We start from the raw sequence: 55677 nt of genomic DNA on the forward strand, positions 1-55677 counted from the left end.
TCTCTGACTCCACACGTCGGCGCCGGAGGTGCACGAGGCTTTCTTCGAGGGCACTGACCTCCTCAGGCGAACAGCTCTTCGGAATGGGGCAGTATCAGCAGGATCTCCTGAATATCAAGGGATGCACGTTCGAACTGGCCCACCGCAACTCCCAGGTAAGCGTCCCGTTTGTACTCTCAAGCGACGGGTACGGGATGCTGTGGCATCATCCAGGAGTCGGGCGAGCCACCTTCGCGACCAATTCGACCCAATGGTCGGCCGAGGCGACCAAGCAACTCGATTACTGGGTGACCGCAGGTGACACTCCCGCTCAAATCATCGCAGCTTACGCCGACGCGACGGGCCACGCGCCGATGATGCCCGAATATGGAATGGGCCTCTGGCAATCGAAACTGCGCGACTGGCCTCGGTGGCCGGCCAGGATGCGGCTGGCGGGCGGGGCGGTAACGCGGCCAGCAGCTGCGCCCCGGTCGGCTTCGCTGTAGCTTTCGCCGCCGCTGCCGCGGTCTCTCCAGGGATGATCGTCTGGTTCGTGCTGCCGGTCATGATCCGGCCTCGCCGAAAAGGATCCGCAGGCTCTCGGGCCGGTATCCCGCCGCTGGCGGAGCCTCGGGGCCGCGTTCGCGCTGCCTGGCGTGAAAGGCCAGCACGCCGGCGATCACGTCCTCGGTCACCGGGTTCAGATAGCGCTGCGTGGTCGACAGGTGTGCATGGCCCAGCACCCACTGAACATCCGTCAACGGCATCTGCGGGTCCCGCGCCATCCGATACGCGGCAGTATGGCGAAGATCGTGCAGTGACCAGTTCGACCCCAGCGCAGCGTTCGCACGGGTGAACATGGCCCGTGCCGCGTCGTATCCCAACGCCCGGAACGGACGGCGCAGCGTCCACCACAGCGGCTCGTCCCGGCCAGTCGGCGCCAGGTCCTCCAGCTGCGCTTGGTAGAGCCGCAGCCAGACGAACGCATCCGGTGCGGCCGGCAGCGGTTGCATCACCCGGGTTCCCTTGCGCATCACAGTGATCAGCTGCTGGCCCGGATCGACATCACCGGCCGTGGCGCCCAGCAGTTCACTGGCCCGTGCGCCGGTCGAGACCCAGAACGCCACGAGTGCCCGGTCGCGATGGGAGCCCAACTGCGCGAACAGCTCATCGAACCGCTCGTCCGGGATGCTGCGCGGCGCGCGCGTCACGAGCTTCGGCCGATACCGACCACGAGGTTCGCGGCCGAGCGGCTCCATCGGACTGCGGTGCGCTCCCGCACGGCCGGCAAGGGCGTGCCGTGCCAGCGGGAACGGGTTGAGCATCGGCCCGGTCCCCGCTTCCAGATGGAAATCATAGAAGCCGCGCAGCACGCTCTCGCAATGCGCCACCGTCGCAGGCTCGTGCCGATCGCCACCAGACGGCTTGCCGGTCACCGCGTTCACCCTGGCCACGGCCGGGTCTCCGCCCGATCCCGGGAACCACCAGTCGGATAGCGCCAATGCGCGCCCGCGTGGGCTTGGCCGCGACCTGCAGCCACCGGATAAAATCGCGTGCCTCAACCCGTGTCGCCTGATTCCAACCCACCCCGAGCGCCCACAAGAAGCGGAACCAACGCAACAAATCCATCCCATACGACCGCTGCGTCGTCGCCGGGCGCCCGGAGGCAATCAACTCGGCGAAGAACGCCGCGGCCCGCGCGACCGTCGAGCCCCGGCCATCCACCAGCCGATACGGCACGAACAGATCCTCCGTCGCCTCGAGAGACCCGACCAACGGCACCACCAGGCAGGACAGATCCCGCGGCACATCCTCGTTGTTAATCACGACGCGAGCCTAGCCACAGGCCAAGGACGCTTCGCGCATTCCTTACAAAACCCCTGCCGCTAGTTCGGTCAACAGGTCGGTCTTACGGCCCGGGACGGCCTTCATGTGGGCCGCGTTTAGCAGCCAACACTCCATCCGCTCTTCCAAAGCATAAAACACCGGCTTCCAGTACGTGCTGGTCGACTCCATCGCCGCCAGAGTCACTCCTTGCCCGACCAGCCAGTCCCTCATCAGCTCAAGCGAGCGGGTCATGGTCCGGAACGTCCGCGTCTCCCCGTGACGGCCACCGCCGGTCCCGGGCGTCCGCACGCACACCGTCACCGTCTTCTTCCCGATGTCCAACCCGGCAACGCGCTCGAACATCACGTCCATCAGAATCACCATCCTTACAGCGAGAATCGATATCAGCGCCGCTTGGAGGATCCTCTGATCAGGAAACAGACCCACGTGCTCTTACGGCAACAATCCGGCACACCCACGGACCCCGCGTCATACACGTCTACGGGCTCACCCGCACCAATGTGAATAGACGTCACCAAGCGGCACCACAATTCTCACTCCTCGGCCCGCGGAAGATACTTCCCCGCGAGCTACACCTCTGGCACCCGAGGGTAGACCGTGAGCGCTGGCTCACGGTGGGTCATGTCGTAGTTTGACCCGACGTCGATGAATCGTCGTGAGCGGGAACAAAAGTACCGAATATGGTGAGGGCGTTGAGCGAACTGGTGCCGAGCACCTCCTCCGCGTTGGGCGCGGCCTGCTCTTCCCTTCCCAGACCGCAGGTCACGAACGCGAAAGCAGCGCCGAGGCGCTGTTCCGCCGTCGCGGCTGGACGACGCAATGACCATGTCCATCACCCGGCTCTCCGCCCAGTCCGGCCTGAAATACCTGTTCAAGACCACCATGATGGATGATCTGATGATCACTGCCGCAGATGCCACCACGTACTACATGAAAGCGGGAACGCCGCAGGGCCGCTGGCTCGGCTCCGGCCTTCCGGGCGTCAGCCGCTACACCGAAGACGCCGTGACGGAAACTGACGCGAAAGCCATCTTTGACCACGCCGTCCACCCGGACACCGGCGCTCCCTTGGGCCGCCCGCACGGCCAGCCCACGGTTGTCCAAAAAAGCCAGGGGCGAACAGAACACGCCACACCGTCGTCGGGTTTGACCTGACCTTCAGCGTCCCCAAATCCGTGTCGGTCCTCTGGGCCCTGAGCCCCCGGGCCCTCCAGGACCAGATCTTGCAAACCCACCACGAAGCCATCAATGCCACGCTGCAATGGCTCGAAGAAGCGGTTATCCACACCCGCGCCGGACGCAACGGCGTCGTCCACCTCGGCACCCTCGGCGCCATCGCCGCCGCGTTCGATCACTGGGAGTCGCGCGCCGGGGATCCGCAGCTCCACACTCACTTGGTCATCGCCAACCGCGTCCAGCGCATCACCGATGGCGCCTGGGCCACCCTGAATTCAAGAACGCTCTACGAGGCCGCCGTCGCTGCGAGCGAGCACTACAACGGTCTCCTCTTCGACGCCCTGCATCGCAACCTGGGCACGGACACCGAAATCCGCGCACCGGCCACCCACACCCACAACCCGAGCCAGCAACTCACCGGCATCGTCGACACATTGATCCGCGAATTCTCCAACCGCTCCCGCCTCATCGATCTGGAAACCGACCGCCTCGTCGCCGAATGGACCGATCAGCATGGGACTCCCCCGACGGCAACAACCACCCTCAAACTCCGCCAGCAGGCAACCCTCTCCACAAGAACCCCCAAACCGGAAACAGTCGCGCCGCTCCATCAACTCTGCGCGCAGTGGCAGGCCCGCGCAGCCGCCAAAGGCTTCGATCCGAGCCTCACGCTGGCCAACACCGTGCGGCGCTCCAAGAAGGCCCCCTTCCGCGCTTGTGACTTCACGACGAACTGGATCGAAACCGTCGCGTCCCTGACCCGGGGGCGCGTCGCGGCCAAGCGTTCGAGCTGGAACCGGTGGAACCTCCTCGCCGAAACCGAGCGGGTCTGCGCGGACATCCGCTGCCACACACCAGAGGACCGAAAAGCAATGGTTGACGCCGTCGCCACCACGGCCGAAACCCAGTCTGTGCCACTTAACGAGAACCGCTACAATCTCCCCGCCAACGCGGACATCGTCATGGGAGCAAGGAACGACGACGGCGCACCGGCCCATCGCTCCCAGGGGATCACGGTCGACGCTGGTCACACCGTCGTCACGCAGTGCCGGCTCACACGTGAACTCTTCTATGTCAGCATGACGCGGGGCCGTGGAGGCAACAACGTACATCAGCGAAAACGAGCCCACTGACCATGAGCCACTTGATCCCTCCCTGCGATCGTCATGGCGGGAAATCCTGGATGAACTGCTTGCTGCCGAAGGTGCTGAACGCGCGGCTCATGAAATCCGGGAGGCCTAGCAGTCGAACGCAGACAGCCTGGAACGGCTCAGTGCCGAGTACGACTGCTTGGCACAAATCGCGGCGGCTGAAGATCTCGCCAGGTTCGTTGAGCGCCACGCGCCAGAACGGGTCGACGAGCTGAAACAATCCCAGTCCTGGGGTGCGGCGGTGGCAGCATGGCGGCGATCCACCGGCGCCAGCCGAGCACGGCACAGCACATTCTCCAAGAAGCATTGGAAACGATAGCCACAGCACAAGATCCGGCGGCTGTCTTCCACTCTCGGCTGCTGAGCTTCCAGAACGGGATTGCCGCGCGGGAGACTGATCCGCTGACCGAGCCGATCCGCACCGTCCTGCTCGACCTCGCGAACATGACCAGCCAAGTCGTAGAACGGATCAAACGCAGGAACTAGCTCGATTCGTTTCCGGTGGGTTTCCGGTGGATGGCTACCTCAGAACGCAAAAGCGAAAAGGCCCCTGACTTACGTTTCCGCAGGTCAGGGGCTCTTTTCGGGTAGGGCTACTCGGACTTGAACCGAGGACCTTAGGATTATGAGTCCCGCGCTCTAACCAGCTGAGCTATAGCCCCGAGTCGGCGGGTCCGCTTTGTCAGCGTCCCCGGCCAAAACACTCTAGCAAAACAATTCGGCTCCCGATGCCAAGCGGCGGATTACGCCGGGTCCGCGTGGCTAGATGACCTTGTCTTCATAGCCCGCCCCGCGGTACAGGTCCTCGAACGTCTGCAGTGTGCCTTGGATGCTGTGCGGCTCCACCATGGCGCGGCTCGCCTTGCCCATGGCTTCGAGTTCGCCAGCCGGCAGACGGAAGAGCTCGGTGATCCGGGCTGCCAACTCATTGCTGTCCCCTGGCGTGAACAGATGCCCGTTCTCGCCTTCGCGCACCAGGTGCGGCAGGGCCATCGCATTGGCGAGAAGAACCGGCGTCGACGCCGACATCGCCTCGAGGGTCACGAGGGACTGCAGTTCGGCGGTTCCGGGCATGCAGAACAGGTCAGCGCGAATATACGCCTTCCTCAGGTCCCCATCGCTCGCGAGGCCCAGGAACCTGACCCTCTCGCCCAGGCCCAGGCGCTTGGCTTGGGCTTCCAATGCCGCGCGGACCTCGCCGCCGCCGACGATTTCAAGATGCACATTGAGTTCGGCGGGTGTTTTGGAAACGGCGTCGATCAGGACGTCCACATGCTTTTCTTCGGCAAGGCGGCCGACAAAGAGAACGGTGGGGTTGGCGTGCGGCTCGATCTCTTCGCCCGGCCCCAGTTCGTAAGCGGCCGCGTCAATGCCGTTGGACAGGGGCAGGACCTTGCGAAGGAAAGCGTGCTGGTGCATGGCCTTCGCGGCAAGTGGCGTGGGAGTGGTGACGACGTCGGCCTGGCCCATGACCTTACCCATGTCTTTCCACGAGACCCGCCCGATGATGTCTTTGAACCACTGCGGGAACGGCAAGAACGGGTTCAGGTTTTCGGGCATGAAGTGGTTGGTGGCTATGATCCGGATGCCCCGCTTCTTGGCCTCGTAGAGAACGTGTTCGCCGATCATGTAGTGGCTTTGGATGTGAACGACGTCGGGCTGCACCTTGTCGAAGAGCAGCCGGATGTCGTTCTTGATTTCCCAGGGGTAGCAGATGCGAAAGTACTCGTGCGTAAAGACTCCGTGGGACTTCAAGCGGTGTACGGTGCCTTCATCCCCGAACTCGGTGAAGCTCTTGCCGTTATCCGCCCGGCAGGCCAGCACGTGGACATCGTGCCCACGGGCCTTCATGCCTTTGGCAAGCCGGTACCCGAACTGAGCAGCACCGTTGACCTGCGGGCGGTAGGTCTCCGCCGCGATCAGGATGGTGAGGGGTTTGTTGGTTTCGGGAACGGTCACGTGGAGAACTCCTGATGGTCACGGTGCGAACATCGCAAAACGTTTGGCCCTGCGGTGTCTTCGCCGGTCGCCTGCCGCGGGTGTGCGGGGCACGGTTGTCGAACTCTGCCCTAGGCCTTCCGGCTTGCAGCCGCCTTCGCGTCACGCTTTCGCTTGGTGACCTCGGGATGGTGCCGGCTCAGGGCAATAACCCCAACGATAGCAAGGGAAGCGGCCACAGCCATGGCGATTGCCAGCACGGCGTGGACATCGGGACGAAGCTCACCCAAAATTGCGATCCCGATGGCAATTCCGACAATGGGGTCGATCACAGTCAACCCGGCGATCACCAGATCCGGCGGCCCGCCCGAATAGGCGCTCTGCACGAACCAAGAACCGAGCCCGCCGGCAGCGGCAATGGCGACCACGGTGTACCACTGCACGTTGAGCAGAAAGTGACCGTTGGGGTCCAGCAGGTGCCGGCCGATGATGCGCGTCAGGACCGCGACGAACCCGAACAACACTCCAGCACCCAAGATGTAGACAAAAGCGCTCATGCGGTGCCGGAACATGGCAGCCAACGTTCCAAAAAGCCCGACGGCGAGTGCCAGCAGGAGCACGATGGTTATTTCGTCCTCGCCGCTGACGTGGTGGTTCTCCTGGGTGGCGTTGACGGCCAGCAGGACGAACATCGCCGAGCCGGTCACGCAGGCAGAGATCGCCACCACGGTGCCGCGGTTGATACTGAGTCCCTGGTCCTTTGCGTTGACCACCGTGGTGATGACCAAAGCGATGGCTCCGATGGGCTGCACCACCGTCAAGGGTGCTGACACCAAGGCAATGGCGTTCATGCCCATCCCCAAGGCAAGCAACAGCAGGCCGAACATCCACCGCGGGTTTCGGAGAAGCCTCAGGAAACCGTGGGAACTCAGGGCGAGGCCACCGGTATCCGCTTTGACCGCGCTGCCCTGGCGCTGGGCGCCAATGGCAAGGCAGAAGGCGCCAAGCACCGCAAGAAGGACTGCTAACCAGACCATCAGCTGCGACCGCCGTCGTTGGCTTTGAGTTCTTTGCCCTTGCGCAGGATTGCCCAGAAATAGTTGTAGGCCGCTACCCAGTGCCCTAACAGACCCAAGCCCAGACAGACCCAAGCGATCACGAAGTAGACACTGGTGTAGGGAATCGCGAGCTTCGAGAGGACCAGGAGGGGCGTGCCGAGGAGCAGGAATGCCGTCCGGATCTTTCCGATCCGGCTCACCGGGAGGTCGGGATGATTATGGAAATAGAACAATGAGGCTGCGGCAAGGACGACGTCGGGCACCACGAGGGCGGCCAGGTACCACCAATCCACCACCCCGGCGATGGCGAGCGTGACAGCGACGGTGATGAGAGCCAGGCGGTCAGCTACGGGATCGAGGATCCGGCCCAGTTTGGAGGTTTGGTTGAAACGCCGCGCGACGTAGCCATCCACCCAGTCAGTGCCGCCCATGATCGCGAGAACCAGCACGGCGAAACCGTATTCCCTTTGCCACAGCACCAGCCACACGAACAGCGGGACGCCCATGAAGCGCAACACAGTCAGGAAATTGGGGACGGTGAAGATGAGATCGTGGTCGATCTGTGGCTGGCCCGGGCGTGCGCCTGCCCCGATGAACTTCACCTGTCCCCCTTTCCGTAGTCTGCAGCTGACGCTGCTGGTTGCCGTCCCGATTACTTCTTGAGCAGCTTCCGCAGTCCTACTGCGGCCACCGTGGCGGAAGCGGCGAAGAGAAATAGCTCTTTCCAGCGCGCGGCGAGCCGCTCCGGCAGCCCGGCCGGAACCTTCTCACTGAAATCTGCGAGTTTGTCGGCAGCGAACCGGCGTCCGTCGTCGAGCTTTTGCCCGGCAACGTCGCGCAGGACCTTCCCCTGGGTCTTGACGTCGAGCTCGACGCCGAGCTGATCGCGAACGTCGGCGAGGTGCTCGCGGCGCTGCTCCAGACGGCGGAGCAGCTCGGCTTCGCTTGGGGCGGGGGGTTGCTCGGCTTTGTGTGCTTCTGCCTTGGCTGCTTTTTCGGCCTTGGCTTTCTCAGCTGCGGCGGCTTTCGCTGCCTCCGCTGCCTTGTAGGCTTCCGACGACGGATCGAGGATGCTGGCGTCGAAGGAAGTGCCCTCCTTGACGATGCCGACATCGTGCTTGATGCCGCGGATGGTCTTCTCAGGCACAAGCGGCATGGCCCCCTTGAACGCGCGGAAAGCGATGAGGGCCCCGATGAGAATGATCACAAGGAACGCAGCCGCAACCACAAGAGCTGCCAGCCACGGGGGCATGACCGTGGCCAGGCCCAAGATGGCCGCCACAACCAGGGCGATGACGAGCAAAGAGAAAAAGATCAGCGCAACGCCAACGAAAGCGCCGGCAATGCCCAACTGCTTGCCTTTGCCCTTAAGTTCAAGCTTGGCCAGGCTGATTTCGTCGTTGAGCTGCCGCGGCGCGAGCCGGGCTGCAAGTTTCAGGGTGTTCGGCAACGCCGAAATGCCCGGGCGTTGGCCAACCCGGCCGCTGTGACGTCCACTCATAGGTTCCGCCTCACTGCTTCCATCTTGCTCCTACCCGGCTCCGGCACGGAGACGAATACAACCGCCCACGCGCACCTGTCCACAAAACTACCATTCAGCTTCAGCCTCAACTTCCGGGACGGTCCAGCGGCGCGCCCCAGCCATCGCTGATAAATATGATCTGTCGCACATAGGATTGATAACCGTGAACACTCCCCCTGTACCGGGCGATTCCCTCAGCCGACGCGAAAAACTCCTCTATATCCTGCTGCTTGGCGCATTGACCGCCTTGGGTCCATTTACCGTGGATCTCTATCTGCCGGCGTTTCCCGCCCTGGAGCATCATTTCGACGTGTCAGCGGCTGCGATCCAACTCACACTGACCGGCACAACGGTGGGCTTCGCCATTGGCCAATTGGTGGTGGGTCCGTTCAGCGACAAGTTCGGTCGCCGCGTGCCCTTGATTCTGGCGACGGCCCTGCACATCGGTTCCTCCCTCGGCGCGGCACTGTCCACGGACATCAGCACACTCGCCTTGTTCCGCGTCCTCATGGGCGTCGGCGCCGCCGGCGGCGGCGTGGTGGCCATGGCCATGGTCCGGGACCTCTTTGCGGGCTACGCCATGGTACGGATGTTCTCCCGCATGTCGCTGGTGAATGGACTTGCGCCCATTCTGGCTCCGATCATCGGTTCACAACTGCTGTTGGTGATGCCATGGCCCGGGATCTTCTACTTCCTGGCAAGCTACGGAATCCTCGTGATCATTGCTGCCGTGTTCCTCATCCGGGAAACGTATCCCGCCGAGCTCCGCCGACAGACGACGTCGACGGCGGGCCAACGGTACAAGGCCGTGTTCGCCGACCGGATTTTCGTCGGGATGCTGCTTGTAGGCGGGTTCAACTTCGGCGGACTGTTCGCTTACCTTTCCGCGTCCACTTTCCTGTTCCAACAGGTCTACAACTTCTCCCCGCAGGAATACGGCCTGCTGTTCGGTGTCAATTCCCTGGGCATCGTCGCCGGCGTCCAAATCAGCTCCAGGGTCATCAGGCGGGTGGCACCCCAATGGATCATGGCGTTCGCCACGGCCTGGATGCTACTCATGGCCCTTTTGATTGTGGTGTTCGATCTGCTCGGCTTCGGCCTCTGGGGCGTCATGGTCCCGCTGTGGTTCTACATCCTTGCCACCGGGTTCATGTTCCCCTGCGTGCAGGTGATTGCCCTGGCCAACCATGGCGCGCAGGCCGGAACCGCAGCTTCCCTGCTGGGTGCCTCGAACTTCCTGATGGCCGGCGTCGTCCCGCCCGTGGTCGGCTGGCTGGGCGTCGGCTCGGCAGTTCCCATGGGGGCAGTCCAGGCCTTGTGCCTCATAGGCGCCGTGTCGGCCCTCTGGCTCGTCGTGCGGCCTCGGTCCGTCCCCTCCATCCACTGATCAGGCCATCCACTGATCAGGCCATCCACTGATGCGCGAGGCCCGGACGTCCGCATGGAGCAGTAGGCTCAAGCCATGACGCGCAAACCGCACCGCAACGGCAGGGGCCTCCTCCTCGGAGCGATGCTTGGCGCCGTCGTCGGCTTCTTGCTGGGCCGCGGGCTCGGAAACCCTGTGTTCGGAGCCCTGCTGGGCGCCGTCGTCGGTTCCGCAATCCTCTACCGGATCAATCCCGGGCCATGGAAACGGGACTAAGCACGCCTTCCGTTGCTTCGAGGCCTGTTGCCGGTCATGGCCCGGCGATAAAGTTGAGATGTGCCCCGTTGGCAGGAACTACAGCCTATTCCAGCCCCATGGCAGCGCAGGGATGATGGCATCCTGCCGCTGTGGTGGGATCGTCTATGCACCGTGACCAGCCCGCAATCCGCGGCCCTTTATGCGGCAGGGCTCTTTACGGAGGACCGCCGCCGCCCGATTGCGCAATGGTTCAACCCGACCAATGGCGCGGCCCTGCTCGTGGCTCCGGAGACCTCTCCCGAATGGCCCGTCCAACGCTTCGGTATCTTCTACGCACCCCCTGGCGGCGGATTCACCCGAGTCCATTCCGCCGCCCACGAATGGCACCCGCGGGAGCCGAGGACGCCGCCCACCGAAGATGACGCCTTCCAGTCCGCCGTTGCCGAAGCAGCGAGGTTCCTGCAAGTGGAAATGGACTTCGTTTGACGAACGCGATGAGATTCCGCCATTCGAATAACTGCGCAAATCAGACAAACCGAGGCAAAAAAGCAGGCCCCGCACCTGTAAAACAGGTGCGGGGCCTTTGCGCTCCTCCGACTGGACTTGAACCAGTAACCCTTCGATTAACAGTCGAATGCTCTGCCAATTGAGCTACGGAGGAATGAAGCGGTTATGACTTTAGCAAAGGTTTTGCCGCAAGTGAAATCGAGCCCCCGGCACTGCGGGAAGGGCCGCAGAATACCCCTCCCGGGTATCACCAGTGCTTCGGAGCCGACGCCCTCGCCGAGGATAGGATGGTCCGGCGCGCACGTGGCGCGCACATGGCTCGTACGAAGCGCATCCGTGACGCATCCCTGGCGCGAAGGAACAGAAGGAAGCATGTCGAACAACTGGTCAGCCGAGGCCAACGTGACGGAAGTTGCCGAGGATGTCTTTTTCGTCCAAGGCCCTTCAGTCAACTGGACCATCCTCAAGCGGGGCAAGGAATTCACCCTCATTGACACGGGCTATCCCAGGAACTGGCCATTGCTCCAATCGAGCATGAATTTCCTTGGACTGGCTATGGAAAATGCTGCCGGAGTTCTCCTGACGCATGGTCACTCGGATCACATCGGCAATGCCGCGAGAATATCCGCAATGGGCATTCCGGTATTTGCGTCCCATGCGGAGTTGCCAAACATCCGCCGGGAGGTCCTCGAACAGGTCACCGTCAAGGATCTTGGTTTGCGGATCCTCCGCCCCAGGGTCGGCGCGTGGGCCGTACACGCCATCCGATCCGGGGGCCTGTCCGACGTCGCGGTCCCGGGTGTCGCCGCGATGACCCAGGACATTCTGGACGCGCTCCCGGGATCTCCCCGGATCATTGCCACTGGCGGGCACACCAGCGGCCATGCGTCCTTCTTCGTCCCTTCAGCCAAGGCAGTGGTGACCGGGGACGCGCTCGTCACTGGACACGCCGTCAGTCCGGTCCGCGGTCCGCAGTTGTTGCCCGCTGTCTTCCACCACCGCCCGGCGGAGACCTTTGCCAGCGTTGACGTTCTCGGGCAACTGGGCGCTGCGACCATCCTGCCGGGTCATGGACCGGTGGTGACCGTGCTCGACGGGACAATCGAGCTCGTCTCTGACGGAAGGTACTCCCCTTTCGCTTGAGTCGGCAGCCTTCCGCCCGGGTACGCGCATCGGAGCCTCAGTGGAAGGGCGGGATCTCGGTGACGGGAGGTCCATGACCAGATCCAGGCCGACGGGATCGACGATCTATGGACACCGTCGGATTCTGCTGGATCATTCTTTTCGCCGAAGTTGCCGGTCCCGTGATTCCGCGGGCCCGGAATTTGTCCATTCGAATGATTGAGCAGAAAGCGACATCCGAGCGAAGACGATCCCGGGACGGACATGACCAGCCCGGGTTTTACACACGTTTTGTCCTATAACCCGGTAAATGCGCAAGACGCCAAAAATCCCCGCCCTCTACCGAGGACGGGGATTTTTGAGTAGCGCTCCTCCGACTGGACTTGAACCAGTAACCCTTCGATTAACAGTCGAATGCTCTGCCAATTGAGCTACGGAGGAATGAAGCGTGTACAAGCCTAACAAAGGGCTGCCGGGAAACGAAATCGGCGCCGGGGAAGGCCTTCAGCTGTCCATGCGGAGGGCGCGGCGCTGCATTTCCAGCTGCATGAGTTCCCGGTTGAGGCGTTGGAACTCCTCCGGCTGGGCCGAGGCATCCAAGCGCTGCAATTGGCCCATCTTGTCCGCCTTGACCCTGGTGATCTGCAATTCGAAAAGCCGGGCCAAAATGTCGCGGCAGTAGCGCTGAAGCGCTTCGGGCGTGCTGGCCGGCAGCGGAACGACGGCAAGCTCGGAGACCAGGCCTTGGAGCGGTTCCGGAACTTCCTGGCGGATCCCTTCCACCCAGGCCACAGGGTCTCCCGCGTGGGCCAGCCCGGCGGCCCGAACTGCCGTGTGTACCGCGGAGTAGGCCGGAGTCACGAAATGGCATGCCTCAAAGCGTTCCCATGCTCCACCGCTAAGCGCAGCTTCGCCTCCCAGGACGGCAGGATTCTGGATGACCACTTCGAGGGCCTGCCGCTCCATGGCTGCGATAGGATCGCGGGGATCCGGGCGCATGAAGGAGATGGGAGCGTCCGACGGCGGTGCTGCCGCCGGCTGGCCGGCCTGGCCCGGCGTTGTGCCCTGCCCTGCCCCCGGGGCTCCTGCCGTTCCCGCAGTTCCTGCGGTGCCCGCCGCGGCGGAAGCAGCGCGCTTGGCAGCCAAACCCACGGCCCGGCTGACCTCCTCGATGGGCATGCCGAGCCAGCCTGCCAGCTCGCGGACATACGCCGGACGGATGCCGGAATCCCTGATCTGTGCCACCACAGGGGCCGACTCCCGCAGGGCTGCGACCCTGCCTTCCACGGTGTCCAGGTTGTGGCGTTTAAGGGAGGCCCTGATAGCGAATTCGAAGAGCGGCCGGCGGGTGCCGATCAGGTCCCGGACAGCCGCGTCCCCCTTGAGCTGGCGCAAATCGCACGGATCGGCCCCGGTGGGTTCCACGGCCACGTAAGTCTGCGCGACGAAACGCTGGTCTTCCTCGAAGGCGCGGAGTGCCGCCTTCTGCCCGGCGGCGTCGCCGTCGAAGGTGAAGATGACCTCTCCCCCGGTGCCGTCGTCGGACAGCAAGCGGCGGGCGATCTTGATGTGGTCAGTACCGAAAGCCGTGCCGCACGTGGCCACAGCGGTACCGACTCCGGCAAGGTGGCAGGCCATGACGTCCGTGTACCCCTCTACCACCACCAGCTGCCGGTCCTTGGCGATGTTCCGCTTGGCGAGGTCGATCCCGTAGAGGACCTGGGATTTCTTGTAGAGCACGGTCTCCGGAGTGTTCAGGTACTTCGGGCCCTGGTCGTCCTCGTAGAGCTTGCGGGCTCCGAAGCCGATGGTGTCGCCGGCGATGTCCCGGATGGGCCAGATGAGCCGGCCGCGGAAGCGGTCGTAGATGCCCCTATTGCCTTCGGAAAACATCCCGGTCAGCTTCAACTCGGCATCAGTGAATCCGCGTCCGCGCAGGTGTTTCAGGAGTGAGTCCCAACCCTGAGGCGCGTAGCCGACGCCGAACTGTTCGGCTGCGGTCCGATCGAAACCGCGCCCGTGGAGGAAGTTGCGGCCCTCGGCGGCACCTGCCGTGAGCAGTTGGGCACGGAAGAACTCGTCGGCGATCTTGTGGGCATCCAGCAGCCGTTGGCGCTTACCGACCTCTTCGCGGTTGGGACCGGTGCCCCCGTCTTCATAGCGGAGCTCGTAGCCGATCCGGGCTGCGAGCTTTTCCACGGCTTCGTGGAAGGAGCTGTGGTCCATCTTCTGGACGAAGGAGATGGCATCGCCGTCTTCACCGCAGCCGAAGCAATGGTACCGGCCTACCTGCGGACGGACAGTGAACGACGGCGAGCGCTCGTCGTGGAAGGGACAGAGGCCCTTGAAGGTGCCCAGTCCGGCACCCTTGAGGGTGACGTAACCGTCCACTACTTCCTTGATATCGGTGCGCTGGCGTACTTCGTCGATATCTTCACGTTTGATCAGGCCAGCCACGTCACCATCCTAGTCGCTCCGCGCGGGCGGTCCTTGAGCGGGCCGGCAACCCGACGGTCGCCTACCAGAGCGACGGCAGGCTGCCCACTAGCCGTTCGTACATCGCCAGCGCCGAAGCGTCTGTCAGGGACGCCACCTGGTCGATGACAACGCGAAGCCGGGCGCCGTCGTCGGGGGCGTCCCGCCAGTCCGCAGCGAACATCGGTTCCAGGTGCCGGTCTCCGCTCGCGTTGAGCACGCCCACCAAGGCGTGCAGGACTTCGCGCTGGCGCTCATAGACGGGCTGCCGATGGTCGGTGGAGATCACGAACGTCGTGGCAAGGCCTTTCATGGCGGCGATCTCCGTGACGGTTTCCTCGGGGACCATGAGTTCGGCGCCGTAGCGGGTGAGGTGGTCCGGGCCGAAACGGGCGCGCGTGGTCTCCAGGGCGCTTTGGCAGAACCGGCCGATCAACTGGCTCGTCATGTCCTTCAGCGCAGCCATCGACTTGCGGCTGCCATCGGCCTCGCGGACCCACACGCTCGTGGCTTCGAGGCGGGCCAGGGCGGCATCTATTTCGGCGGGATCGTTGTGGGGCAGGTACCACTGTTTGGTGTACCCCACCACGCGGGCCCGGTGATCCGGATTGTCCAGCCACTTCAGCTGGAAATGGCCGGCAACGATGGCATCCTCAACGTCGTGGACGGAGTACGAGATATCGTCGGCCAGGTCCATCACCTGGGCCTCTATGCAGGAGCGGTTGCCGGGCGCACCGTCACGAAGCCAGGCGAAAACGGGCAGATCGTCCTCATAAGCGCCGAATTTGCTGCTCCGCTGTCCGTGGATGACGGGGGCGTCGACGGCGGACCAAGGGTATTTGGACGCGGCGTCAAGGCTGGCCCTCGTCAGGTTCAAGCCCGCAGGCCGGCCGTCAGCAGCGAGGACCTTGGGTTCAAGGCGGGTCAGGAGGCGCAGGGTCTGGGCGTTGCCTTCGAAGCCACCGATTCCATGGGCTACCTCGTTGAGCGCGGATTCCCCGTTGTGGCCGAAAGGCGGGTGGCCAAGATCGTGGCTCAGGCACGCCGTGTCCACGACATCCGGATCGCAACCGAGCGCGCGGCCCAACTCGCGGCCCACCTGGGCCACTTCAAGACTGTGCGTCAGGCGGGTGCGGACGAAGTCGTCGGTGTCCGGGGCCACCACTTGGGTCTTGGCCCCGAGCCGCCGGAGGGCTGACGAATGCAGCACTCTTGCCCGGTCCCTCTCGAAGTCCGAGCGGTAGGTATTCTTCCGGGATTCCTGGACCCAGCGGGCCGAGTCGGCCTCCACGTAGCCTGGAATGCCCGTTGCGTTTTCGGCCGGGCGTGCTGCAGACATCGCTTCAGTTCCCATGGGTATCTGCCTCCTCCGCTTGCCGTGCACCGGCGTCTCTTCAGCCAGTGCCTATGCAGCCAGTTTTCCACGACTCCGGCCGTGCGCGTGCACGCGGCGACCCGGGCCGCGCTTTAGCCGCCTGAGACGTCGAGTTCGGCTGCGGCGATATCGCGCGTCTGATCCGCATCCATCTGCCGGCTGAGCAGCCAGTCCTTGGGCAAGGCCGGCCTCTTGGGGGAACCTGCGCGTCCGCGCGGACCCTCCGAGTCGACGCCCGGGTACGGCAGGTCCATGTCCAGTTGGTCCAGGAGCTCGCGCAGGACCTCGAGGGTTGGCACGGTGGCCAGTTTGGCGCGCAGTTCCCCGCCCACCACATAGCCCTTGAAGTACCAGGCCATGTGCTTGCGGATCTCGCGCAGCGCCTTGTACTCGTCGTTGCCGAAGGTTTCGATCATGAGCTCGGCGTGGCGGTAGACGCCGTCGGCCACCTCGCGCAGGCCCGGACGGTGGCGCTGATCGCTTCCTTCAAACGCGGCCTGGAGGTCACCAAAGAGCCACGGTCGGCCTTGGCAGCCGCGGCCCACCACGACGCCGTCGATCCCGGTTTCGCGCACCATGCGGACTGCGTCTTCGGCGGACCAGATATCGCCGTTGCCCAGGACGGGAATGTCCGGGAGGGCTTCGCGCAGCCGTGCGATGGCGGACCAGTCGGCCTGGCCGGAGTAGAACTGTGCGGCCGTGCGGCCGTGGAGCGCGACGGCGGCAACGCCGGAATCGCGGGCGATGCGGCCGGCGTCGAGGTACGTAAGGTGGTCCTCGTCAATGCCCTTGCGCATCTTGATAGTCAGCGGGATATCGCCCTTGGAGGCTTCCTTGACGGCGGTCTGGACGATCGAGGTGAAGAGGTCAATCTTCCAGGGAAGGGCGGATCCGCCGCCGCGCCGGGTGACCTTGGGCACGGGACAGCCGAAGTTGAGGTCGATGTGGTCCGCCCGGTCTTCTTCGACGAGCATGCGAACGGCCTGGCCCACGGTGACAGGGTCCACGCCGTACAACTGCACAGAACGCACCTTTTCGTCGTCGTCGTGGGAGATGATGCGCAACGATTCCGGCGTGCGCTCCACCAGGGCACGGGATGTCACCATCTCCGCGACGTACAGACCGCCGCCGTATTCACGGCACAGCCGACGGAAAGCCGAGTTGGTGATCCCGGCCATCGGGGCAAGGATCACTGGGGTGTCCACGGTGATCCGGCCGAGCTGCAGCGGGGGCAGTTCAAGCTTGGGCGAAGGGGGCGTTGCTACTACAGTCACCCGTCCATTGTCTCAGACTGGAGCTTGCCGAATACGTGGGTGCGGGCCGACAGCTACGGCCCGGAACGCAGCGCCCGGGCCGCACCCACGCTCTCAAGGCGGGGCTCAGAGCAGCCAGCCGTTGTCTTCTGCGATCCGCACAGCCTCGGCACGGGTCCGGCCACCGGTCTTGGCCATCGCGGCGGACAGGTAGTTCCGCACGGTCCCTTCGGAAAGCATCGTCGACTTCGCGATGTCGGCCACCGTTCCGCCGTCGGACGCTGCCTTGAGCACCTCTCCTTCGCGTTCGGTCAATGGGCTGTCTCCCGCGGTCAAGGATTCCGCGGCGAGCACAGGGTCCACCACCCTGAGCCCCTGATGGACGCGTCGCACCGCTTCGGCCAATTGCCGCGCGGGCGTGTCCTTGACGACGAATCCTGAGGCACCGGCCTGCATGGCGCGCTTGAGGTAGCCGGGCCGTCCGAAGGTGGTCACCATGAGGACCCGGCACGACGGCGCGGCCCGCCGCACGGCCGCTGCCGCGCTGATCCCGTCCAGGCCGGGCATCTCGACGTCGAGCATCGCCACATCGGCGGAGTGCTCGACGACGGCGGCCGCCACCCCTGTCCCGTCGCCCAGTTCAGCGACCACCTCGATGTCCTGCTCCAGTCCGAGTAAAGCCGCCAGTGCTCCGCGCACGAGCGCCTGGTCGTCCGCGATCACCAATCGGATGCTCATACCTCCACCGCCAATCTGAACCCTCCCAGGTCACTCGGGCCAATGCTGACCGTTCCTCCGGCGGTGCCCACGCGTTCGCAGATCCCGGCCAGTCCGTTCCCGGAGCGGCCTCCGGAGGCCGGGCCGACGCCGTCGTCCTCCACCAGAACGCTCGACGCCGTCAACCGGACGCGGCAGCGCGCGGCACCGGAGTGCCGCACAACGTTAGTGACGCCTTCGCGCAGGACCCAGCCGAAGAGCTCCCGGTGCCGTGCGGGAACCTGCTCCACGGTTCCCGGCAATTCGGCGTCGATCCCGGCCGATTCCAATGCCGTCCGGGCAATAGCGAGCTCCGCCAGGACGTTGACGCCGCGGTATCCGGCCACCGTGGCCCGGACGTCGGCGAGCGCACCGCGGGCCAAGTCCTGCACCGCGGAAATCTCGGCAGCCGCCCGGTCCCGGGCAGGGTAGTCGCCAGGGACGGTGTCCAGTATCCGGCCGGCCAACTCGGCCTTCACGGCGATCACCGTCAAGGAGTGTCCCAGGATGTCGTGCATGTCCCGGGCCACGCGGCTGCGCTCAGCGGCCACGGCTGCGTCGGCCAGTTCAGTCTGCGCTTCCCGGAGCCGTGCGGTCTGCCGGATCAGCCGCGCGAAGGCGGACATCATGAGGCCGAGGGACAAGATGATCCCGGCCTGGAGCAAGGCCTGCTCCCCGTTGCCCGTCACCAGCTGGGTGGAAAAGGAGGCGAGGGACAAGGCGACGATGAGGAAGAAATCGGTGCGCGGCGGAAGGGACGTCATCGCGATGGCGCAGGCGAGGAACGTCCAGGTCCACAAGGCCTCCCTTCCGATGATGAGGATCATCAGCCCGTTCAGCGCCAGCAGGACACAGACGGACACGATGCCCGCCCGGACGCCCAGGCGCCAACTGATCTGCGGGAGGAAGACGTAAGCGGCGAAGAACACGATCAGGGACGCCGAAGCCGCCGCTTTCCAGGCCAGCGGTTCGTCAACGGACCACACGATGTTCCACGTCGGCCAGGCCCAGAGCAGGATGGAGAGTCCCGCACCGATGAACCAGCCTCGTGGCCCGGGACCGCTGAACATGGAACCACGGAACATGGTGCCGCTGAACACGTTTCCGGTGAACACGTCCCTGAAGGAGGTTCCGCCTGAGTTGCTGGTCATGGTGCCTACCCTAGCGGCCGGTTCAGACACGTTTCGTGTCGCGGCGGAACGCCATCGCAGCCCCGGCGACGAAGATCACGAGCCAGATGAGCACGTTGACGATCCACGCCCAATCGAACTCGCCGGTGATGGGACTCCGGGCCAATTGCCCGATCCCGTATGCGGGCGTGAACTTGGCGATGTTCCCGAACGTCTCCCCCATGATTTCGATCGGCATGAACAGCCCACCGAGCATGGCAAGGATCGCCAGGGCCGGGCCGAGGACCTGCATGACGTTCTGGCTCGGCATGAGGTATCCGACGAACAATCCGAGGGCCGCGAAGACCAGGGAACCCAGCCAAGCCACCAACCCCGCCGTCAGCCAGGTCTGGGCATCCATGGTGACGCCTGCCAGGGCACCGATGACGAACTGGGCCACGACGGCAACAAGGGACAGCGTGAGCGCGGCCATGGCTTTCACCGCGATATACGCACCGGGCAGGAGAGGCGTGAGGCGAAGCTGGCGGCTCCAACCTTGCGCACGTTCCACTGCCACCTGGCTGCCGGCACCCGTAGCAGCGGTCATCGCGGCATACACCGTGAGGCTGATGAGGATGTATTGGCCGTAGCTGTGCCCGTTGGGCAGGAGCTTGTCCTTGTTGGACAAGCCGAAAATGAAGAAGAAGACGGCTGGCATGAACACCGTGAAAATGATGGTCCGCCGGTTCCGGAGCATCCGCTTGATCTCGATCCAGAGGAACGTGCGGTTGATCCCGCCCGCGGACGGCTTCCGTTCCTGGACGACTGTTGCCGTGCTCATACGAGGTCTCCTTCAAAAGTGATGCTCGTGGATTCCGGCACGGCATCGTCCCCGGTGAGGGCGACGAACGCCTCCTCGAGGTTGTTGGCCGCCACCTCCACGTCGTGGGCGCCCGTGTTGTTGAGCAAGTACCGCACGACGGCGTCCGAGTCGCCCGTGCGGACGGTGAGGCGGCCGCCGTCGTACTCCATGCCTTCGACGGGCGGCATCCCGGCCAGCAGCCCGCGCTCTGTTGCCGGAAGCGAAGCCTTGACGGTACGGCCCGAGGCAAGGTTCTTGATCTGGGCGGCGGTGCCGTCCGCAACGATGCTGCCTTGCCGGACCAGGACAATCCTGTCCGCATAGGCGTCGGCTTCTTCGAGGTAATGGGTGGCGAAGATGACGGTCCGCCCGCGCTGGGCGTCGGTCCTGATGGCGGTCCAGAAGTCGCGTCGCCCCGCGACATCCATGCCGGTGGTCGGCTCGTCCAGGATGAGCAATCCAGGATCGGAGACGAGGGCCATGGCGAAGCGCAGCCGTTGCTGCTGGCCGCCTGAGCACTTTTCCACCTTGCGGTCGGCGATCTCCAGGATGCCCGCCCGCGCCAGGACTTCGTCCACAGGGCGGGAGGAATCGAACATGGCTGCATTGAGCTGCACGGTCTCGCGCACGCTGATGTCCCGCAGCAAACCGCCGGTCTGCATCACGGCTGCCACTTGGCCGCGGGCGATGGCTCCCCGGGGAGTGTGGCCGAAGATGGAAACGTTTCCCTGGTCCGGGGCGCTCAATCCGAGGATCATGTCGATGGTGGTGGTCTTGCCCGCCCCGTTGGGACCGAGGAACGCCACCACTTCCCCCGGCTGCACGGTGAGGTCCAGGCCGCGGACGGCGTGGACCTTCCCGAAGCTCTTGTGCAGTCCGGCTGCGTGGACGGCCGGCACACTCGCTGTTGTCATGGCTCTCCTTGGCTTTGGTTTACTCCACTGCCCATCAAAGCCGGGATCCGCGTCCGGCGCCCGGGCGTGTGTCACCAATGAGGGATGACAAATGTCATCGGGGGGCTAGCGGCGCTCGGCTTCCCTGCGTGCCCGCCTGGTCATGACGACGGCGGCAAGCTCGCCGGTGTCGAACGTTTCGAAGGCGTCGGCGGACCCGGCGGTTTCGAGCTCACGGACCTTCCCGTCACCGTCGTCGTGGGCTGGTTCCGATTCCGCGGCGACGGCGGCCGCCAGCCGCCTCGGACCGGTCGCTTTGACCACCATCACGGCGATCAGGGTGGTCACCGGGATCGCCAGCACCAGGCCGATGGACCCCACCAGGGTGCGGATGACTTCCTCGGACAACTCGGCACTGGTGAGGGCATCAACCAGCGGGCGGTCGTACAGCATGACAATGATCAGGATGGGGAGCGCGGCACCGGCGTAGGCGAAGGCGATCGTGTAGACGGTGGAGGCGATGTGGTCCCGGCCGATCCTCATGGCCGAGGTGAACAGCTTGCGCGCGCCGGTCTCGGGTGCCAGCTCGTAGAGTTCCCAGACGGCCGCGGACTGGGTGATTGTCACGTCGTTGAGGACTCCGAGTCCGGAGATGATCAGCCCGCAAAGGATGATCCCGGAGAGGGAGATCTTGTCCGACATATTCACCAGGGTGGCGCCTTCGCTGCTTGCGATGCCGGTCAGGTTAGCCGCATCCGTGGCCCAGGCCGCCAACAGCGCCGTAATGCCGAGGCCGAAGATCGTGCCCAGCAACGCGGTGGAGGTCTTGGCCGAGAATCCGTGGGCGAAATAGAGCACCCCTATCATGATCGCCGTGGAGCCAACCAATGCCACGAGCAGCGGCGGCTTGCCTTCCACCAATCCCGGAAGCATGAAGCTGACCATCACCACGTAGGCTCCGGCCAGTCCAAGGAGTGCCCTGAAGCCGCGCCAACGCGCGACGGCAATGACCACCACGGCATAGAGGATCGCCAGGAGGGCCATGGGAATGGTCCGCACGAAATCCAGGAAAACGTACGACGGCGAGCCATTGCCTGCCGCTGCCCCCTGCACTCCGGAGAGGTTCAGGTAGCGGATGCTGTCTCCCACTTTGACGCCGTGGGACTTGGCGACATCCGGGTTGATGACCACTTTGACGGGGCTACCGCCGTTATCCGGCTGCGTGGACGCGAAGGTGCATTGGGACCCCTGCGGCTGTGTGCCGCTGCTTTGGTTCGCACCGTTCGCACCGTTCGCACTGTTCGCACCGTTCGTACCGTTCGTACCCGGAGCCTGGGTCCCCTGCGTGCAGCTTTCCTGGGTGACGGCTTGGATCTTGCCGGTATCAAACGTCACCCCCGGAGCGGCCGTGTAGGGGCTCGCGAAGGTGATGCCTTCCTTGCTCCCGGACGGCCACATGACGAGCATGGCAACGATCGTGAGCACGGCAATCGGAGCCAGCACGGCTACGAGGAGCCAGTTGGCCCGCTTGCGTGCCGCGAGCGCCTGCGGGCTTGGCTCGAAATGCTCTGTATGTCCGTGTGAATGGCCGTGACCCATTAGCTGCAAAACCTCATGCCCACAAGCCTACGTGGGGCAGCGCTGCGTCCCGCGCAAGTACCCAGCACTCGGGTTCATGCAGGTTTGATGTTTTGGTTCACGTGGAAGAGGTTTCCTGGGTCGTACTTGCCCTTGATAGCTTGGAGCCGTTCGTAATTGACCCCGTAGTTCTCAGCCACTCGGTTCTGGTCCTCCGCATCCATGAAGTTGATGTAGCCGCCGGCAGCAGAATGCGGACGGAGGGCCTCCGCGTAGTTGCGGGCCCAGGCAATGTTGGCTTCGTTGTCGGCGGGGTCCGGCCATTGCGCCGCGATCACGGGGGCGAACTTCATCCCGCGGTTTACGAAAGCCGTGTCCCGGGCTCCAACCCGGGCTGCAGCGCCGTCGATCGGGTAGACGTGGACCGCGGTGTTGACGCTCGTGACCGTGGAACCGAATTCAGCGTGTGCGTCGATGACGCCATCGTTGAGCTCACTGATGAAGTTGGCTTTCCAGTATCCTTGCAGGCCTTTGGGATTGAGCCCGTCAAACGCCACGTTGAGTGCCGGATAGGGCATCGGGGTGATCAGGGATCCGGCCACGGGTGCGGCGTCAAGGAACGGCTGCCAGCGGGATTCCCCTTCTGCCATGTCTCCCGTCCACATCCCGACCACGACGCACACGGGCTTGCCATGCCATTCTTCGGGAAGGAACGGCACCGGCGGGCCCTGATGGAAGCCGAGGAACGCCCCGAATTCCTCCGGAGCGGAGTCCATGTAATCCCGGTAGAACTTGGCGACAGTCTCGGTGTGCTCTGCTCCATAGATGACGATGCCCACGTGGACCATGTCCACCGGGTGAAGCTTGTATTCCAGTGACGTCACCACACCGAAATTGCCTCCGCCTCCCCGCAAGGCCCAGAAGAGATCCTCGTTCCGGGTTTCGCTGGCGGTCAGGAACTTGCCGTCCGCTGTCACCACGTCAGCGGAGATCAAGTTGTCACAGGACAGGCCGTGCTTGCGGGCAAGATAGCCGATGCCGCCACCCAAGGTCAGGCCTGCGATGCCGGTGGACCCCACGATACCGCCGGTGGTGGCCAGCCCGAAGGCATGGGTCGCATGGTTGAAATCTGCCCAGGTTGTTCCCGCCTCGGCACGGGCTGTACCGGCCTCGGGGTCAACACGGACTCCGGTACGGTTGACGAAATCTATGACAAGGGCATCGTCCCAGGTCCCGAAGCCGGGGGCGCTGTGGCCGCCGCCGCGAATAGCCAAGGGCAGGGAATTGTCCCGGGCAAAATTCACGCTCGCAATGACATCCGCCACCTGCGCCACCCGGACGACGCCTGCCGGGCGCTTGTCGATCATCCCGTTAAAGACAGCGCGGGCGGAATCATAGTCAGGATCACTAGGAGTGACGAGTTGCCCACGGAGCTGTTCGCGCAGTCCGTCGAGGGCTGTTCCATTCATGGGTGTTACCGCCGATTCTCCTCATGAGACCGGATTGGTTCCACTCGCCGCTACCCCACCAGAACAACGGCCGGGGCTTACGTCGTCATCGATACACCCATGCCGCGGCCTCGTCAAGGCTTCACCGTCCAACTCGCAGTTGTGGCCGTTATGAGGGCTCAAAACGAGTGGCCCAAAACGAGAACTAATGCGAGTCAGTTGGGCCGGGCCTCGAGGAACGGCTATTCACTGACCACCAAGGTGTCCGCACCGCGGAGCTTCGCCTTGCCCAGCTCCAGCAAAGGATCGACGACGGCCCGCACGGCCGTCATTGAATCGTCCACTTCGAGGAGCACGGGGTGCTGGTAGGCAATGAGCGCCAGCAGGTCACGGATTGCGGCGCGCGCCTCGTCATCCTGCAAAAGCGGATCGTGGCCAAGGAATACCTCCGAGGGCTCGTCCGAGCTGCCCTGGGCATAGCTGATGGCGAAGGCGTGCAGCTTGCCCTTGCGGGTGGCCGGAACTCCAGCACCAAAAGCACTCGCCTTGGGCGCACGCAGCACGAGCGCACCGTGTGCCCCCGTCAGCTCGTCGAGGAACAGCCGCTGCACAGTGGGGATGCCGAGCTCACCCGGGTTGTCCCAGTGGTGCACGGCGGTGTAGTACCGGCCTACGACGTCGCTCAGTTCCACGGATCCCGTGGCGAGGTCTTCCACCTGCTCGGAAGCCGCTGCTTCGGAGCCGTCTCCAAACACCGGCAGCCTGAGCGGCTCGGGATCCACCACCACAAGCTGTGAACGCTGAATGGGTGCAAGCCCCGCCCACTCGGCGAATGCGGCACCGGCCGTGCCGGGCTCCACTTTGCTGCGCAGCTTGGCGACCCCCGACGGCGACTGCTCGGCTTCGCGCCGGAGCATGGTCAGGAGCGTAGCCCCTATCCCGCTCCGGCGGTGGTCCTTGGCAACCTCGATGTAGGCCCAGAGCCGTTCCGGGTGCAGGGACGCCTCATGGACCACACCCGCGGCGACCGGGATGCCGATGCCGTCAACCACGTCTTCGGCCACGATGCACCTGCGCCAAGGCTGGCCTTGACCGCTGTTGCTCGACGGCGCCAGGGCTGCGCGGAATTGCTGGGCCGGCAGGGTCTCGGGCCCGCCCCACATTTCCAGGAGCGCGAGGTCGTCGCCCTCACGCCATTCGCGGTATTCGATGGACACGCTTAGGCGCCGATCAGTCGTGTGGCCAGGTAACCCTCCACCTTGTCCAGGGACACACGTTCCTGGCTCATGGTGTCGCGCTCACGGATGGTGACGGCCTGGTCATCAAGCGTGTCGAAGTCGACGGTGATGCAGAACGGTGTACCGATCTCGTCCTGGCGACGGTAGCGGCGGCCGATGGCGCCGGCGTCGTCGAAGTCGATGTTCCAGTTCTTGCGCAGCTGGGCACCCAAGTCTTTCGCCTTCGGGGACAGGTCCTCGTTGCGGCTCAGGGGCAGCACGGCTGCCTTGACCGGTGCCAGGCGCGGGTCGAGCTTCAGGACAGTGCGGACGTCGACGCCGCCCTTGGCGTTGGGTGCCTCGTCCTCGGTGTAGGCGTCCACGAGGAAGGCCATGAAGGACCGCGTCAGGCCGGCGGCCGGTTCAATGACATACGGCGTGTAGCGCTCGTTGGTGGCTTGGTTGAAGTAGCTGAGGTCCTGGCCGGATGCCTTCGAGTGGGTGGAGAGGTCGAAGTCGGTGCGGTTGGCGATGCCCTCAAGCTCGCCCCATTCGGAGCCCTGGAAACCGAAACGGTACTCGATGTCCGTGGTGCCCTTGGAGTAGTGGCTGAGCTTGTCCAACGGGTGCTCGAAGAAACGCAGGTTTTCCGGCCGGATGCCCAGACCGGTGTACCAGGACATGCGTTCCTTCATCCAGTACCGGTGCCATTCTTCGTCCGTGCCCGGCTCGACGAAGAATTCCATTTCCATCTGCTCGAACTCGCGGGTGCGGAAGATGAAGTTGCCCGGCGTGATTTCGTTGCGGAAGGACTTGCCGATCTGGCCGATGCCGAACGGCGGCTTCTTGCGGGACGTGGTGAGCACGTTGCTGAAGTTGACGAAAATGCCCTGCGCGGTTTCCGGGCGCAGGTAGTGCAGGCCTTCTTCACTGGCCACGGGGCCCAGGAAGGTCTTGAGCAGGCCGGAGAACTCCTGCGGTTCGGTCCATTGGCCGCGCGTGCCACAGTTTGCACAGGCGATGTCCTTGAGGCCGTTTTCGGCGGGACGGCCCTTCTTTTCCTCGTACTCTTCCTCGAGGTGGTCGGCGCGGTAACGCTTGTGGCAGGAAAGGCACTCGACCAGGGGGTCGGAGAACACCTCGACGTGGCCGGAGGCTTCCCATACCTGGCGGGGCAGGATCACGGAGGAATCCAGGCCCACAACATCTTCGCGGCCGCGTACGACGCTCTGCCACCATTGGCGCTTGATGTTTTCCTTGAGCTCGGCACCGAGGGGGCCGTAGTCCCATGCGGACCGGGAGCCACCATAGATTTCACCGGCCTGGAACACGAAGCCCCTCCGCTTGGAGAGGGAAATGACCTGGTCGAGGACGGATTTTGCTGCCATGGGTACTCCAATGTTCTACAGGGCCGCTGGGTGCGGTCCGTGGTTGTGCGCGAAGGTAATGCTGTGCAGGAAGCTGCGTGTCCTAGCCTACCGGCCTTTGGCCGCGGTCCTGCCTCCGGGACTGGCCTGACTGGCCTTTGGCGGGACGGCGGGAAGAGAGCGCGCCCTTCGGCCATGGCAACGTGGCGACGATGATGGCGAACAGCGTGAGCAAGGTGCCAAGGATCGTGGGCAAGGCAACCACCGTTCCGGGAGCCGGCAGGACCAGGTCAAGCGCGAGGGATCCGAGCAACTGTCCGGCGATCATTCCCAACCCGGTCACCAGGACTCCGAGGCTGCGGACCAACAAGGCAGCCAGGCCGATAAAGACGCAGCCCATTGGCCCGCCCAAGTAATACCACCATTCAGCAGGCAGGGCGTGGCCGGGACCAACGAGGATCACTTTGATGAGCAAGGCGATCCAGAGAATGACCGTTCCGGCCACGAAATTCACCAGCGTCGCGGCGATAGGGCTGCCGTAGTGCACGGTCGCCGTGCCGTTCATCGCCTGCTGGAAACTCATCAGGCACCCTGCCACGACGGGCAACAGGATCGGGAGCAGCAGGGACCCGACGTCGGCCGCTGCACCGAGGCGCGGCGAAACGGCCCAGACGACGGCGGCGATCGTCAGGACGCTGCCGAGGATGCGGACCCCGGTGATCGAGCGTTTACCGCCGGGCCCGATGCCGAGCCGGTCCACGAGTAGTCCGCTCAGGGTCTGGCCAGTCACCGCAGCAACCGTGAACAAGGCCACGCCAAGCAAGCCGACCGTGAACGATTGGGCAAACACGAACAGGGCGCCGATGCCGCCGGCCAGGACATAGAACCTTGGAAAGCTCCGCTCCTTGAGTGCAGGCAGGATCCTTCGCAGGGCGGCGCGGCCCTTCGGCAGCGCCAGGCCGATCGCGGCGATCAGAACCAGTCCGGTGGTGAAACTGACGACGGCGGCCGCGATGCCGTCGTCGAGCGTTGCGCCCAGGGCGCCGTTGATCCGGCCCTGAAGGGGAATCACGAGTCCGGTTGCCACGGCAAGGAGCAGCCCGGTGAGCAAGGGACGGGACGACTGCGGCATTTTCACCACCTTACTTCAGGCATCATTGCTTGTATGAGCAACCCGGAAATCGAAGAAATCCCCATCCGCGACGACATGATCCGACTCGGTCAGCTCCTGAAGCTCGCCAACCTGGTGGAGGACGGCGTGGAAGCCACGGAACTCATCAAGAACGGCCTGGTCAAAGTCAACGGCGAGATCGACGATCGACGCGGCCGCCAACTCCACGTAGGCGACACCGTGACGGTCAACGGACAGACGGTGCGGATCACCACGGAGTCCTAGCAACGCGGGGTCACCTACGGCCCGTTACATGCCTCTGAATGGGCCGTAAGTGACCCCGCGTTGCTTTATACGGACGCGAGGACCTTGTGCTCCAGGAATTCTGCAACGTGGCCGATTTCCTGCTGGTTGATACCGTGCCACATGCCTGTGTAGAGCACCTTGGTAAGGTCCGTGTGCTTTCGTACCCACCCCATGGTGTATTCGATCTTGTCCGGGGTGATGACAGGATCCTGCTGGTCCCGTCCCCAGAAGAGCGGCACGGAACCGTCCAGTTCGGCGTCACGGAACGCGGGGTCGGCATCGGCGTCAACGGCGAAGCCTGAAAGCCCGACGACGGCGGCAAAGTCCGCCGGGCGCTGCCGAAGCAGCGAGGTGGCCATGGCCATGCCCATGGAAAATCCGAGGAGCGTCACCGAACTGTGGTTGGCCTTGAACGAGTCCAACCAGGAAAGCACGTACTCCGCGGCGTCTTTGACGGCGTCGAGGGAGTAGTCGATGGACGCTGTAAGCGGGAACCACGTGAAGCCCGGGCCCGTGGCGATCGGCGCGCGGAGCGAGGCGACGACGAAGTCCTGGGGCAGCAGCCCGGCAAGGCTGAAGAGGTCTTGCTCGTTGGATCCGTAGCCGTGCAACAGGAGCAGCAACGGCTTTCCAGCCCGTTCTTCCTCTTCGTGGGACCACAAAACGACCGGATCTGGAAAAGCAGGGGCAGGGAACGCGGAAGCTTGACTCATGGGACTATTCTTGCAGTTACCCATGAGTAACAAGCTACGGGCGCGTAGCGTTGCAGCAAGAGGCAGGATATGAACGTGAGTGACACTGATTCCACGGTCGGGCCGAAGTCGGTCGAGCGGATTCATCCGTGGACCCGCTACGTGGCATTAGGTGATTCCTTTACCGAAGGAATCGGCGACCCCGAGCCCAACAACCCCGGGGGACATCGCGGCTGGGCGGACCGCGTTGCGGAGGAACTGAGCCGGGGACACCGGGATTTCGCCTACGCCAACCTCGCCATCCGCGGGCGGCTGCTACAGCAGATCCTCGACGAACAACTTGGCCCCTGCATGGACCTCAAGCCGGACCTCGTGAGCATTTCCGCAGGTGGCAACGACCTCATCCGTCCAGGCGGCGATCCCGACGCCTTGGCCGAAAAACTCGATGCCGCCGTGCAGACCCTGAGTTCCGAAGGCGCCATCGTGGTTCTCTTCAACGGTCCGGACACCGTGTCATCAGTACTCGGCCGGATCCGCGGCAAGGTGGCCATCTACAACGAAAACCTCCGCACCGTGGCCGCCCGCCACGATGCCGTGATCGCCGACATGTGGTCCCTACGGCAACTTTCGAACTCCCAGATGTGGGACGAAGACCGCCTGCATTTCTCGCCGCTCGGCCATCACACCATCGCCGCGATGGTCCTCGATTCACTCAATGTGCCGCACAACCTCGAACCGCTGTTCCCCAAGCCACTCCCCCAGCGCAGTTGGCGCGAAGCCCGTTCGGGCGACCTCGTTTGGGCTCGGGAGTATTTTGTACCGTGGGTCATCCGCCGGATCCGGCACCGGTCCTCCGGCGACGGCATCCTTCCGAAACGCCCGACGCCGGGACCCGTCTTCGGTCCTGCCGACACCATCCTGCCCCGGAGCTGACCGGGGACCACGAGGTGGGTCACAGGGAGCGGGGTTAAGCTGGTGAAAGACAGGGAGGCCTCCACCGTGAACAATTTGATCTTCTGGATCATCGTCTGCTCTTGGCTGATTCCCATGGGGATCCGCATGTACAACCGATCGCGCCAGCGCAGGCTCCGGAACGGGGACTATGGGAACAACAGCTACGGGGACTACCCCGGAACCCCTCCGGGACAGTTCCCCGGCCAGCAATATCCCGACGGCCCGTTTCCCGGGCAGTCCTATCCGCCACAGAACTACCCGGTCGGATACCCGGAGCAACCCCCGGTAATCATCCCGGCTGAGCCGCAACCCCCGCTGGCGACGCCCGCACGGCAGGCCGCTCCGCCGTCGCCGGCTACTCCCCAGCCGAACAGCGCACCCCAAGGCTACCGAGCACGGAAACTGGCCGAACTGGACCAGGAGTACAGCGACGGGAAAATCGCCATGGAGGACTACATGAAGCTCCGCCAGGAGATCATGAACGGCTGATTCAGCCGAAGAAAGCTTCGCGCAGCTGGGGACCGAGCTGGCCGATCTCGGTGAGGAAACCGTCGTGCCCGATCGGCGCCTCGATCACGTGAACGGGAACTTCCCCGGGCAAGCCCTTGGCAAGCTCGTGGGATTGTTCCGGGAAGTAGAGGCGGTCTGAGTCCACCGAGGCAACGAAGAACTTCGCCGTTGCCACGGACAGCGCATCCTCCAATGAGCCCCGGCCGCGGGTGATGTCGTGGCTCATGAGGGCCTCGGTGATGGCGATGTAGCTGTTGGCGTCGAAGCGCTGGACCAGCTTGCTTCCCTGGTGGTCGAGGTAGCTCTCCACCTGGTAGCGGCCCCGGTCTCCCAACACGGCAGCCTGAAGAGGCGCCTCGCCGCCTTGGGCGTTCCGGCCGAAGCGGAAGTCCAGTTCATCCGCCGAACGATAGGTGATGTGGGCGATCCGCCGGGCAAGGGCCAACCCCGCCTCGGGCGCGGCCTGGCCATAGTAGTCGCCGCCGTTGAAGTCGGCGTCCTGCCGGATGGCAAGCGTCTGGGCCTGCGCGAACGCGATCTGCTCGGCAGTGCTGTACGCCCCGATCGAAATCACGGCGCATCGCTTGACACGGTCCGGATAGCTGACGGCCCATTCCAGTGCCCGGGCGCCGCCCATGGACCCGCCGACGACGGTGTGCCAGCTGCGGATTCCCAAAGCGTCGGCCAGCCTGGCTTCGGCTACGGTGCTGTCCCGCAGGGTCACGAGCGGGAAGCGGGAGCCCCACGGCCTGCCGTCAGGAGCGTTCGACGACGGCCCCGTGCTGCCGTAGCAGCCTCCCACGATGTTGACGGAGACCACGAAGTAGCGGTCCGTGTCGATGGTGGCACCGGGACCAACGAGTTGTTCCCACCAGCCTTCTTCGTCGCTCTCGCCACGGGCCACATGGGTGCTGCCGGTCAGGGCGTGTTCCACCAGGACAGCGTTGGAAGCGTCTGCATTGAGCCGGCCCCACGTCTCGTACGCAAGGACTACCTCCGGCAGGAAACCTCCGGCCTCCAGCTCGAGTCCGCCCACAGAAACATACTTGAGAGATCCGTCCTGGGTACCGGAAAGGGGTATGGCTGTTGCAGCAATTGTCATTCGTTGACACCTCACATCGCGCTTGCCCGCCGCCAACACAGCGAAGGGCCAGGTCTTCACCCGGGGCACCCCGCCGCGAATGGAGGGTTGCCGGCCAGCAAGCCGGGGCTGTCGCTGGCACTCATGACCTATAGGAAGAGTCTAGGAAAACCGGACCCCTTCTGACGAAGATTATGACATCTTTGTGACACTTGACTGCGTTTTGTTCATGAAGCGGGGGGTGCGGAGGCCGGCTGGCGAAGATTCATGCTGCGACGCCGACCGGCCTCCTACGCCATCCGGGGGTGCTAGGCGCCCTTGGCCGCCCGGAATCCTGACTCGAGGTCCGCGAGGATGTCGTCGATGTGCTCTATCCCGACGGACAGCCGCACCAGGCCCGGGGTCACTCCGGCAACGGCCTGCTGTTCGGGCGTCAGCTGGCTGTGCGTCGTGGACGCGGGGTGGATGACCAGGGAACGGACGTCGCCGATGTTTGCCACGTGCGAATGCAGCTCCAGGGCGTCCACGAAGCGTTTGCCGGCGTCGATGCCGCCGCGGATGGTGAAGGACACCACCGCACCAGTGCCCCGGGGTCCGTACTTCCGCCCGCGTTCGAACCACGGGCTGGAAGGCAGCCCCGCGTACGCGACCGATTCGACGTCGTCGCGCCCTTCGAGCCATTGCGCCACTTTGGTGGCGTTGTCCACGTGGCGCTCCACCCGCAGGCTGAGGGTTTCGATTCCTTGGGAGATCAGGAAAGCGTTGAACGGGGAAACTGCCGAGCCGAGGTCGCGCAGGAGCTGGACCCGGGCCTTGAGGATGTAGGAGAGGTTCGCGCCGAGGGCACCGTCCTTGCCGAGGTCGCGGGCGTAGACCAGGCCGTTGTAGCTGGGGTCCGGAGTGTTGAAGTTGGGGAACCGCCCAGGGTCCTTGCCGAAATCGAAGTTGCCGGAGTCCACGATGACGCCGGCTATGGCAGATCCGTGCCCGCCCAGGTACTTGGTGGCCGAATGCACCACGATGTCCGCGCCCCACTCGATGGGCCGGATCAGGTACGGCGTGGCGAGAGTGTTGTCCACGACGAGCGGGACCCCTGCCTCGTGCGCAATGCGGGAGACGCCCTCGATGTCCAAAACATCCTGGCGGGGGTTGGAGACGACTTCGGCGAAGAAGAGCTTGGTATTTAGCTGCACGGCGTCGCGCCAGTGGTCGAGGTTGTCCGGGTCCTCGACGAAGGTGACCGAGATTCCGAATTTCTTGAGCGTGTGGGCCAGCAGGTTGTAGGTGCCGCCGTAGAGGCTCGGGCTGGCGACCACGTGGTCGCCCGCCTCGGCGACGTTGAGGATGGCGAACGTTTCCGCGGCCTGGCCGGAGCTCAGCAGGAGCGCCGCCAAGCCACCCTCCAGGCTCGCTATGCGCTGTTCCACCGCATCCTGCGTGGGGTTGCCGATCCGGGTGTAGATGGGCGCCAGCTCGGCCAGCGCGAAGCGGTTGGCTGCGCTTTCCGCGCTGGGAAAGACGAACGAGGTGGTCTGGTAGATGGGGAGTGCCCGGGCGCCGGTGGCGGCGTCCGGCTCCTGGCCGGCGTGGATCTGGCGCGTTTCGAATGACCATCCTTGGGACATGCGGGCTCCTGGTTGTCTGGGCTTTTGCCGTGATTCAGCCTGCGGAGCTGCGGTATTCAGCCTGCCGGCGTTCGGGTGCCGCCAGTCTAGGGACGGTATTGCGGGCTCCGGAAGCTTTGTGACGAACACAGTAGTTTTCGGTCTTGGCGCGTCCTGAAGTGACTCTGAGCTGCCTTTTCGATACATCCCACCTTGGTTAGGCTTGGCTTAGCTGAGAGCTCCATCACAAAGTGCCAAGATGAAGCCATGCGCATGGATCACGTCTCTTACGCTTGTGAACGAGATGGCCTCTTGGCCACCACCGAGCGGATTTCCGCAGCATTGGGAGTGGACGCAGTCCGGGGCGGAGTGCACCCGCGCTTCGGTACCCGGAACATGATCATCCCCCTTGCTGACCACAAATACCTGGAAGTTGTCGAGGTCCTTGACCACCCGGCATCCGACAAGGCACCTTTTGGACAAGCCGTCCGTGCGCGCTCCGCCGCGGGAGGTGGGTGGATGGGCTGGTGCGTCGCTGTTGACGACCTGAGCCCGTTCGAACAGCGGCTCGGACGCGCCGCTGTTCCCGGCAACCGCAAGTTTCCGGATGGCCGCGAACTCGTCTGGTCGCAGATCGGCATCCTGGGACTCATCGCCGATCCCCAGGTTCCCTACTTGCTCCGTTGGGAGGGCGACCCTGCACTTCACCCGTCCCTCGTGTACCCAAGCGATGTCAAGATGTCCAGCCTCACTATTGCCGGCTCCGCGGAGCGCGTCACCGAGTGGCTTGGGGAACCCGTGGAAAAGCCGCTGGAGGACGTTGCTGTCCAATGGATGGCTCCGCACGGAACGCCGGGAATCATGTCGGTAACGTTCGAAACCACCAACGGAGCCGTCACCATCTGACGGACCATCCCGTCACCATGAGACGGACCAACGGGCCGGGAAGGCCCGGAAAACTTCGGCCGCCATATGCGGGTGCCAATGACGTCACCCCACAATGGCGGCCGAAACCTTTTAAGGGCGTTGTTCCTAACCCGGGTTATAGGACAAACGTGGGTAAATCCCGGGCGCGTCGCGTCCGTCCCGGGATCGTCTTCGCTCGGATGTTGGATTCTGCTCAATCATTCGAATGGACAAATTCCGGACCCGCGGAATCACGGGACCGGCAACTTCGGCGAAGGGAATGATCCAGCAGAATCCGACCCCTACCCCAGCCCGATGGCCTTGCCGAAGACGCTGAAGCCGACGAACGCCACGATGTCCAGGAGGGCGTGGGCCACGACGAGCGGCATGACGCGTTTGGTCTTCGTGTAAATCCAGCCGAACACGAGGCCCATGACGGCGTTGCCGATGAAGGGCCCGAAGCCTTGGTACAGGTGGTAGCTGCCGCGAAGGAGCGCGCTGAGCAGGATCGCCAGCGGGGTGCTCCACCCGAACTTCCCGAACCGGTCCAGGAGGTAGCCCACCACGATGACTTCTTCGACGACGGCGTGCCGCACCGCGGAGAGGACCAGCACCGGCACGGTCCACCAGTAGGAGTCCAGGCCGCTGGGGATGATCGCCGTCGTGATCCCCAGGGCGCGGCCGGCCGCATAGAGCCCCAGCGACGGGATTCCGATCAGCGCAGCGAGGCCCAGTCCTTGCAACGCGTCACGGCCCGGGCGGGCGAAGTTGAAGCCCAGCCGGGTGAATCCCGAGGGACTCTCGGCCGTTTGGCGGTGCAAAGACAGGAAGTAGAACACCAACACCACAGGGACCAGAGCGAACGCGATATCCAGCAGCTGGTAGGTGAGATCGAAGTACTCGCGCGTGCTCTGCGAGCGGTTGAGGGTAGACGTCGCATGGGCCAAAGGCCCCTGGGTCATCTTGTCCAACAACTGCACCACGGAGTACACGGCCGATTGGCCCAGGGACAGGCCAAGGACAATCAGCACTTCGGCGCGCAACCGGCGCGTTGAGGCTAGGAGCATGCTCCTATCTTGCCCGCATTTGCCTGATGTTTTCCTCAGAGCCGGGTCCCCGGTGTCCGCTTGCATGGGCCGGGCGATTCCTGACCCTATGCTTGGTGGGATGAGCGCGCCAGCACGAATCTTCATGATCCGGCACGGCCAGTCCGCCGCCAATGCCGACACTTCCATCTACAACCGTGTGCCCGACTACCGCATCCCGCTGACGGAGCTTGGCATCGAGCAGGCACGGGCCGCGGGTGAGGCCCTGCGCAGGAAGCTCGACGGCGAACCTGTGTGCGTTTATGTCTCTCCGTACCTCCGGGCATACCAGACCCTCGAGGCACTGAATCTGGACAGCATCACGGAAAGGGTGATCGAGGAGCCCCGGCTGCGTGAACAGGACTGGGCCAACTTCCAGATTGCCGGAGACATCGGGGACCAGAAGGAGCTTCGCAACCTCTACGGGCACTTCTTCTACCGGTTCCGCGAGGGCGAATCAGGCTCCGATGTCTACGACCGGATTTCGTCCTTCATGGAAACCCTGTACCGGCATTGGGAAAAACCCGACTACGCGCCCAACACCCTGCTGGTAACCCATGGCCTCACCATGCGGCTCTTCTGCATGCGATGGTTCCACTGGTCGGTGGAGTACTTCGAGTCCCTCAACAACCCGGGCAACGCGGAGCTACGGACACTTATCCGCAACGACCAGGACAAGTACGATCTCGACACGCCCTTCAGCCAGTGGGTGCAGCGCAGCACGGACGAAACCGTGCTGAACGCTCCCCCGATGGTCTTCTGACGGGCACAACGCCGCTAGGCGTCCTTGGCCACGATCACCTCGGTGCCGCTGGCTTCAAATGCTGCCTTGTCCTCTGCCGTGATGCCCGAATCCGTGATGAGCCGGCGGAAATCGTACCCGGCCATGGCCGCGAAGGCACGCTTGCCGATCTTCGTGGAGTCGGCCAGGACATAGGAGTCGGTGGCGCGTCGGGCCATGACGGTATTCACCATGGCTTCTCCCTCGTCGGTGATGGTGGGGCCGATCTTGGGATCGACTCCATTAACGCCGATGAAGGCGATGTCCAAGGCAACCTTCTGCATGATGACATCCGTGTAAGGCCCGACAAGTTCATAGGAACGCGGGTTCAGGATGCCGCCGGTGACCATGATCTTGATGTTGGGTCTCACGGCAAGCTGGGCGGCGATGTTAATGGCATTGGTGACCACCGTGAGCATGGGCCGGTTGGAGGGCGCATTGAGGTCTTCGCGGGTGGACAGCACCTGGGCCAGGGCCGTGTTGGTGGTGCCGCCGCTGAGTCCGATCACTGCCCCGGGCATGATGAGCTCCGAAGCTGCCAAGGCAATCTGCTGCTTGGCCTCGGCGTGATCATCCCTGTTGTAGCGCCCCGGAAGTTCGTAGGCCACTGATCCTGTGGTTGCACCGCCGCGGGTACGGCTCAGGAGCCGCTGCTTGGCGAGGCTGTCCAGATCACGGCGCGCAGTAGCCGGCGAGACGGCCAGTCGGGTCACGATATCCTCGACCTCAACATGCCCTGACTCGGCGAGGAGATCAAGGATGGCTGTCAGTCGATCGTTGCGGGTCATCACGAACCTTCCGGAAATTGGGACTAGTTCACTTTCGCGAACAGCGTCAGCAGACGTGCGGTTTCCAACACCAGGGCGTCCCGTCCGGCCTTGATGTACTTGCGGGAGTCCACCACGGAAGGGTTGGCATCCAGGTACTCACGGACGGCGCGGGTGAAAAACCCGTTCAAGTGTGTGGATACGTTGATCTTAGTCATACCGGCCCGGATTGCCGCCACCAGCGTTTCGTCCGCCACGCCGGAGGACCCGTGGAGGACGAGCGGCAGCTGGACGGCCTCTTTGAGCCGGGTGATGAGGGCCAAGTCCAAGGCTGCGCTGCGTTCGGTCATCGCGTGCGAGGAACCGACGGCGACGGCGAGGGCGTCGACGCCGGTGGCGTCGACGAAGGAACGGGCCTCGGCCGGATCCGTCCGGACTCCCGGAGCATGGGCACCGTCCTTTCCTCCCACTTTCCCGAGCTCGGCCTCGACGTACACGCCGTGGTCCTGGGCGTATGTGGCGATCCGACGCGTGACTTCAACGTTCGAGTCATAAGGCAAGTGCGCGCCGTCGTACATGACGGACCCGAACCCGAGGTCGACAGCCTGCAGGGCCAGCTCTTCGGATTCGGCGTGGTCCAGGTGCAGGGCCACGGGCACCGAAGAGTCCCTGGCGATGGACATTGCACCCCGGGCAATCGGGACGAGTCCGCCGTGGAAACGGACGCAGTTCTCGGAGATTTGCAGGATCAACGGGACACCCGCTGTCTCCGCCCCCGCCACCAGGCCTTCCGCGGTTTCGAGGTGGATCACGTTGAAGGCACCCTGTCCGATTCCGTTGGCCGCGGCGGTATCCATGAGTTCCCGTGTACTGACGAGCGTCACAGGGTCTCCTTCCAGCTGAGAATGAGTTGGTCTTCGAGATCCGCGTAGAGCGGCGAGATCTCGCCGGCGGCAGGCATGAGCACCGCGGCGGCGGACCAGGCGGTTGCCCGGCGGAGGATGGTGGGGATGTCGGTGATGCCGGCGGCGAGGGCGACGGCGGCAGCCGCCACTCCGGCATCGCCGGCTCCAGTCGGGTTGCCGCTGAGTGGTTCCGGGAGCCGGGCGCTCCAGTAGCCTCCGGGGGCGGCATGGTGGAACGCAAGCATGCCTTCGGCGCCGGCACTGACCAGGACGGTTTTGGCGCCGAGGGCGATCAATCGCCGTGCCGCGACGTCCAGGCTGCTTTCCCCGGTCGCTTCGAGGAGTTCGTGATTGTTGGGCTTGAGGAGATCCGCCCCGGCCCGTGCGGCGGCGATGATCCCGGGACCGGAGGTATCGACGACGGCGGGAATCCCGGCGTCGTGCGCGAGACGCACCAGCGCCGGGTAGAAGTCGGCGGGCGCGCCGGGCGGCAGGCTGCCGGAACCGACAAGCGCTCCCGCGCTTTGCCCGCCCGGGTTGTCGATGTGCAGGGCGTCGACGACGGCGGCGGCCAGCGCCTGCCATTCGGACGGTTGGAGGGGGCTCCCCTCCTCATTGAAGATTGACGTTTCGCCGCCCACCGTATCGACGAGGGCGACGCTGCGCCGGGTTTCCGCGGCGACCGGAATCAGGCGATGCGGCACGCCGCTGCTGAGCAGTTCGGCAGCGAATTCCGCACCGGCCGTGCCGCCCGAGGGCGCGAGTGCCAGCACGGGATGGCCCAGCTGGTGGGCCACGCGCGCAACGTTGAGGCCTTTTCCACCTGCACGGCTGAGGGGTGCCGGGACGCGATGGCTTGCTCCGGGGGTGATCCCGGCGACGTGGTAGCTGAGGTCGACGGCCGGATTGGGCGTGACGGTGATGACCCGTTTCATGGCTTGTTTCATGGCCTGTTTCATCGCCTCATACCCGTGCCGGAGGCGTCCTTCGCCGCCGGGAGCTGGGCCCGGGCCCTCATGGCGGCACCGAGCAGGCCTGCATCCTGGCCCAGTTGGGCGCGCATGATGACGGGCCGGCGCTGGAAATCGAGCAGCTCATCGAGGCGCGAACGCAGTGGCTGCAGGAGTCCTTCTCCCGCTTCGGCAAGCCCGCCGCCCACCACCACGGCTTCCGTGCCGATGATGCTGACGCATTGGCTGAGGCTGAAAGCGAGTGCGTCCACTGCATCGGCCCAGATCCGGGCCGCAAGCGCATCGCCCGCGTTGGCCCGTTCGAGGACTTCACGGGCACCCGTGCGCGGAGTTCCGGCTTTGTCGCTGTAACGCCGGGCGATCGCTCCGGCGGAGCCCACGGCCTCGAGGATCGTGTGGCCCGGGCCGTCGGGGTCCGGAACGAGGGCGTGGCCCAGCTCGCCTGCGAAGCCGCCTGCGCGTACCGGGTACCCGTCGGAGATGACGGCGGCGGCAATTCCGGTTCCAACCACCATCACCACGACGTTTCGAAAATCGCGGGCCGCTCCGAACCGGAATTCGGCTTCGGCGGCCGTGCTGACATCGTGGCCGAAGGAGACCGGCAGCCCGAGGCGCTGCGCGGCCTTTTCCCCGAAGGGAAAGTTCCGCCATCCCAGGTTCGCCGAATAGATCCCCACTCCGGTGTCGGAGTCCACGATTCCCGGAACCACAATGCAAGCGGCCTTCGCCGGGTGGCCGGGAAATTCAGCGGCAAACTCAGCAGCCAGCGCGGCGATGGCGTCCAGGATCGCCTCGCCCGGCCGCAAGGGATCATGCGGCGTAGCAGTCCGGCGCAGGCCCAGGACATTCCCGGCCGTGTCGACAAGGCCTGCCTTCAGATCCGTGCCGCCGACATCGAAGGCCAGGACTGCGGATTCAGCGGTTCCGAGAACCATGGGGTTGCCTAGGCCGTGGCGTTCAGGACGACAGAACGCGTGAGGTTGCGCGGCAGATCGGGGTTGAGGCCGCGCACGCGTGCCCGCTCCAAGGTGACTTTATGGACCCGGGCCAGCTCGGCGAGCGGGTGCTTGCCGGTGTTGACATAGAGGGCGCCTGTGCGGCTCATATCGGCGTCCAAGCCCTCAGGCTGCGGGCCGAAGATCCACGTCACTCGACCAGGAGCGGCAATGGAAATGGGACCGTGCCGGTATTCCATCGCCGGATAGGATTCGGTCCAGCCCTGCACTGCTTCGCGCATCTTGAGTCCGGCTTCGTGGGCCAGGCCAACGGTCCAGCCGGTACCGAGGAAGGTGAACTGTTCGGCGTCGAGCAGTTCCTGGGAAACAGGCTCGGCGACGGCAGCGGCGGCGTCCTCGATTGCTGTGCCGAGTTCGATACCCAGGCTCGTCAGGAGGTACACGAGGGCCGTCGTGGCGAAACGGGTCTGGACCACCGATTTCTCGTCCGCGTAGGGAAGGCCGATCACGGCGTCGGCCAGGGCGGTGATGGGCGAATTCAGGTCCCCGATCAGCGCAACCGTCCGGGGTTTCCCGCTGACGGCCTTTCCGCGCACGGCTTCCAGGAGCTCAAGTACCTCCGTGGTGGTGCCGGAGCGGGTGATGGCGATGACGGCGTCGTATTGGCGGCCGGCGCTGTTGTGATTGAGGAAGGCTTCAGACGCCGCGAATGCGTCGGTGACGCCCTTGCCCGCGGCCTCCCGGGCAGCGGCATAGCTCTGCGCCATGAACCATGAGGTACCGCAACCGACGACGGCGACTCGCTCACCGTCAGCAGGAAGCAGGTGCCCTGCCTTGGCTTGCTCAAGTTCGCACTGCTCGATGGCCCGCTTCCAGACCTCGGGCTGCGAAACAAGCTCTTCTTCCATGAAGGCCCCGAGGGTGTTGTTACTCATCGCACTTACCATTCCTGTCCGCGCTTCTTCGACGCACTCTTCAACTCAACGATTTGACGTTTTATGATCCATATAAACACTAAACGATCATATTCAATCGCACAAGGATCGTGGCAGGCCCCACGCGCGCCGAAAGAAAAAGCAGGACCCCTCCATGTGGAGAGGCCCTGCTTTGTTGACTCGGGAGCGATGCTAGACCGCGCGGACGCCTGCCCGCCACACCGCGATGGTCAGCGGGATACCCGGACGGTACGCCAAGTGCGTCGCCGATGGCGCCTTGAGCATGTGCAGGTCCGCGCGGTGCCCGACCGCGATCGAACCCACTGCCCTTTCGCCGTCGACGTCGTTGCCCGATTCCCTGCCGAGCGCCAGCGCACCACCATAGGTGGCCGCCCGGACGGCTTCGTGGACGCTCAGTCGCATCTGCAGCACCGCCGTGGTGACGCAGAAGGCGATGGAGCTCGTGTAGGAGGTGCCGGGGTTGCAGTTCGCGGCCAAGGCAATCTGCACCCCCGCGTCGATCAACGCGCGGCCCGGGGCGAGCGGCTGGCGGGTGGAAAGATCGCAAGCGGGCAGGCACGTGGCCACCGTGCCCCGCGCACCCGTTCCGGTGGAGGCGTCCCAGCCGCTCCAGGTTCCGGCGAGCGCCTCGATATCGGCCGCCGAAAGGTAATTGACGTGGTCAACGCTCGCCGCACCGAACTCCACGGCCAACTGCACGCCGGGTCCCTCACCCAATTGGTTGCCGTGGACACGCAGGCCCAGGCCCGCATCGCGGCACGCGGACAGGACGCGGCGCGACTGCTCTTCGGTGAAGGCGCCGCGCTCGCAGAAAACGTCGGCCCAGCGGACGTACGGGCGGACGGCGTCGAGCATCGGACCGCAGACGAGGTCCGTGTATTCCTCGGCGTCTGCTCCGGCCGGAACCAAATGCGCGCCGAGGTACGTGACTTCATCCACCGTCGCCGCCGCGATGCGCGCACTGCGGGCCTCGTTCTCGAGGTCCAGTCCGTAGCCGGTCTTGCTCTCGAGGTAGGTCGTGCCTTGGGAGACGGCCTCGGCCACGCGCCCGGCAGCGAGCCGGGTCAGCTCCTCGTCGCTCGCGGCGCGCGTGGCGCCCGTGGTGACGGCGATCCCGCCAGCACTGTAGCTCTGGCCCGCCATCCTGGCCTCGAATTCGGCGGTGCGGTCCCCGGCAAAAATCAGGTGCGAATGCGAGTCCACCCACCCCGGGAGTACGGCCCGGCCTTCCGCGTCCACGTGCTCATCAGCCGAGGGAGCCTTCGACGCCGGACCGATCCAGGAAATCCGCTCACCTTCGATCACCACGGCGGCGTCCTTGAGGACACGATGCTCCGTATCCTGGGTCATCAGTTCGCCGATGTTGCTGATCAGTGTGCTCGTCTGCCCGCTCATGAACCTATTGTTCAACGGCGGATGGACCAACGCGCGGCGGCGAGCTCCCTAGGTGTCCGGGATACCGGACTAAGCCCGGATCCGGAGCCAGGGAACGCCGAACCCAGGATCTCCGCGGCCGCGAGTTCGGCGATGGCGGAAGAGGTCTGGAAACCGTAGCCGCCTTGGCCCGCAAGCCAGAAGAAGCCGGGAGCCTCGGCGTCGAAACCCACCACCGGAACGCCGTCGGCCGCTTCGGTGCGCAACCCGGTCCACGCATTGGCCACTGAGCGGATGCCCAACGAGGTGATCGAATTCAACCGGGCCACGAGCTCTTCCACGTCGCCGGGCCGCGGCTGCGCGTCTTCGGGGCCGCTCGGCACCGTCTCCGACGGCGAAATGAGCACCTGTTCGCCCTCGCGACGGAAGTAGTAGGTGTCATCCGCGGCGCACACCATGGGGCTTCCGAGCGGAAGCGGGCGTTCGACGTCGACGATTGCCGCCGTGCGCCGGAACGGCTGCAAGCCCAGCTTTTCCACCCCGCTGAGCACCGCGAGTTCATCCGCCCAGGCACCTGCTGCGTTGACGACGACGACGGACTGGAAGCCTTCCAGCCCGGCGCCCAATTGCCAGCCCGAACCGAGGCGTTGGGCCGAATGGACCCTGGCGCCGGTGATGATGTCCACTCCCCCGGCCTCGGCACGTTGCCGGTGGTCCTCCAATAGCACGGGCGTATTGCAGGCGAATGACTCTGTATCGAGGCCAGCGGCCGTGAAAGCCCCGGGATTCAGTGCCGGGCACAGCTCAAGGGCTTCGGCGTGCGTGATGGGGTGCATATGCCCGCTGGATTCTGCCTTGACCGTTGCTTCGTCGCCCACCAACATGAACGAGCGCGGCTCCAGCACCGGTACCGGCAACGCGGCGTCGCGGGCCGCCATCAATTCCAGGGTGCGGACGGTCAGTTCCTGCACGACGGCTGGGCCGAAGCTCGGGATCAACTGCCGGGCCGAGCGGGAGGACGTGTGGTAGGCCAGTGTCTGTTCGGCTTCTACGAGGGCCACCGAGCACCGGCCGGCCAGCGCTGAAGCCAGCGACAACCCGGCGATGCCTCCACCGACAATTACCACATCATAATTTGCAGCCATCCCACCATCCTGTCAGCGGATAGGCCCAGATGCGAGGGTGCTATTCCACCGCGGACGGCTTGATGCCGCTGTAGGGGGTCCACCATGTGAGCGGCTCCGTGACGGTGAAGCGCCGCCCCGAGATCGAATCCGCGGGAACCCGCACGAAATGGTCCTTCTTGCCGGCTTCCCAAGGAAACAGGGGCAGCGAGAACGAGTTGACCACGTCGTCGATCTGTTTGACGGGAGCTGCTTTGCCATGGAGCACAACACTCCACGCGACTCCGGTGTCCGCGTCGACGCCGTCCACCTCCATGGCCACCGGGAATTCGCCCAGAGCCGCGGCGAGCTTTGTGCCCGCTCCGGTCCTGAAGACAACGGTCCCCTGGTCCACGGTGTAGTTGATCGGAAAAATGTCAGGGTGGTCTCCGAGCCACACGGCCAGCCTGCCGACAGACACGCCCCTCAGGAGATTCCAGCATTGCTGCGAATCCAACACCTCGGTTACACGTTGTGCTGCATCTTTGTCCATGCTGCAGATACTAGGCCTCCGATCCCCCTTGGGACAGTGCTGCCAGGAAGGGGACTCAGCGGAGGTACTGGAGCTCCTTGAAATGGTTGATGTAGTCATCCAGGAGGGCTTCTGCCACCCTGACCGAGTCCACGAGCGGGTTCATGGCCATCGCCTTGTAGGCGGAGCGGCGGGAACCGGTGAGCGCAGCGTCGATCGTGGCCCGTTCCACTGCTTTGGCGTTGATGACGAGTCCGCGCGCGTAGTCCGGAAGAGCCTTGGCCGGGAGCAAGCGGACTCCGCCGGCATCCACGAGGCAGGGCGCCTCGATGACGGCGTCGGCGTCGAGCTCAGCCAGGGTGCCCCCATTGGGCACATTCAGGATCAGGCGGGCCGTTTCCCCCTGGCTGATGGCGCGCATGATCGCCAAGGCCACGGCCTCGTAGCCGCCGGACACCAGGTCCTCGGCGTCGCGTTCGAACGTACCGGCTGCGTCCCTGTTGCTCTGCATGTACGTCTCTTCGCGGTCGAGCTTGGTCTTTTCCCAGAGCCTGAGGGCTGATTTCGACGACGGGACCCCCGGGGCGGGCCCCGCACCGCCGTCGTTCGCTTCCGCCAGCCCGCTGTAGAAGGTCGACTGCTGCCTCGCCAAGTAGGCGCCGCGGGTGGTTTCGGCGCGCCGGTCGGCGTCGAGCGCTTCCCGCCTGAAGTAGTAGTAATGCAGATACTCGTTGGGAACCGCGCCCATGGCTTTGATCCATGAAGCGCCGAACAGCCGGCCTTCTTCAAAGGACTCGATGGCGCCGTCGTCGGCCAGGAGCCGCAGCAGGACATCCTCACCGTCGACCACCAGTCCACGCAGCCAGCCCAGGTGGTTGAGGCCGATGTAGTCGATTTCCACGGAACCGTCCCGGAAGGCTGCCGCTCCGCGGTGGATTCCGGCTGCGAGCAGGCATCTCCTGGCCAGCCCCACCGGCGAATCGCAGATCCCCACCACCTTGTTGCCAAGGACCCGCGTCATGACTTCGGTGATGACGCCGGCCGGGTTGGTGAAGTTGATGAACCAGGCTTCCGGAGCATGCTTCTTCACGGACTCGGCGATGTCCAGGACCACGGGAATGGTCCGCAAAGCATACGAAATCCCCCCGGCGCCTACGGTCTCCTGCCCGATGACTCCGTGCTCCAGGGCGATCCGTTCATCTGCGGCGCGCCCCTCCAGCCCGCCCACCCGGATGGCAGAGAAGATGAAGTCGGTGCCCGGCAACGCCTCTGACAGCTCCGTGAACATCCGCACTGCGGGTGCATCGGGCACCCCTTCGGCCATGTCGGCGAGGACCCTGGCCACCACGCCCAGGCGCGCGGGGTCGGCGTCGAACAGCCTGAGTTCGGTGACCCGGCCGGGCCCGTGGTCCGACAGCAGAGCCGAATAGACCAGGGGAACCCGGAATCCCCCGCCGCCCAGGATGGTGAGGATCATGGGAACTCAGAGCCCCGCGGCGGCACGGCTCTTTACAAAGGCCTGGACACAGGCCTCAACGTCCTCGGTGCTGTGCGCCGCCGAGAGCTGAACCCGGATCCGGGCGGCTCCCTTGGGCACCACGGGGTAGCTGAACGCCGTGACGAACACTCCGTGGTGGAGCATCTCGTCGGCGACCTTCGCGGCCGCCACGGCGTCGCCGAACATCACCGGAATGATGGCGTGCTCGCCGTCGAGCAGCTCGAAGCCTTCCTCGCTCATGCGGCGGCGGAACAGGGCGGCGTTCTCGAAGAGCCTCGAGCGGAGCTCGCCCGAACCCTGGACCAGCTCAATGGCTTTGATGGTGGCTGCAACGATTGCCGGAGCCAAGGAGTTGGAGAACAGGTACGGGCGGGCCTTCTGGCGCAGCATGGCGATGATTTCGCTGCGGCCGGAGACGTAGCCGCCGGAGGCGCCGCCAAGGGCCTTGCCGAACGTACCGGTGTAGATGTCGATCCTGTTTGAAACACCGGCGTGTTCCGGGGTTCCGGCGCCCGTGGCTCCCATGAAGCCGACGGCGTGGGAATCGTCCACCATGACCAGCGCGTCGTGCTCTTCCGCGAGATCGCAGATGGCCTCGAGCGGAGCGAGGTAGCCGTCCATGGAGAACACGCCGTCCGTCACGATGATCTTGCGCCGGGCCGGCGCCTCGCCGGTTGAGGCCTCGATCAGCTTGGCTTCGAGGTCAGCCATGTCCTGGTTGGCGTAGCGGAAGCGCTTGGCCTTGCTGAGCCGGATGCCGTCGATGATGGAGGCGTGGTTCAGGGAATCGGAGATGATGGCGTCCTCGGCCCCGAACAGCGACTCGAAGACGCCTCCGTTGGCGTCGAAGCAGCTGGAGAACAGGATGGTGTCCTCGGTTCCGAGGAACTGTGAGACCCGGGCCTCGAGCTCAAGGTGCAGGTCCTGGGTACCGCAGATGAATCGGACGGATGCCATGCCGAAGCCGCGCTCGTCCATGGCGGACTTGGCGGCAGCGATGATATCCGGGTGGTCCGCGAGGCCCAGGTAGTTGTTGGCGCAGAAATTCAGGACGGTGTTCGCCGGCTGGCCGAGCTGGCCTGCGGAGATGTGGCTGGCCTGGGGCGAGTCAATGTGGCGTTCGGTCTTGAAGAGGCCCGCGGTGCGGATCTCTTCAAGCTCGCCCTGCAGCTGGTCTTTGATGCTCGAGTACATTGGTGGCTCCTGGTACTGGGGGTCTCTGGTACTGGGGTCTTGGAGAGGACTTTACGGTGTCTTAGATTTCGGTCCAGTCGAGGACAACCTTGCCGCCCGTGCCGGCCCGGGCGATTTCGAAGCCCTTTTCCCAATCGGTGGCGGACAGCTTGTCCGTGACGACGGCGGAAATGTGGCTGTGCAGTACGGGGTTGGAGGACAGCATGGCGCTCATGGCGTACCAGGTTTCGTACATTTCGCGGCCGTAGATGCCCTTGAGGGTCAGCATGTGGGTGACCACTTTGCCCCAGTCGATGTCAATGGACTGGCTGGGCAAGCCAAGCATGGCGATGCGTCCGCCGTGGTTCATGTTGTTGATCATCTCAGGCAGGGCCGTGGGATGTCCGGACATTTCCAGGCCGATGTCGAATCCTTCGCGCATGCCAAGCTCGCGCTGGGCATCCTTGACGCGCATCTTCGACACATCGACTGCGAGGTCCACGCCCATGTTCCGGGCGAGTTCGAGGCGGGGAGCGGAGACGTCCGTGATGGCAATCTTGCGGGCACCTGCGTGGCGCGCGACGGCGATTGCCATGAGTCCGATGGGCCCGGCACCTGTGATGAGCACATCCTCGCCGACCAAGGGGAAGCTCAGTGCGGTGTGGACGGCGTTGCCGAAGGGGTCGAAGATGGCGCCGAGCTCAGGAGTGATGGAGGGATCCTGGTGGACCCAGACGTTGGTCTCCGGGATGACGACGTACTCGGCAAAAGCACCATCGCGCTGCACGCCCACCGACACCGTGTGGATGCACATCTGGCGGCGGCCTGCACGGCAATTGCGGCAGATTCCGCAGACCACGTGGCCTTCACCGGAGACACGGTCGCCGACCTTGACGTCGCGGACGTCCTCGCCCACGGAGACCACTTCGCCGTAGAACTCGTGTCCGGCGATCAACGGAGTCTCGATGATGCCCTCCGCCCACGCGTCCCAGGACTGGATGTGCAGGTCCGTTCCGCAGATGCCCGTGGTCATGACGCGGATCTTGACATCGCTGGGACCTGCCTCCGGCTCGGGGCGTTCGACGAGTTCAAAACCAGCGTGGGGACCGGACTTGTAGAGAGCCTTCATGGGTCTTCCTAACTCAAGGGACTGGGCCGTTTGTGTGCCGTTTCACTTCATTGAAGCCCCACGGACGGTTTAGCACAACTAGGTTTTTCTCAATCAACGATTTAGCATTTGCTAAATGGAAGTTCATCAGCTCCAAATGCTCAGGGAACTAGGAGATCTCGGCAGTGTCAAGGCCGTAGCCGAGACGCTCATGGTCACCCCGTCGGCCGTCTCCCAGCAGCTCGCACTCCTCCAGAAGTCGGTGGACGTGCCGCTGACCCGCAAGGAAGGCCGCGCCCTGGTGCTCACCGATGCGGGCCGGGTCCTCGCCGACGCCGGAGCCGCCGTCGTGAGCGCCATGGCCGATGCCCGGGCAGCCATCGGCGCGTACCACGACTCACCGGGCTCCACCGTGACCGTGAGCGCATTCCACAGTGCAGGCCAGGCTTTGTTCGCTCCGCTCGCGGCTTTTCTGACCACCGCGCGCAATGCGGGTCCGGAAAACAGTGTTCCCCGCGTGAAGCTCGCCGACGAAGACGTAGCGCAGGAGGACTTTCCTGGCCTCGCCGCGCGTTATGACCTCGTGCTGGCGCACCGGATGGAGCACAGCCCCGGGTGGCCCACCGACAAAGTAGCCGTGATCCCGCTCGCCGACGAACCGCTCGACGTCGCGTTGCCTTCCGGGCACCCGCTCGCGGCGCGCCGCGAACTCAGGCCGGCCGACGTCGTCGGGCAGCCCTGGGTGACCAGCCGCGCCGGCTACTCCCCCGCGGACGTGCTGGCCGCCGTCGTCGCCGTCAGTGGTCGTCCGGCGGATGTCCTGCACCGCATCAACGACTACTCCACCGTGGCATCGCTCGTAGCGGACGGTGGAGCGATTGGTCTCCTCCCGCGGTTCACCGCCCAGCGGGTACTGGACGCCGGCGTGGTGCTGCGTCCGCTCGCGGGGGTGAATTCCGTGCGCAAGATCGACATCCTGGCGAGGCCGGAAACCCTGAAACGGAAATCGGTCATGACGGTCTGCGAAGCCCTGCAGACCGTCATGACCGAACTCGCAGGCGGCTCGGGACGCTAATGTTCCCGGACCCGGGCCGGCTGGCCCGCGTTGAAATACTCCACGAGCTCTTCGGGCAACGCCGGAACCTCGCGGGTGCAACCGTCGCCCCGGAGGGACTCGGTGGCGAGCACTCCCGCGGCCACGGCCTCGCGGGCCGCGATCGGCGAAGTCGCAGTGGCGCCCCCGTCCTTGGCGAACCGCAGGAACTCAGCTATGAGCAGGGGGTCCGCACCGCCATGGCCGCCTTCTCCGTCACGGACCAAGACCTTCTGGTCGGGCTCGGCGAAACCGGAGGTGGTCCTGGTGGTCCACACGTAGATCTGGTCGCCGGCCCCGTCGCCGAAGTTCTCGAGCCTTCCCTTGGTGCCGATCACCGTGTAGTTCCGCCAATAGTCCGGGGTGAAATGGCACTGCTGGTACGAGGCGAGCACGCCGTTATCCAGGACCATGTTCATCATCGAGATGTCCTCGACGTCGATCGTCTCGGCGAGGTCCGTCTGTTCGGTGGGGGGCCAATTATTCACGGAGAACCAATCCCGCATGCGGCGCGCCGTGTTGTCGCGGCGGGAAGCGACGTCCCCGTAGACGGCCAACTCGCCGATCGCCTGCACCTTGGTGCTGTACCCGCCGGCGAGCCAGTGGATGACGTCGATATCGTGCGCGCCCTTTTGCAGCAGCAGCCCTGTGGTGTTGGCACGCTGGGCGTGCCAGTCCTTGAAATAGTAGTCCCCTCCGTTCCCCACGAAGTGCCGGCACCATACTGCCTTGACGTCTCCGATGGTCCCGGCCTGGATGATTTCGCGCATCTGCACCACCACCGGCATGTGCCGCATGTTGTGGCCCACATAGAGTCGCGTTCCGGTGTCGAAGGCTGTCTGGAGGATAAGGTCGGCTGCCTCCAGCGTGACGTCAAGCGGTTTCTCGCAGAAGGTGGGAATGCCCGCCTTGAGCGTCCGGACGGCGACGGCGGCGTGCTGGTTGTCCGGCGTCAGGACCAGGACCGCGTCCAGGCCGGAGGTCAACAAGGCGTCCAAGTCGTCGGTGATGACCGCCGTCGGGATCTTCTCGGCCGCATCCGCCCTGCCGCGCTCGCCCAGATCGCACACGACGGTGACTTCCGAGCCGTGGCCGGGCTTGTGCGCGTGGCGCCACAGTGACGACCGCAAGCCGAATCCGACGATGCCTACTTTGAGGTCCATAAGTACTTTCCTAACTAGATACGTTGATGCGCCGGCGTGTTTGACCCACGCGCCGCGCGATTCCTTGGTTGACCAGCTCGCGGACCCTTCGGTAATGAAGGGGGTCGTAGCTGAAGCTGTCCATGGCGAGGCACCCGCCCGAACCGTTCGAATCGATGAGCGCCAGCACCTCCTCGCGACCGGCCAGCTTGGCCAGGAGGGAGAGTGCCCGGTGGTCCCACATGGCCTGGGCGAACACTTTGTAACGGATCGACTCCCACGGCACCCCATCCGGTCCCGGGTAGACCATGAAGGCGTCGCCGCCCGGAAAAGCTCCTCCGGCACAGGTGTCCTTGAAGGGGTCTACGGGCGCCAGCGAGTGGGCTGTGTTGTAGAAGTTGAATCCCCAATGCAGGAAGCCAGCACACGCCAGGGCGAAGAGCTGGTGGCCCAACACCCGGTTTCGCACTGAAGGCATGGAAATGAACCGGTTGGCAACGCCGGTGTCCTGCGCGACGCAGTAATAGACCCACAAGTCCTTCACCCCGGCCGCCAGGAACGGTGCCACGGCATCGCTTGCCACCACTGGTGTCGGCACTGCGCCGCTGTTGTAGAACTCAAAGTCGCTCAGGGCGTCAACCACCATCAGACCGTCCAGGAGATCCGCGACGACGTCCTTTGCCTGCTGGTACCCCGCCAAGGCTTCGGCCCCCTCGGGTTCATCGGAAATGTGGAAAACGACCCGGTCAAGGGACCAGTGCTCTGCCAGGAATGAACGCAGGGCCGGCAGCAGCTCCGCCATCAGCTCCCGGTAGGACGGCGACGTCGACGGCACGTCCCAGCCAAAGCGCCGTTCCAGGCCTTGCGTGGTCTCGACGTAGATCGCCGGCGTCGCCCTGGCACCCCATTGTGTAAACAAGTGGGCGATTTCCAAGTACTGGATGCCGTGTTTGGCACAAAGGCCTACCCAGCGCAGCAGCTTGCTGAAATCGAGGTGGTAGCCGGAGTCTTCGCGGATCCCAATCAGCTGGGTGGGCAGCCGCGTTCCCCCGACGGCTGTGTCCAGCGGAGGAGTCCACGTCGGTGTCAGGAGCGAATTGGCTCCCATCCTTGCCGCAGAACCCATGAAGGCATCGATGATCGACCAATGCTCCTCGCTGAAAACGCCGACGCCGTAATGGCTCGCCAAGCCGTCGCAGTGGAACCAGTGCGCGCTCACGATCTCCAGTTCCGGGGCTGGAGTCGCCAGGACCGTGACGTCGATGGTGGTGGTGAAGAGCGTGTTGCCTTCCATGTTCCGCACCGAGATCCCGAGTTCGTGGTCGCCCGCATGCTCCACGGAAGGCATCATGAGGTCGATCCACGCAGCAGTCCATTGCCCGTAGAGAGGCTTGACCAGACCATCCGGGGCAGGCCGCAAAAGGTCGGGATACAAACCGGGAGTGTCCCGGTCATAGCCGCCATCATGCTGCGGGAATGCCGCCAATGAACAAGGCACCAGCTCAACCTGTGAAATGGAGGCAAACCCTGCCGCCGGACTATCGATTACAACTTCCAACGGCCCCGACAGCCGAAAATCGTGTTTCATGGGCGGCCTGAGGGCCACCTGGACCGACGCGGTCTCGCCGGGAAAAACGGACATCGGGATGGTCCTGTCGAACGGCCGTGGTGGAGCGTCCGGGTAGACCTTTTCCAAGGAGTCCACCACCACGAACGACCAGCCGTCCTGAGGGACCGGGTCCTGTTCCGTCAAGGCTGCGATCCTTTCCTGTGTGAGTCTCTACGAGGGTCTCGACTTAGGTCTCTACTTGAGTCCGGAGCGGCCGATGCCCGCCATGACACGCTTCTGCATGAGCAGGAACATGATCAGGATCGGCGCCATGGCCATCAGGGATGCGGCCATGAGGATGGGGTAATTGTTGGCGTGCTCACCTTGGAGGTTCGAAAGCCCGACACTCAACGGCGCGGCGTTCGCCGTCGACGTCACCACCAAGGGCCACAGGAGGTCATTCCAGGACCACAGCACGGTAATGATGACCAGGGCCCACAGGCCGTTTGCCGCGAGGGGCAGCATGACCCGGAAGAAGATCTGGAACGGATTGGCACCGTCGAGCCGTGCCGCGTCTTCGAGTTCGTCCGGGAGCCCCATGAAGAACTGGCGCATCAGGAACAGGCCGAAGGCGCTGAAGATGCCCGGAGCCACAATGCCGGCGATGCTGTTCAGCCAACCCAGGTTTTGGATGATCTGGTACTGCGGGATCAGGAACAATTGCGACGGCACCATGATGATCGACAAGACAATGGCCAGGATGGGCCCTTTGAACCGGAATTGCATCCGCGCGAAGGCGTAGCCCGCCATCGAACATAGGAGCACCTGGCCAATCACCCTGACGACAGTGATTGCTACCGTCACCCAGAGCTGTGAACCGAAATTCATGGAGGTGAAGACGTCCGCGAAGTTACTCCATTGAACGACGCCGGGCCACAGGGTGGGCGGTGTGCTTTGGACTTCGGCGTTCGTCGAAAGCGACATGACGATCTGGTACAGAAGCGGTGAGATCATGGCCAACCCGCCGATGCTCAGTACACAGTGTGCCAGGACGTTCGAGCCCTGCTTGCCACCCTTGGTGCCGTGGCGTCTGGCGCCTTCGGCGCCGCGGCTCTTGCGGTCGCGTCCCGCGGGCCCCGAGGGTTTGCCTCCTGCTTGAGACGGGCTGGTTACAGCCGCTCCGCTCCGTCGGGAGTCGACGCCGCTCTTTGTTGAAAGCATCGATTCAGACATAGTTGACCCACCTCTTCTGGATACGGAATTGGAAAGCGGTCAGAAGAGCGATGATGACGAGGATCAGGATGCCGATGGCTGCGGCATAGCCCTTGTCGTTCTGCAGGAAGGCCTGGTTGTAGAAGATGTACACGAGGCTTTGCGTCTGCGGCATGGCCAGGTTGGCTTTGCCCATCATCACGTACAAGAGATCGAACAGCTGGAAGCCGCTGATCACGGTGACGATCGTGACGAAGAAGATGCTGGGCGTCAACAACGGAACGGTAATGCTGAAGAATTGACGGACCCGGCTGGCCCCGTCCATTTCCGCGGCTTCGAAGAGCTCCCGCGGGATCTCGCGCAGTCCCGCGCTGATGATGATGAGGTTGAACCCCAACGACATCCAAAGCCCCACGGTAGCCACGGCGAGCAATGCGAACCCCGGCGTGGATGTCCAATAGGGGCCCTGGATCCCGAACAAGCCCAAGAACCAGTTGATGGGTCCGAAGTCACCGTTGTAGATCAGCCTCCACACGATCCCGACGGCGGCCGGCATCGTGATGTAGGGAATGAAGTACAGCGTCCGGTACAGGGCTGCGAAGCGGAGGCCGGGACGCTCGATCAAGGACGCGAGAATGACCGCGATGGGAATCCCCAGCAGCACGACGACCGTATAGATCAGCGTATTGAGGATCGACTGCGGAATAGTGGAATCCGCGAACATCCGAACGTAGTTGTCCAGGCCGATGAACTTGGTTCCACCGAAGACTCCCCACTTGGTGAAGCTGTAGTAGAACGTCTGGACGATCGGCCAAAGATAGAACACGCCGATGCCCGCAACGGTAGGCACCACGAACAACCATGGCCACCAGCCAACCGACTTGGATTTTCCTTTGCGGCGCTCCCCTGTTGCTTGGGCGGCACGGCCGCTTTTAGAGGCCGGCGTCAGGGTCTGGGCTTTCATGATTCTTTGGCCAGCGCGGCATTCATCTGGCTGGCAAGGTCCTTGGCGACGTCGGCAACCGGCTTGGTCCCGGCGAACGCCTGCGGCAGCAAGGTGTTCTCGAGTTCGTTCCAGGCGGCCGTGTTTGCCGAGGCCGGGTAGGGCGAAGCATCCTTGGCCAGATCAAGGAAGACGCTGAGGTCAACAGAGGGAACAGACTTGACCCAGGCATCCTGCGTGCCGTTGAAGGCCGGGATGACGGTTCCGGTTTCTGCCTGGACCTTGGCGGCATCCTGGGTTCCCAGGAAGGCCACGAACGCCTGCGCAGCGGCCGGGTTCTTCGCATTGGCGGGAATCACGTTGGCAAGTCCGTGGATCACGCTCTGGTTGCTCTTCGGCCCCTTCGGGAGGCTGGCAATGCCCAGATCGTCACCAAGGGCTTTCTGGGCCGGCCCGACGGTCCAGGATCCGTCCATGGTCATGGCCAATTTCCTGGACGTGAACATGTCGCTCGAGGCGGTATCCGTCAATTGCTGCATCGAAGGAGATACGCCGGATTCGATCAGGTCGCGCCAGAACTGGAGGCCGGCGATTGAGCCCGCGGAGTCGTATCCGGACTTCTTGCCGTCAGTCGAGATGACGGTCCCGCCGGCTTCGATCATCGTGTTGTAGTAGCTGGTCTGGCCGCCTGTGAGGTCACCGGCATACCCGTAGACGCCCTTGCCCTGATAGAACTTGGACAGCTTGGCGCCGGCGGATTTCACGTCGTCCCACGTCCAGTTGGACGTCGGCTCGGACACCCCGGCTTCCTTGAAGAGGGCCTTGTTGTAGAAGAGCGCGCTGGTATCGAAGTCCTTGGGAACCCCATAGAACGCCCCGTTGACGGTGTACAGATCGACCAACGCCTTGGGGTAATTGGCCGTATCCACCGCCTTGCCGGACACCAGGCCGTCCAAGGGCATCAGCTGGTTGTTTTGCGCGTAAAGCTTGATGTGCGGGCCGTTCATCCAGAAAACGTCCGGCAGGGTGTTGCTGCTTGCCTGGGTTTGGATCTTCGTCCAGTAGGCCGAACCCTTCGACGGCGTGACGTCGATGGTGACTTTGATGTTCGGGTATTGCTTGTTGAACTCGGTCACGATCTTCTGCATCGCGGGCTTTTGCGCCGCGTCCCAGATGGCGTAACTCAGCTCGGCGCTCAGGTCCTTGGCGGGAGCAGCGTAGGCGGCCTTGGCTGCGCTACCCCCGGCGGCACTGTTCCCGCCGCAGGCGGCAAGCGAAACGACGGCGGCACCGGCAGCCGCAAAGGAAAGGAATGACCTGCGGGTCACGTTGTGGTTCATAAGAATTCTCCGATGTCTTGGTCAGAAGACCGACGGTCCTTCGGGGGCGGGCCCGCATTCGGCGAACAGCCAACCCAACTGGTGTTGTGCAGTTGATCACATCATGTTAATCGTTTAAAGGCAAGATGCAGAATGATCTTTCTTTAACTTTTACGGGCAGAAAACGTCATCAAAGTGCATCAAGGGCGGGCCGGACGATCATCGGGCACGTGCCTCGGCACGCCGCGGGGACATCGCCAGGTTCACATGGAGTGCGCAGTGGTTCACACCGAGGGCGCTGATTCCCTCACGATGAGCTTCCAAGGGAATTCCAGAATGCTGGCGGGTTCATCGGGATTCTCTGCCCGATCGAGCAAAAATGCGGCCAGGCCATCGAAAAAGCCCTCGGGACCAACGGTGGTCAACGAGGGCGTCATGCGCTCGCCTTCAGTGGTGTTGCCGATACCGAGGACTTCGACGTCTTCGGGAATGCGGAGTTGCAGCCGTTGGGCCGCGTGGATGGCTGCGATCGCGGCGAAGTCGGTGGTCGCATAGATGGCCGTCGGACGGTCCGCCCGCTGCAGGAGCCGCAGCGCTGCATCGAAGGCGCTGAGTCCGTCGCGGTCATACGTCTCGACGTAGTCGTCGCGGTAATCCAAACCAGCCTTGGCCAGGCCGCGGGTGTAGGCGCCCAATCGGATGTCCAGGGTGCTCATCGAATGCCTTGAGGAGATCAGGCAGGCTACCCGGCGGTGCCGCCCGGTGAGGTGAGCCACCGCCTGTTCGCAAGACGAACCGGCCAAGGGCCGCACGACGTCGAATCCCTCAGGTTCCATGGTGTCGCTGAAAACCACCAAGCGCTGCAATCTCGCCGCCTGCGCCAGCAGTTCGACATCCCCGGGCTCTTCGGCGCCGTCGATGAATGTCACGTCTGCGTTTTGCCGTTTCAGGGCGACCCGCCAGTCGGTATCGGCCAGGATCATGGGCGTAATGCCGCGTTGGGCAGCAGCCGCACCGACGGCGCGGCTCACATCCAGTGCCCACGGATCCGAGATCATGGTCAGCGACAACATGAGCAGGTTCGTTCGTCCAGTGCGGATCGCCCTTGCCGATTGGTTGGGGCGATATCCGAGGGCGAGGGCAGCCTCTTGAACCCGCAGCACGGTAGCGGGGGCCACGCCGGACCCGCTCCTGCTGCCGTCTTTGCCGCTCCTGCCTGAAAGCACGTAGGACACAGTCGCCGTCGAAACCCCGGCTGCCGCCGCCACGGACTTGATCGTGGGGCGCATTCGTCTCCTTCTTGGCTAAGCCGCCGAACCACGGGCGTGGTTCGGCGGTAGTAGCATCATAGCCAGACGAGCGGACGCCATCCTGACCTTCTTTGCTTGTCCAAAAGTGTCGACACGCTGGAAGCTTCGGCGCGTCGCCCGGCTTCCGCAATCAAACAGGGTCAGGAAGAAACGCTCCCGTAGCCCAGCCGCCGTCCGCCATCATTGGGCGCCGCGGGCAGGGTACCCCCGATAATGCGTGTGGCCGTGACCGTGGTGCCACTCTTCGTACCGGAGACTGCGACGGTGTCGCCTGCCTTCAGGTCGGTGGCCTTGATGGTTTGGGGCGATGGCCGCCGGCCTTGCATGCCAGTTCCGGTGGCAGGGAGCTTCACGATGGTTGTCGACGACGTGACCGAGTAGCTCTGCGTGAAACCGTCATCGCTCTTCACGGAAATGCTCGAATCGCTGACGGACTGCACGGTGCCACGCTGTGTCACCAGGGTCGTGTAGCTGCCGT

Annotated in this window: 57 protein-coding genes, 3 tRNA genes and 1 riboswitch (1 of these 61 cut by a window edge); of the genes, 15 read left to right on the forward strand and 45 right to left on the reverse strand. The window is 64.2% G+C overall.

Features of this window, described 5'->3' with window-relative positions:
- The first annotated feature begins 83 nt into the window (after window positions 1-83).
- Window positions 84-485: a hypothetical protein gene (locus QRN59_RS19060; RefSeq protein ID WP_284984013.1), complete on the forward strand. Its 402-nt coding sequence runs from the start codon at window positions 84-86 to the stop codon at window positions 483-485.
- 57 nt (window positions 486-542) lie between these two features.
- Here QRN59_RS19060 and QRN59_RS19065 read toward each other — a convergent pair whose 3' ends face one another.
- From QRN59_RS19065 to QRN59_RS19075, 3 genes are read right to left on the reverse strand one after another with little or no spacing between them, the layout of a single operon-like run.
- Window positions 543-1415, reverse strand: a complete 873-nt coding sequence (locus QRN59_RS19065; protein ID WP_284984014.1) for a tyrosine-type recombinase/integrase — start codon at window positions 1413-1415, stop codon at window positions 543-545.
- The gene (locus QRN59_RS19070) at window positions 1333-1806 is read right to left on the reverse strand and encodes a site-specific integrase (protein WP_284984015.1); all 474 of its coding nucleotides are present in this window, start codon (window positions 1804-1806) and stop codon (window positions 1333-1335) included. Before QRN59_RS19070 ends, QRN59_RS19065 begins: the two co-directional genes overlap by 83 nt.
- Before the next feature lie 42 nt (window positions 1807-1848).
- The gene (locus tag QRN59_RS19075; protein ID WP_284984016.1) at window positions 1849-2253 is read right to left on the reverse strand and encodes an IS110 family transposase; all 405 of its coding nucleotides are present in this window, start codon (window positions 2251-2253) and stop codon (window positions 1849-1851) included.
- Between the two features lie 229 nt (window positions 2254-2482).
- Here QRN59_RS19075 and QRN59_RS19080 point away from each other — a divergent pair, with 229 nt between their 5' ends.
- The 3 genes from QRN59_RS19080 to mobF are packed head-to-tail and all read left to right on the forward strand — an operon-like array spanning window position 2483 to window position 4136.
- Window positions 2483-2650 carry a hypothetical protein gene (locus QRN59_RS19080; protein WP_284984017.1) on the forward strand — a complete coding sequence of 56 codons (168 nt, stop codon included), beginning with the start codon at window positions 2483-2485 and terminating at the stop codon, window positions 2648-2650.
- The gene (locus QRN59_RS19085; protein WP_284984018.1) at window positions 2647-2982 is read left to right on the forward strand and encodes a relaxase domain-containing protein; all 336 of its coding nucleotides are present in this window, start codon (window positions 2647-2649) and stop codon (window positions 2980-2982) included. The genes QRN59_RS19080 and QRN59_RS19085 overlap by 4 nt, the downstream gene beginning before the upstream one ends.
- On the forward strand, window positions 2979-4136 hold the full coding sequence (gene mobF / locus QRN59_RS19090) for a MobF family relaxase (RefSeq protein ID WP_284984084.1): 1158 nt from the start codon (window positions 2979-2981) through the stop codon (window positions 4134-4136). The genes QRN59_RS19085 and mobF overlap by 4 nt, the downstream gene beginning before the upstream one ends.
- A 31-nt stretch (window positions 4137-4167) precedes the next feature.
- On the opposite strand, the gene QRN59_RS19095 is transcribed toward mobF, so the two are convergent.
- Entirely contained in the window at window positions 4168-4374 is a 207-nt protein-coding gene (locus tag QRN59_RS19095; RefSeq protein ID WP_284984019.1) for a hypothetical protein, read from the reverse strand.
- 29 nt (window positions 4375-4403) lie between these two features.
- On the opposite strand from QRN59_RS19095, the gene QRN59_RS19100 reads away from it, so the two are divergent.
- Window positions 4404-4640 carry a hypothetical protein gene (locus QRN59_RS19100; protein WP_284984020.1) on the forward strand — a complete coding sequence of 79 codons (237 nt, stop codon included), beginning with the start codon at window positions 4404-4406 and terminating at the stop codon, window positions 4638-4640.
- 102 nt (window positions 4641-4742) lie between these two features.
- On the opposite strand, the gene QRN59_RS19105 is transcribed toward QRN59_RS19100, so the two are convergent.
- The 5 genes from QRN59_RS19105 to QRN59_RS19125 all read right to left on the reverse strand — a co-directional run bounded on the left by QRN59_RS19105 (window position 4743) and on the right by QRN59_RS19125 (window position 8651).
- Window positions 4743-4816 (reverse strand) — tRNA-Ile (locus QRN59_RS19105).
- A 100-nt stretch (window positions 4817-4916) separates the two neighbouring features.
- On the reverse strand, window positions 4917-6113 hold the full coding sequence (locus QRN59_RS19110) for a glycosyltransferase (RefSeq protein WP_284984021.1): 1197 nt from the start codon (window positions 6111-6113) through the stop codon (window positions 4917-4919).
- A gap of 110 nt (window positions 6114-6223) precedes the next feature.
- On the reverse strand, window positions 6224-7129 hold the full coding sequence (locus tag QRN59_RS19115; RefSeq protein ID WP_284984022.1) for a DMT family transporter: 906 nt from the start codon (window positions 7127-7129) through the stop codon (window positions 6224-6226).
- Window positions 7129-7752 carry a CDP-alcohol phosphatidyltransferase family protein gene (locus tag QRN59_RS19120; RefSeq protein WP_284984023.1) on the reverse strand — a complete coding sequence of 208 codons (624 nt, stop codon included), beginning with the start codon at window positions 7750-7752 and terminating at the stop codon, window positions 7129-7131. Before QRN59_RS19120 ends, QRN59_RS19115 begins: the two co-directional genes overlap by 1 nt.
- A 50-nt stretch (window positions 7753-7802) precedes the next feature.
- Window positions 7803-8651, reverse strand: a complete 849-nt coding sequence (locus tag QRN59_RS19125) for a phage holin family protein (protein ID WP_284984024.1) — start codon at window positions 8649-8651, stop codon at window positions 7803-7805.
- A 184-nt stretch (window positions 8652-8835) separates the two neighbouring features.
- Between QRN59_RS19125 and QRN59_RS19130 the strand changes: the two genes are divergently transcribed.
- The 3 genes from QRN59_RS19130 (at window position 8836) to QRN59_RS19140 (ending at window position 10782) form a co-directional block, all read left to right on the forward strand.
- Window positions 8836-10059 (forward strand): multidrug effflux MFS transporter, encoded by a 1224-nt coding sequence (locus tag QRN59_RS19130; RefSeq protein ID WP_502871088.1) that lies wholly within the window; start codon window positions 8836-8838, stop codon window positions 10057-10059.
- Window positions 10060-10134: 75 nt separating this feature from the next.
- Window positions 10135-10314 carry a YMGG-like glycine zipper-containing protein gene (locus tag QRN59_RS19135; protein WP_284984025.1) on the forward strand — a complete coding sequence of 60 codons (180 nt, stop codon included), beginning with the start codon at window positions 10135-10137 and terminating at the stop codon, window positions 10312-10314.
- Between the two features lie 60 nt (window positions 10315-10374).
- Window positions 10375-10782 (forward strand): hypothetical protein, encoded by a 408-nt coding sequence (locus QRN59_RS19140; protein WP_234750734.1) that lies wholly within the window; start codon window positions 10375-10377, stop codon window positions 10780-10782.
- A gap of 102 nt (window positions 10783-10884) precedes the next feature.
- Here QRN59_RS19140 and QRN59_RS19145 read toward each other — a convergent pair.
- Window positions 10885-10957 (reverse strand) — tRNA-Asn (locus QRN59_RS19145).
- Between the two features lie 218 nt (window positions 10958-11175).
- On the opposite strand from QRN59_RS19145, the gene QRN59_RS19150 reads away from it, so the two are divergent.
- On the forward strand, window positions 11176-11946 hold the full coding sequence (locus tag QRN59_RS19150) for an MBL fold metallo-hydrolase (protein ID WP_284984027.1): 771 nt from the start codon (window positions 11176-11178) through the stop codon (window positions 11944-11946).
- Window positions 11947-12293: 347 nt separating this feature from the next.
- Here QRN59_RS19150 and QRN59_RS19155 read toward each other — a convergent pair.
- From QRN59_RS19155 to QRN59_RS19215, 13 genes are all read right to left on the reverse strand, one after another.
- Window positions 12294-12366, reverse strand: a tRNA-Asn gene (locus QRN59_RS19155).
- 63 nt (window positions 12367-12429) lie between these two features.
- Window positions 12430-14382 (reverse strand): DNA primase, encoded by a 1953-nt coding sequence (gene dnaG, locus QRN59_RS19160; protein WP_284984028.1) that lies wholly within the window; start codon window positions 14380-14382, stop codon window positions 12430-12432.
- Window positions 14383-14443: 61 nt separating this feature from the next.
- Entirely contained in the window at window positions 14444-15754 is a 1311-nt protein-coding gene (locus QRN59_RS19165) for a deoxyguanosinetriphosphate triphosphohydrolase (RefSeq protein ID WP_502871089.1), read from the reverse strand.
- 113 nt (window positions 15755-15867) lie between these two features.
- On the reverse strand, window positions 15868-17049 hold the full coding sequence (gene dusB, locus QRN59_RS19170; RefSeq protein WP_284984029.1) for a tRNA dihydrouridine synthase DusB: 1182 nt from the start codon (window positions 17047-17049) through the stop codon (window positions 15868-15870).
- A 105-nt stretch (window positions 17050-17154) separates the two neighbouring features.
- Window positions 17155-17766 (reverse strand): response regulator transcription factor, encoded by a 612-nt coding sequence (locus tag QRN59_RS19175; RefSeq protein WP_284984030.1) that lies wholly within the window; start codon window positions 17764-17766, stop codon window positions 17155-17157.
- Window positions 17763-18935, reverse strand: coding sequence for a sensor histidine kinase (locus QRN59_RS19180; RefSeq protein ID WP_284984031.1), 1173 nt, complete (start codon window positions 18933-18935; stop codon window positions 17763-17765). The genes QRN59_RS19175 and QRN59_RS19180 overlap by 4 nt, the downstream gene beginning before the upstream one ends.
- A 22-nt stretch (window positions 18936-18957) precedes the next feature.
- A complete protein-coding gene (locus tag QRN59_RS19185; protein ID WP_284984032.1) occupies window positions 18958-19734 on the reverse strand; it encodes an ABC transporter permease in 777 nt (258 codons plus the stop codon).
- Entirely contained in the window at window positions 19731-20669 is a 939-nt protein-coding gene (locus QRN59_RS19190; protein ID WP_284984033.1) for an ABC transporter ATP-binding protein, read from the reverse strand. The genes QRN59_RS19185 and QRN59_RS19190 overlap by 4 nt, the downstream gene beginning before the upstream one ends.
- A 105-nt stretch (window positions 20670-20774) precedes the next feature.
- The gene (locus QRN59_RS19195) at window positions 20775-22247 is read right to left on the reverse strand and encodes a YibE/F family protein (protein WP_284984034.1); all 1473 of its coding nucleotides are present in this window, start codon (window positions 22245-22247) and stop codon (window positions 20775-20777) included.
- A 74-nt stretch (window positions 22248-22321) separates the two neighbouring features.
- On the reverse strand, window positions 22322-23695 hold the full coding sequence (locus QRN59_RS19200; protein ID WP_284984035.1) for an FAD-binding oxidoreductase: 1374 nt from the start codon (window positions 23693-23695) through the stop codon (window positions 22322-22324).
- A 221-nt stretch (window positions 23696-23916) separates the two neighbouring features.
- Complete coding sequence (locus QRN59_RS19205) at window positions 23917-24891, reverse strand: GNAT family N-acetyltransferase (protein ID WP_284984036.1); 975 nt, start codon at window positions 24889-24891, stop codon at window positions 23917-23919.
- A 2-nt stretch (window positions 24892-24893) separates the two neighbouring features.
- A complete protein-coding gene (locus tag QRN59_RS19210) occupies window positions 24894-26279 on the reverse strand; it encodes a glycine--tRNA ligase (protein ID WP_284984037.1) in 1386 nt (461 codons plus the stop codon).
- Window positions 26280-26361: 82 nt separating this feature from the next.
- Complete coding sequence (locus tag QRN59_RS19215) at window positions 26362-27390, reverse strand: DMT family transporter (RefSeq protein ID WP_284984038.1); 1029 nt, start codon at window positions 27388-27390, stop codon at window positions 26362-26364.
- A 33-nt stretch (window positions 27391-27423) separates the two neighbouring features.
- Here QRN59_RS19215 and QRN59_RS19220 point away from each other — a divergent pair, with 33 nt between their 5' ends.
- Window positions 27424-27654 (forward strand): RNA-binding S4 domain-containing protein, encoded by a 231-nt coding sequence (locus tag QRN59_RS19220; protein ID WP_078105795.1) that lies wholly within the window; start codon window positions 27424-27426, stop codon window positions 27652-27654.
- Between the two features lie 65 nt (window positions 27655-27719).
- On the opposite strand, the gene QRN59_RS19225 is transcribed toward QRN59_RS19220, so the two are convergent.
- Entirely contained in the window at window positions 27720-28388 is a 669-nt protein-coding gene (locus QRN59_RS19225; protein ID WP_284984039.1) for an alpha/beta hydrolase, read from the reverse strand.
- 69 nt (window positions 28389-28457) lie between these two features.
- Between QRN59_RS19225 and QRN59_RS19230 the strand changes: the two genes are divergently transcribed.
- The gene (locus QRN59_RS19230; protein ID WP_284984040.1) at window positions 28458-29300 is read left to right on the forward strand and encodes an SGNH/GDSL hydrolase family protein; all 843 of its coding nucleotides are present in this window, start codon (window positions 28458-28460) and stop codon (window positions 29298-29300) included.
- A gap of 66 nt (window positions 29301-29366) precedes the next feature.
- Complete coding sequence (locus QRN59_RS19235; protein ID WP_284984041.1) at window positions 29367-29810, forward strand: hypothetical protein; 444 nt, start codon at window positions 29367-29369, stop codon at window positions 29808-29810.
- Between the two features lies 1 nt (window position 29811).
- On the opposite strand, the gene metX is transcribed toward QRN59_RS19235, so the two are convergent.
- Together metX and QRN59_RS19245 are read right to left on the reverse strand one after the other, a co-directional pair.
- Window positions 29812-30933: a homoserine O-acetyltransferase MetX gene (metX, locus tag QRN59_RS19240; RefSeq protein WP_284984042.1), complete on the reverse strand. Its 1122-nt coding sequence runs from the start codon at window positions 30931-30933 to the stop codon at window positions 29812-29814.
- Window positions 30934-30946: 13 nt separating this feature from the next.
- Window positions 30947-31062, reverse strand: a riboswitch (SAM riboswitch).
- A 158-nt stretch (window positions 31063-31220) separates the two neighbouring features.
- Window positions 31221-32537 carry a bifunctional o-acetylhomoserine/o-acetylserine sulfhydrylase gene (locus tag QRN59_RS19245; protein WP_284984043.1) on the reverse strand — a complete coding sequence of 439 codons (1317 nt, stop codon included), beginning with the start codon at window positions 32535-32537 and terminating at the stop codon, window positions 31221-31223.
- A gap of 246 nt (window positions 32538-32783) precedes the next feature.
- On the opposite strand from QRN59_RS19245, the gene QRN59_RS19250 reads away from it, so the two are divergent.
- Window positions 32784-33422: a VOC family protein gene (locus QRN59_RS19250; protein ID WP_284984044.1), complete on the forward strand. Its 639-nt coding sequence runs from the start codon at window positions 32784-32786 to the stop codon at window positions 33420-33422.
- A gap of 302 nt (window positions 33423-33724) precedes the next feature.
- Here QRN59_RS19250 and QRN59_RS19255 read toward each other — a convergent pair whose 3' ends face one another.
- Window positions 33725-34489: a CPBP family intramembrane glutamic endopeptidase gene (locus tag QRN59_RS19255; protein WP_284984045.1), complete on the reverse strand. Its 765-nt coding sequence runs from the start codon at window positions 34487-34489 to the stop codon at window positions 33725-33727.
- A 100-nt stretch (window positions 34490-34589) separates the two neighbouring features.
- On the opposite strand from QRN59_RS19255, the gene QRN59_RS19260 reads away from it, so the two are divergent.
- Window positions 34590-35270 (forward strand): histidine phosphatase family protein, encoded by a 681-nt coding sequence (locus QRN59_RS19260; protein WP_284984046.1) that lies wholly within the window; start codon window positions 34590-34592, stop codon window positions 35268-35270.
- 14 nt (window positions 35271-35284) lie between these two features.
- Here QRN59_RS19260 and QRN59_RS19265 read toward each other — a convergent pair whose 3' ends face one another.
- The 11 genes from QRN59_RS19265 to tdh all read right to left on the reverse strand — a co-directional run bounded on the left by QRN59_RS19265 (window position 35285) and on the right by tdh (window position 46652).
- Window positions 35285-36076: a DeoR/GlpR family DNA-binding transcription regulator gene (locus QRN59_RS19265; protein WP_234750768.1), complete on the reverse strand. Its 792-nt coding sequence runs from the start codon at window positions 36074-36076 to the stop codon at window positions 35285-35287.
- Window positions 36077-36099: 23 nt separating this feature from the next.
- Entirely contained in the window at window positions 36100-36939 is an 840-nt protein-coding gene (locus QRN59_RS19270; protein WP_284984047.1) for a class II fructose-bisphosphate aldolase, read from the reverse strand.
- The gene (locus tag QRN59_RS19275) at window positions 36936-37907 is read right to left on the reverse strand and encodes a 1-phosphofructokinase family hexose kinase (protein WP_284984048.1); all 972 of its coding nucleotides are present in this window, start codon (window positions 37905-37907) and stop codon (window positions 36936-36938) included. The genes QRN59_RS19270 and QRN59_RS19275 overlap by 4 nt, the downstream gene beginning before the upstream one ends.
- Before the next feature lie 8 nt (window positions 37908-37915).
- Window positions 37916-38866, reverse strand: coding sequence for an ROK family protein (locus QRN59_RS19280; protein ID WP_284984049.1), 951 nt, complete (start codon window positions 38864-38866; stop codon window positions 37916-37918).
- 8 nt (window positions 38867-38874) lie between these two features.
- Window positions 38875-39822 carry an SIS domain-containing protein gene (locus tag QRN59_RS19285; protein ID WP_284984050.1) on the reverse strand — a complete coding sequence of 316 codons (948 nt, stop codon included), beginning with the start codon at window positions 39820-39822 and terminating at the stop codon, window positions 38875-38877.
- A gap of 192 nt (window positions 39823-40014) precedes the next feature.
- The gene (gene hutI, locus QRN59_RS19290; protein ID WP_284984051.1) at window positions 40015-41238 is read right to left on the reverse strand and encodes an imidazolonepropionase; all 1224 of its coding nucleotides are present in this window, start codon (window positions 41236-41238) and stop codon (window positions 40015-40017) included.
- Window positions 41239-41249: 11 nt separating this feature from the next.
- Window positions 41250-42362 carry an NAD(P)/FAD-dependent oxidoreductase gene (locus tag QRN59_RS19295; RefSeq protein ID WP_284984052.1) on the reverse strand — a complete coding sequence of 371 codons (1113 nt, stop codon included), beginning with the start codon at window positions 42360-42362 and terminating at the stop codon, window positions 41250-41252.
- 40 nt (window positions 42363-42402) lie between these two features.
- Window positions 42403-42873 (reverse strand): pyridoxamine 5'-phosphate oxidase family protein, encoded by a 471-nt coding sequence (locus QRN59_RS19300; protein ID WP_284984053.1) that lies wholly within the window; start codon window positions 42871-42873, stop codon window positions 42403-42405.
- 55 nt (window positions 42874-42928) lie between these two features.
- On the reverse strand, window positions 42929-44329 hold the full coding sequence (locus tag QRN59_RS19305) for a 6-phospho-beta-glucosidase (protein ID WP_284984054.1): 1401 nt from the start codon (window positions 44327-44329) through the stop codon (window positions 42929-42931).
- Between the two features lie 6 nt (window positions 44330-44335).
- A complete protein-coding gene (locus QRN59_RS19310) occupies window positions 44336-45544 on the reverse strand; it encodes a glycine C-acetyltransferase (RefSeq protein WP_284984055.1) in 1209 nt (402 codons plus the stop codon).
- 61 nt (window positions 45545-45605) lie between these two features.
- A complete protein-coding gene (gene tdh, locus QRN59_RS19315) occupies window positions 45606-46652 on the reverse strand; it encodes an L-threonine 3-dehydrogenase (protein WP_284984056.1) in 1047 nt (348 codons plus the stop codon).
- Window positions 46653-46767: 115 nt separating this feature from the next.
- Between tdh and QRN59_RS19320 the strand changes: the two genes are divergently transcribed.
- Complete coding sequence (locus QRN59_RS19320) at window positions 46768-47706, forward strand: LysR family transcriptional regulator (RefSeq protein ID WP_284984057.1); 939 nt, start codon at window positions 46768-46770, stop codon at window positions 47704-47706.
- Here the strand turns inward: QRN59_RS19320 and QRN59_RS19325 are convergent.
- The 7 genes from QRN59_RS19325 to QRN59_RS19355 form a co-directional block, all read right to left on the reverse strand.
- Window positions 47703-48887 (reverse strand): Gfo/Idh/MocA family protein, encoded by a 1185-nt coding sequence (locus QRN59_RS19325; RefSeq protein ID WP_284984058.1) that lies wholly within the window; start codon window positions 48885-48887, stop codon window positions 47703-47705. The two genes, QRN59_RS19320 and QRN59_RS19325, sit on opposite strands and share 4 nt — an antisense overlap.
- Before the next feature lie 10 nt (window positions 48888-48897).
- Window positions 48898-50619 carry a DUF4091 domain-containing protein gene (locus tag QRN59_RS19330; protein ID WP_284984059.1) on the reverse strand — a complete coding sequence of 574 codons (1722 nt, stop codon included), beginning with the start codon at window positions 50617-50619 and terminating at the stop codon, window positions 48898-48900.
- A 51-nt stretch (window positions 50620-50670) separates the two neighbouring features.
- Window positions 50671-51648 (reverse strand): carbohydrate ABC transporter permease, encoded by a 978-nt coding sequence (locus tag QRN59_RS19335; RefSeq protein WP_284984060.1) that lies wholly within the window; start codon window positions 51646-51648, stop codon window positions 50671-50673.
- Complete coding sequence (locus tag QRN59_RS19340) at window positions 51641-52591, reverse strand: carbohydrate ABC transporter permease (RefSeq protein WP_284984061.1); 951 nt, start codon at window positions 52589-52591, stop codon at window positions 51641-51643. Before QRN59_RS19340 ends, QRN59_RS19335 begins: the two co-directional genes overlap by 8 nt.
- A complete protein-coding gene (locus QRN59_RS19345; protein WP_284984062.1) occupies window positions 52588-53910 on the reverse strand; it encodes an extracellular solute-binding protein in 1323 nt (440 codons plus the stop codon). Before QRN59_RS19345 ends, QRN59_RS19340 begins: the two co-directional genes overlap by 4 nt.
- A gap of 263 nt (window positions 53911-54173) precedes the next feature.
- On the reverse strand, window positions 54174-55178 hold the full coding sequence (locus QRN59_RS19350; protein ID WP_284984063.1) for a LacI family DNA-binding transcriptional regulator: 1005 nt from the start codon (window positions 55176-55178) through the stop codon (window positions 54174-54176).
- 161 nt (window positions 55179-55339) lie between these two features.
- Window positions 55340-55677, reverse strand: the 3' portion of a protein-coding gene (locus QRN59_RS19355) for a DUF5666 domain-containing protein (RefSeq protein ID WP_284984064.1). The gene runs 280 nt beyond the window's last position; the window shows 338 of its 618 coding nt (coding positions 281-618); its start codon lies off the right edge, out of view; it ends in the stop codon at window positions 55340-55342.

Source organism: Arthrobacter sp. efr-133-TYG-118, assembly GCF_030209755.1.
In the GTDB taxonomy this organism is placed as follows: domain Bacteria; phylum Actinomycetota; class Actinomycetes; order Actinomycetales; family Micrococcaceae; genus Arthrobacter.

Excerpts from the sequence above, each read along its gene's own strand:
- QRN59_RS19125 (WP_284984024.1), bottom strand. The coding sequence starts at position 8,651 with ATGAGTGGACGTCACAGCGGCCGGGTTGGCCAACGCCCGGGCATTTCG.
- QRN59_RS19135 (WP_284984025.1), top strand. The coding sequence starts at position 10,135 with ATGACGCGCAAACCGCACCGCAACGGCAGGGGCCTCCTCCTCGGAGCG.
- QRN59_RS19220 (WP_078105795.1), top strand. The coding sequence starts at position 27,424 with ATGAGCAACCCGGAAATCGAAGAAATCCCCATCCGCGACGACATGATC.
- QRN59_RS19265 (WP_234750768.1), bottom strand. The coding sequence starts at position 36,076 with ATGACCCGCAACGATCGACTGACAGCCATCCTTGATCTCCTCGCCGAG.
- QRN59_RS19325 (WP_284984058.1), bottom strand. The coding sequence starts at position 48,887 with ATGGACCTCAAAGTAGGCATCGTCGGATTCGGCTTGCGGTCGTCACTG.
- metX (WP_284984042.1), bottom strand. The coding sequence starts at position 30,933 with ATGACAATTGCTGCAACAGCCATACCCCTTTCCGGTACCCAGGACGGA.
- tdh (WP_284984056.1), bottom strand. The coding sequence starts at position 46,652 with ATGAAGGCTCTCTACAAGTCCGGTCCCCACGCTGGTTTTGAACTCGTC.
- QRN59_RS19260 (WP_284984046.1), top strand. The coding sequence starts at position 34,590 with ATGAGCGCGCCAGCACGAATCTTCATGATCCGGCACGGCCAGTCCGCC.
- QRN59_RS19210 (WP_284984037.1), bottom strand. The coding sequence starts at position 26,279 with ATGGCAGCAAAATCCGTCCTCGACCAGGTCATTTCCCTCTCCAAGCGG.
- QRN59_RS19280 (WP_284984049.1), bottom strand. The coding sequence starts at position 38,866 with ATGGTTCTCGGAACCGCTGAATCCGCAGTCCTGGCCTTCGATGTCGGC.
- QRN59_RS19060 (WP_284984013.1), top strand. The coding sequence starts at position 84 with ATGGGGCAGTATCAGCAGGATCTCCTGAATATCAAGGGATGCACGTTC.
- QRN59_RS19335 (WP_284984060.1), bottom strand. The coding sequence starts at position 51,648 with ATGTCTGAATCGATGCTTTCAACAAAGAGCGGCGTCGACTCCCGACGG.
- QRN59_RS19180 (WP_284984031.1), bottom strand. The coding sequence starts at position 18,935 with ATGACCAGCAACTCAGGCGGAACCTCCTTCAGGGACGTGTTCACCGGA.
- QRN59_RS19215 (WP_284984038.1), bottom strand. The coding sequence starts at position 27,390 with ATGCCGCAGTCGTCCCGTCCCTTGCTCACCGGGCTGCTCCTTGCCGTG.
- QRN59_RS19340 (WP_284984061.1), bottom strand. The coding sequence starts at position 52,591 with ATGAAAGCCCAGACCCTGACGCCGGCCTCTAAAAGCGGCCGTGCCGCC.
- QRN59_RS19185 (WP_284984032.1), bottom strand. The coding sequence starts at position 19,734 with ATGAGCACGGCAACAGTCGTCCAGGAACGGAAGCCGTCCGCGGGCGGG.
- QRN59_RS19285 (WP_284984050.1), bottom strand. The coding sequence starts at position 39,822 with ATGAGTAACAACACCCTCGGGGCCTTCATGGAAGAAGAGCTTGTTTCG.
- QRN59_RS19305 (WP_284984054.1), bottom strand. The coding sequence starts at position 44,329 with ATGATCCTCACCATCCTGGGCGGCGGGGGATTCCGGGTTCCCCTGGTC.
- QRN59_RS19100 (WP_284984020.1), top strand. The coding sequence starts at position 4,404 with ATGGCGGCGATCCACCGGCGCCAGCCGAGCACGGCACAGCACATTCTC.
- QRN59_RS19165 (WP_502871089.1), bottom strand. The coding sequence starts at position 15,754 with ATGGGAACTGAAGCGATGTCTGCAGCACGCCCGGCCGAAAACGCAACG.
- QRN59_RS19310 (WP_284984055.1), bottom strand. The coding sequence starts at position 45,544 with ATGTACTCGAGCATCAAAGACCAGCTGCAGGGCGAGCTTGAAGAGATC.
- QRN59_RS19350 (WP_284984063.1), bottom strand. The coding sequence starts at position 55,178 with ATGCGCCCCACGATCAAGTCCGTGGCGGCGGCAGCCGGGGTTTCGACG.
- QRN59_RS19175 (WP_284984030.1), bottom strand. The coding sequence starts at position 17,766 with ATGAGCATCCGATTGGTGATCGCGGACGACCAGGCGCTCGTGCGCGGA.
- QRN59_RS19245 (WP_284984043.1), bottom strand. The coding sequence starts at position 32,537 with ATGTCCCAAGGATGGTCATTCGAAACGCGCCAGATCCACGCCGGCCAG.
- QRN59_RS19300 (WP_284984053.1), bottom strand. The coding sequence starts at position 42,873 with ATGGACAAAGATGCAGCACAACGTGTAACCGAGGTGTTGGATTCGCAG.
- hutI (WP_284984051.1), bottom strand. The coding sequence starts at position 41,238 with ATGAGCGGGCAGACGAGCACACTGATCAGCAACATCGGCGAACTGATG.
- QRN59_RS19295 (WP_284984052.1), bottom strand. The coding sequence starts at position 42,362 with ATGGCTGCAAATTATGATGTGGTAATTGTCGGTGGAGGCATCGCCGGG.
- QRN59_RS19200 (WP_284984035.1), bottom strand. The coding sequence starts at position 23,695 with ATGAATGGAACAGCCCTCGACGGACTGCGCGAACAGCTCCGTGGGCAA.
- QRN59_RS19190 (WP_284984033.1), bottom strand. The coding sequence starts at position 20,669 with ATGACAACAGCGAGTGTGCCGGCCGTCCACGCAGCCGGACTGCACAAG.
- QRN59_RS19115 (WP_284984022.1), bottom strand. The coding sequence starts at position 7,129 with ATGGTCTGGTTAGCAGTCCTTCTTGCGGTGCTTGGCGCCTTCTGCCTT.
- QRN59_RS19255 (WP_284984045.1), bottom strand. The coding sequence starts at position 34,489 with ATGCTCCTAGCCTCAACGCGCCGGTTGCGCGCCGAAGTGCTGATTGTC.
- QRN59_RS19085 (WP_284984018.1), top strand. The coding sequence starts at position 2,647 with ATGACCATGTCCATCACCCGGCTCTCCGCCCAGTCCGGCCTGAAATAC.
- QRN59_RS19345 (WP_284984062.1), bottom strand. The coding sequence starts at position 53,910 with ATGAACCACAACGTGACCCGCAGGTCATTCCTTTCCTTTGCGGCTGCC.
- QRN59_RS19250 (WP_284984044.1), top strand. The coding sequence starts at position 32,784 with ATGCGCATGGATCACGTCTCTTACGCTTGTGAACGAGATGGCCTCTTG.
- QRN59_RS19320 (WP_284984057.1), top strand. The coding sequence starts at position 46,768 with ATGGAAGTTCATCAGCTCCAAATGCTCAGGGAACTAGGAGATCTCGGC.
- QRN59_RS19195 (WP_284984034.1), bottom strand. The coding sequence starts at position 22,247 with ATGGGTCACGGCCATTCACACGGACATACAGAGCATTTCGAGCCAAGC.
- QRN59_RS19275 (WP_284984048.1), bottom strand. The coding sequence starts at position 37,907 with ATGAAACAAGCCATGAAACGGGTCATCACCGTCACGCCCAATCCGGCC.
- QRN59_RS19225 (WP_284984039.1), bottom strand. The coding sequence starts at position 28,388 with ATGAGTCAAGCTTCCGCGTTCCCTGCCCCTGCTTTTCCAGATCCGGTC.
- QRN59_RS19230 (WP_284984040.1), top strand. The coding sequence starts at position 28,458 with ATGAACGTGAGTGACACTGATTCCACGGTCGGGCCGAAGTCGGTCGAG.
- QRN59_RS19150 (WP_284984027.1), top strand. The coding sequence starts at position 11,176 with ATGTCGAACAACTGGTCAGCCGAGGCCAACGTGACGGAAGTTGCCGAG.